The 51,747-nt window shown below is 49.7% G+C and carries 43 protein-coding genes; 27 read left to right on the top strand and 16 right to left on the bottom strand.

What is annotated here, in order from left to right:
- Positions 1-159: 159 nt before the first annotated feature.
- From J3L11_RS13250 to J3L11_RS13220, 7 genes are all read right to left on the bottom strand, one after another.
- Positions 160-780 (bottom strand): thiol:disulfide interchange protein DsbA/DsbL, encoded by a 621-nt coding sequence (locus J3L11_RS13250; RefSeq protein WP_133039974.1) that lies wholly within the window; start codon positions 778-780, stop codon positions 160-162.
- Positions 781-809: 29 nt separating this feature from the next.
- A complete protein-coding gene (locus J3L11_RS13245; protein WP_207571305.1) occupies positions 810-1,649 on the bottom strand; it encodes an NAD(P)H-binding protein in 840 nt (279 codons plus the stop codon).
- Between the two features lie 30 nt (positions 1,650-1,679).
- A complete protein-coding gene (locus J3L11_RS13240) occupies positions 1,680-2,879 on the bottom strand; it encodes an HD-GYP domain-containing protein (RefSeq protein ID WP_133039973.1) in 1,200 nt (399 codons plus the stop codon).
- Positions 2,880-3,019: 140 nt separating this feature from the next.
- A complete protein-coding gene (locus J3L11_RS13235) occupies positions 3,020-3,505 on the bottom strand; it encodes a DUF2919 domain-containing protein (RefSeq protein ID WP_207571304.1) in 486 nt (161 codons plus the stop codon).
- An 84-nt stretch (positions 3,506-3,589) separates the two neighbouring features.
- Positions 3,590-5,605, bottom strand: a complete 2,016-nt coding sequence (ligA, locus tag J3L11_RS13230; protein WP_242695239.1) for an NAD-dependent DNA ligase LigA — start codon at positions 5,603-5,605, stop codon at positions 3,590-3,592.
- Positions 5,606-5,714: 109 nt separating this feature from the next.
- The gene (gene zipA, locus J3L11_RS13225; protein WP_207571302.1) at positions 5,715-6,692 is read right to left on the bottom strand and encodes a cell division protein ZipA; all 978 of its coding nucleotides are present in this window, start codon (positions 6,690-6,692) and stop codon (positions 5,715-5,717) included.
- Positions 6,693-6,714: 22 nt separating this feature from the next.
- Positions 6,715-10,125, bottom strand: coding sequence for a chromosome segregation protein SMC (locus tag J3L11_RS13220; protein ID WP_207571301.1), 3,411 nt, complete (start codon positions 10,123-10,125; stop codon positions 6,715-6,717).
- 210 nt (positions 10,126-10,335) lie between these two features.
- Here J3L11_RS13220 and cysZ point away from each other — a divergent pair, with 210 nt between their 5' ends.
- Complete coding sequence (gene cysZ / locus J3L11_RS13215) at positions 10,336-11,106, top strand: sulfate transporter CysZ (RefSeq protein ID WP_207571300.1); 771 nt, start codon at positions 10,336-10,338, stop codon at positions 11,104-11,106.
- 237 nt (positions 11,107-11,343) lie between these two features.
- On the top strand, positions 11,344-12,312 hold the full coding sequence (gene cysK, locus J3L11_RS13210) for a cysteine synthase A (RefSeq protein ID WP_189617869.1): 969 nt from the start codon (positions 11,344-11,346) through the stop codon (positions 12,310-12,312).
- 72 nt (positions 12,313-12,384) lie between these two features.
- Here cysK and tehB read toward each other — a convergent pair whose 3' ends face one another.
- Both tehB and J3L11_RS13200 read right to left on the bottom strand, forming a co-directional pair.
- Positions 12,385-13,278: an SAM-dependent methyltransferase TehB gene (gene tehB / locus J3L11_RS13205; protein WP_242695238.1), complete on the bottom strand. Its 894-nt coding sequence runs from the start codon at positions 13,276-13,278 to the stop codon at positions 12,385-12,387.
- 75 nt (positions 13,279-13,353) lie between these two features.
- Positions 13,354-13,845, bottom strand: a complete 492-nt coding sequence (locus J3L11_RS13200) for an Hsp20 family protein (RefSeq protein ID WP_207571299.1) — start codon at positions 13,843-13,845, stop codon at positions 13,354-13,356.
- A gap of 309 nt (positions 13,846-14,154) precedes the next feature.
- On the opposite strand from J3L11_RS13200, the gene J3L11_RS13195 reads away from it, so the two are divergent.
- Entirely contained in the window at positions 14,155-15,165 is a 1,011-nt protein-coding gene (locus J3L11_RS13195) for a glutathione S-transferase family protein (protein ID WP_207571298.1), read from the top strand.
- Between the two features lie 2 nt (positions 15,166-15,167).
- Here the strand turns inward: J3L11_RS13195 and J3L11_RS13190 are convergent, their stop codons facing one another.
- Positions 15,168-15,395, bottom strand: coding sequence for a DUF3389 family protein (locus J3L11_RS13190; RefSeq protein WP_133039963.1), 228 nt, complete (start codon positions 15,393-15,395; stop codon positions 15,168-15,170).
- 155 nt (positions 15,396-15,550) lie between these two features.
- On the opposite strand from J3L11_RS13190, the gene J3L11_RS13185 reads away from it, so the two are divergent.
- From J3L11_RS13185 to pstB, 7 genes are all read left to right on the top strand, one after another.
- Positions 15,551-17,431 carry a M1 family metallopeptidase gene (locus J3L11_RS13185; protein WP_242695241.1) on the top strand — a complete coding sequence of 627 codons (1,881 nt, stop codon included), beginning with the start codon at positions 15,551-15,553 and terminating at the stop codon, positions 17,429-17,431.
- A gap of 307 nt (positions 17,432-17,738) precedes the next feature.
- Positions 17,739-19,463: an acetolactate synthase 3 large subunit gene (locus J3L11_RS13180; protein WP_207571296.1), complete on the top strand. Its 1,725-nt coding sequence runs from the start codon at positions 17,739-17,741 to the stop codon at positions 19,461-19,463.
- The gene (gene ilvN / locus J3L11_RS13175) at positions 19,463-19,960 is read left to right on the top strand and encodes an acetolactate synthase small subunit (protein WP_133039961.1); all 498 of its coding nucleotides are present in this window, start codon (positions 19,463-19,465) and stop codon (positions 19,958-19,960) included. Before J3L11_RS13180 ends, ilvN begins: the two co-directional genes overlap by 1 nt.
- A 173-nt stretch (positions 19,961-20,133) precedes the next feature.
- Positions 20,134-21,180, top strand: a complete 1,047-nt coding sequence (gene pstS, locus J3L11_RS13170; RefSeq protein ID WP_207571295.1) for a phosphate ABC transporter substrate-binding protein PstS — start codon at positions 20,134-20,136, stop codon at positions 21,178-21,180.
- A 66-nt stretch (positions 21,181-21,246) separates the two neighbouring features.
- Positions 21,247-22,182 carry a phosphate ABC transporter permease subunit PstC gene (pstC, locus tag J3L11_RS13165; protein WP_189617875.1) on the top strand — a complete coding sequence of 312 codons (936 nt, stop codon included), beginning with the start codon at positions 21,247-21,249 and terminating at the stop codon, positions 22,180-22,182.
- Complete coding sequence (pstA, locus tag J3L11_RS13160) at positions 22,179-23,009, top strand: phosphate ABC transporter permease PstA (RefSeq protein ID WP_189617876.1); 831 nt, start codon at positions 22,179-22,181, stop codon at positions 23,007-23,009. Before pstC ends, pstA begins: the two co-directional genes overlap by 4 nt.
- Positions 23,009-23,821, top strand: coding sequence for a phosphate ABC transporter ATP-binding protein PstB (pstB, locus tag J3L11_RS13155; RefSeq protein WP_189617877.1), 813 nt, complete (start codon positions 23,009-23,011; stop codon positions 23,819-23,821). The genes pstA and pstB overlap by 1 nt, the downstream gene beginning before the upstream one ends.
- Before the next feature lie 109 nt (positions 23,822-23,930).
- On the opposite strand, the gene J3L11_RS13150 is transcribed toward pstB, so the two are convergent.
- Positions 23,931-24,575, bottom strand: a complete 645-nt coding sequence (locus tag J3L11_RS13150; protein WP_133039956.1) for an MBL fold metallo-hydrolase — start codon at positions 24,573-24,575, stop codon at positions 23,931-23,933.
- Between the two features lie 215 nt (positions 24,576-24,790).
- Here J3L11_RS13150 and J3L11_RS13145 point away from each other — a divergent pair, with 215 nt between their 5' ends.
- Together J3L11_RS13145 and J3L11_RS13140 are read left to right on the top strand one after the other, a co-directional pair.
- A complete protein-coding gene (locus J3L11_RS13145; RefSeq protein WP_207571294.1) occupies positions 24,791-26,080 on the top strand; it encodes an alpha/beta fold hydrolase in 1,290 nt (429 codons plus the stop codon).
- Between the two features lie 217 nt (positions 26,081-26,297).
- Positions 26,298-26,495: a DUF4250 domain-containing protein gene (locus tag J3L11_RS13140; RefSeq protein ID WP_133039954.1), complete on the top strand. Its 198-nt coding sequence runs from the start codon at positions 26,298-26,300 to the stop codon at positions 26,493-26,495.
- Here J3L11_RS13140 and J3L11_RS13135 read toward each other — a convergent pair.
- The 3 genes from J3L11_RS13135 to fadI form a co-directional block, all read right to left on the bottom strand.
- Positions 26,492-28,510, bottom strand: a complete 2,019-nt coding sequence (locus J3L11_RS13135) for a DNA topoisomerase III (protein ID WP_207571293.1) — start codon at positions 28,508-28,510, stop codon at positions 26,492-26,494. The genes J3L11_RS13140 and J3L11_RS13135 overlap by 4 nt on opposite strands.
- A gap of 146 nt (positions 28,511-28,656) precedes the next feature.
- The gene (gene fadJ / locus J3L11_RS13130) at positions 28,657-30,786 is read right to left on the bottom strand and encodes a fatty acid oxidation complex subunit alpha FadJ (protein ID WP_207571292.1); all 2,130 of its coding nucleotides are present in this window, start codon (positions 30,784-30,786) and stop codon (positions 28,657-28,659) included.
- A 6-nt stretch (positions 30,787-30,792) separates the two neighbouring features.
- Positions 30,793-32,103, bottom strand: coding sequence for an acetyl-CoA C-acyltransferase FadI (fadI, locus tag J3L11_RS13125; protein WP_207571291.1), 1,311 nt, complete (start codon positions 32,101-32,103; stop codon positions 30,793-30,795).
- A 367-nt stretch (positions 32,104-32,470) separates the two neighbouring features.
- On the opposite strand from fadI, the gene J3L11_RS13120 reads away from it, so the two are divergent.
- The 15 genes from J3L11_RS13120 to J3L11_RS13050 all read left to right on the top strand — a co-directional run bounded on the left by J3L11_RS13120 (position 32,471) and on the right by J3L11_RS13050 (position 49,734).
- Complete coding sequence (locus J3L11_RS13120; RefSeq protein ID WP_133039983.1) at positions 32,471-33,427, top strand: MoxR family ATPase; 957 nt, start codon at positions 32,471-32,473, stop codon at positions 33,425-33,427.
- Between the two features lie 2 nt (positions 33,428-33,429).
- Positions 33,430-34,368: a DUF58 domain-containing protein gene (locus J3L11_RS13115; protein WP_207571306.1), complete on the top strand. Its 939-nt coding sequence runs from the start codon at positions 33,430-33,432 to the stop codon at positions 34,366-34,368.
- Positions 34,365-34,883 (top strand): DUF4381 domain-containing protein, encoded by a 519-nt coding sequence (locus J3L11_RS13110; RefSeq protein ID WP_207571290.1) that lies wholly within the window; start codon positions 34,365-34,367, stop codon positions 34,881-34,883. The genes J3L11_RS13115 and J3L11_RS13110 overlap by 4 nt, the downstream gene beginning before the upstream one ends.
- Entirely contained in the window at positions 34,877-35,860 is a 984-nt protein-coding gene (locus J3L11_RS13105; protein ID WP_207571289.1) for a VWA domain-containing protein, read from the top strand. The genes J3L11_RS13110 and J3L11_RS13105 overlap by 7 nt, the downstream gene beginning before the upstream one ends.
- Positions 35,857-37,911: a VWA domain-containing protein gene (locus J3L11_RS13100; protein WP_207571288.1), complete on the top strand. Its 2,055-nt coding sequence runs from the start codon at positions 35,857-35,859 to the stop codon at positions 37,909-37,911. The genes J3L11_RS13105 and J3L11_RS13100 overlap by 4 nt, the downstream gene beginning before the upstream one ends.
- A complete protein-coding gene (locus J3L11_RS13095; protein WP_207571287.1) occupies positions 37,905-39,536 on the top strand; it encodes a BatD family protein in 1,632 nt (543 codons plus the stop codon). Before J3L11_RS13100 ends, J3L11_RS13095 begins: the two co-directional genes overlap by 7 nt.
- A gap of 159 nt (positions 39,537-39,695) precedes the next feature.
- Entirely contained in the window at positions 39,696-41,147 is a 1,452-nt protein-coding gene (gene putP / locus J3L11_RS13090; protein WP_207571286.1) for a sodium/proline symporter PutP, read from the top strand.
- A gap of 344 nt (positions 41,148-41,491) precedes the next feature.
- Positions 41,492-42,790, top strand: a complete 1,299-nt coding sequence (locus J3L11_RS13085; protein ID WP_207571285.1) for an outer membrane protein transport protein — start codon at positions 41,492-41,494, stop codon at positions 42,788-42,790.
- Positions 42,791-42,911: 121 nt separating this feature from the next.
- Entirely contained in the window at positions 42,912-43,625 is a 714-nt protein-coding gene (locus tag J3L11_RS13080; RefSeq protein WP_189617886.1) for an SIMPL domain-containing protein, read from the top strand.
- Between the two features lie 151 nt (positions 43,626-43,776).
- Positions 43,777-44,796 carry an efflux RND transporter periplasmic adaptor subunit gene (locus tag J3L11_RS13075; RefSeq protein WP_229800002.1) on the top strand — a complete coding sequence of 340 codons (1,020 nt, stop codon included), beginning with the start codon at positions 43,777-43,779 and terminating at the stop codon, positions 44,794-44,796.
- Positions 44,797-44,811: 15 nt separating this feature from the next.
- Positions 44,812-48,057 carry an efflux RND transporter permease subunit gene (locus tag J3L11_RS13070; protein WP_207571284.1) on the top strand — a complete coding sequence of 1,082 codons (3,246 nt, stop codon included), beginning with the start codon at positions 44,812-44,814 and terminating at the stop codon, positions 48,055-48,057.
- A 1-nt stretch (position 48,058) separates the two neighbouring features.
- Positions 48,059-48,271: a DUF2892 domain-containing protein gene (locus J3L11_RS13065; RefSeq protein ID WP_189617888.1), complete on the top strand. Its 213-nt coding sequence runs from the start codon at positions 48,059-48,061 to the stop codon at positions 48,269-48,271.
- A gap of 14 nt (positions 48,272-48,285) precedes the next feature.
- The gene (locus J3L11_RS13060) at positions 48,286-48,657 is read left to right on the top strand and encodes a rhodanese-like domain-containing protein (protein WP_189617889.1); all 372 of its coding nucleotides are present in this window, start codon (positions 48,286-48,288) and stop codon (positions 48,655-48,657) included.
- Between the two features lie 93 nt (positions 48,658-48,750).
- Positions 48,751-49,098, top strand: coding sequence for a VF530 family protein (locus J3L11_RS13055; protein WP_207571283.1), 348 nt, complete (start codon positions 48,751-48,753; stop codon positions 49,096-49,098).
- Positions 49,099-49,260: 162 nt separating this feature from the next.
- A complete protein-coding gene (locus tag J3L11_RS13050) occupies positions 49,261-49,734 on the top strand; it encodes a hypothetical protein (RefSeq protein WP_207571282.1) in 474 nt (157 codons plus the stop codon).
- A 446-nt stretch (positions 49,735-50,180) separates the two neighbouring features.
- Here J3L11_RS13050 and bla read toward each other — a convergent pair whose 3' ends face one another.
- Positions 50,181-51,068 carry a class A beta-lactamase gene (bla, locus tag J3L11_RS13045; RefSeq protein WP_207571281.1) on the bottom strand — a complete coding sequence of 296 codons (888 nt, stop codon included), beginning with the start codon at positions 51,066-51,068 and terminating at the stop codon, positions 50,181-50,183.
- A gap of 245 nt (positions 51,069-51,313) precedes the next feature.
- Positions 51,314-51,613: a hypothetical protein gene (locus tag J3L11_RS13040; protein ID WP_207571280.1), complete on the bottom strand. Its 300-nt coding sequence runs from the start codon at positions 51,611-51,613 to the stop codon at positions 51,314-51,316.
- Positions 51,614-51,747: the final 134 nt, after the last annotated feature.

Raw genomic sequence — 51,747 nt, 5'->3', positions numbered from 1 at the left:
AACCGAGCAGCATGTACTGCCAATACGAGGAGACTCAAGAGCTTACCCTCGGTGTGTTAGAGCAAAACCAAGGAAATATCCAGTCAAAAGAAAATGCCAGTCAGCTCTTAACTGACTGGCATTAGGCAAATGCCGGTCATGAAGGCGAGATAATTGTGATTAATCCGGTTTTTTAGCGAGAAAAAGGATCAATTCTGAAAGCGCTTCTGCGTCTGAAACATTAGCCTTGATCAGATACTTGCCATTCACCAGTAAAGATGGGACGCCCCGAACCTGTGCCAATTGAGTTTGCGCTTCGTAGTTTTCCATTGCTAGCTTAGCATCGGCAGAGCCAATGGTCTTTTCCAACAAAGTTTTATCAATTCCCTGACTGACAAAAAAAGCCTCAAGATCTGCTTCAGTAGTGAATGGCTGATGTTGTTCATGAATGCGTGCAAATATCTTACTATGCACCTGATTGACAATTTTAAATTTCTGCGCCAAATAGTAAGCTTCTTGGCTCAAGACCCAGGCGGGACGGCGCGCACCGACAGGAGTACGCGCTAACGTTACTTTACCTTTGAGCAGTTGCGCAGTCTTCTCAATGACGGGATCCTGTTGATAACAATGTGGGCAGTTATAAGAGAAAAACTCCCTGACAACTGGTTTAGTGGTTTCTGGAATGCCAGTTACCGTAATGTAATCCTGACCTTCTTGATATTCTGCAGCGGTGGCGGGGATCAGCACGGCACTTAACAGTAGTAATGCCGTGGTAGTTTTGGCCACAAATGAAAACAGCATGGTTCCCCCTCATTGGACAACATAATCAACTAAATGCAACTGTCACAGGCCTGCAACAGCGAATTGGCATCAGTATATCGATAACTAAAACCAAGATCTCGGCAAATAAATGAACCATCGATACGTTTACCCAATGTGCGAGGTTCTTCCGCAACAAATTGTGGCACAGGTAATCCCAACTGCTCAGCCGCTAGGCAGTAAAAAGTCTGCTTATCTAGGGTCAAAGGAGCACTCAGATTATAAACTGCCGCCGGTTGAGGAGCCTTAAGTATGGATATCACTGCAGCAATACAGTCATCAAGATGCACCAAATTTACCGCTTGCGAGGCACCTGTTAAACCTGTTCGTCCCGCCATAAAACGACCTGGATGCCTCGCAGGCCCTACTAACCCGGCAAAACGAATAATGGTGACATTGCGTTTATCAGATGCCAACTGTTGAAACATCCGCTCTGCTTGCTGCAAGACGGCGCTACTACCAGAGGTTGCCAGTTGCAAATCCGCCTCCGTCAGAACCCCCTCTTGCTGGTAGGCGCCTGTGCTACTGACAAATACCAGTCGCTGCACCCTGCTCTCTTTGACCAACGCCGCCAGTTGTGACAGCTTTTGCAGATAATCATCCTCCCCCCGGCGTAATCCCGGCGGAATATTCACCACTAAAGCGTCGCAATCTTCAAGTAAATCAGCGGGTAGTGGCTGACTAGCTGTCAGTTGCAGCACAACACCTCGAATACCTGCAGCGGTTAACGCCGCGGCACCTTCGGCCGTCGTCTTACTGCCAGACACTGTAAAACCCGCCTGTTGCAACGCTTTTGCCAGCGGCAAGCCAAACCAGCCACAACCGAATACCGCAATATGTTTCAACCTCATTCTCCTGTTGATATCCCCACGCTGCAATCGCTATCCCTGCGGGCAGAAATAGAAACTGATGCCCGCTCCCGGATTTAGGGTTTTACGCGCCCCCTCACTGAGTTCTTCCAGTTTGAGCATACTGTCCACGCTAGTGTCTTCCTGTTGTAAGAATCGATAACACCCTTTACTGCCATCGCGCTGGCAGCACCAGACTTGGGGTTGTTTGACATCATCGGTTGTCACCGCCACTTTTGCCAATGAATTATCCGTCAGCTTCACCAGCGTTCCTGGCGGATAGATGCCAAGGACTTTCACCAACGCCTGGATCAGTGTGTCACTGTGCTGCGCGGCTCGAGTTTTAAATAGGTATCCTAAAGCAATTTGCGGCGATACGATTTCTTCGCGCCACAACAAACTATCGTAATCATTAACCAACGCCACTATCTGAGTGGTAATCGCCAGTTGTTCAGACTTCAATCCATCGGGAAAACCACTGCCATCAATAAATTCGTGGTGATGTAGCACAATATCTAATACATCCTCATTGAACATGCCGCTGCGTCTAAGCAGTTCTTCCCCATAATTAGGATGCATCGCAATGAAATTCTTCTCTGGCACTGTCAAAGCGCTACGCTTATTGCGTATGACTTCGGGCACCCTTAATTTCCCGATATCATGCAATAATGCGCCAGTGGCAATGGTGCGTATTTGTGGTTTAGTCAGTTGCAACCCTTTAGCTATCATCATCGATAAAGCGGCGACGGACACGCCATGCTGTGTCGCTGAGGCATTAGGCTCACCGGAGGTTACCAAGGCCAGTTTTACCTGCTCAGCACTGTACAACTGGTCGAGCATGGTTTCCACCAGTATGGAGGTCTCACGACTCGCGCCTTCAGGGTCACTGACGATTTTACCAAACGCCCCACGGATGCCATTAATTGCGCTGATAAACTGCGTTTGGCTCTGGCGGATATGTTTTCGTGCCAGTTTCTCCTGCTCTGACATCACCGCATCGCTATTTTTGGGCTTACGCACCTGCTGCGTTGGCTGACGCTCTGTCTTAAGCTTTCCAGATAAAAGGATGACATAGGGAACACCCAACTGCTGGATCATTTTAATTTGAGTGTCTGAAGTAATCTCTATCTTATTAAATAGAAAGGGATGATCCGTCCATGAAAGCGGTAACTTGACCGTAATCCCCTTCTGCAACTGCGACACCGGCAGATGGATCTCTTCGGTTTTGGCCACTTAGCTCCCCTATTGAATGACTGGCTACGCCTGAACAGGCCAATATTGCACGAATTTTACAACTATAGTCCAAGCGATTGAATAAGGAAGTATTTGACTATAAAAATATGATATCGCTGAACTTTTGTATAAAAACAAATCTATTTCTCCGCTATTTCAGCGTGTTTTAACCAGTCTGAGACATAGACCTTCAGATGTCTTGAGCGATATAAATACAACGCCGACCAGAACAGAAATAACCCGTCCAGCGCCATTGGCCAGTCAAACAGAAAACGGCTGTGACTCAACCGTGTAAAAAGCAACGCGGCTTCCAGTCCCAGCAACCCCATTAATAGAATGCGCAGTGAGCTAAACGCACTACGGCACCACTGCGGTTTACGTCGCCGCTCTGCAATCACCAAGAAAAACGCCAACACCGCGCCGCTACCAGCAGCAAGCGCCGTCAGAAAGTCGACCTTTTCTGGATAAAACAATTTCACCAGCTCGGCGCGATCGCTGGTAATCGTTAACGACATCACCAATATCGCCCAGCCGCGCGCTAAAAATAATAACAGCAAGTACAGCATCAGCGGCGGCCGCACGTGTCCGTTATCATCGAGCCAATGTACATCATCAATGGTGAACATCTTCGTTCCAGAAATTGGGAAGCAGGAATCGATCAGATGGCGCTATTCTTTGGCTTTTTCAAGTCACCAGCAAAAAATTGCCATTTAGCCGTTGAACATTGTCAGAAGCTGCTGTTCATCAATCACTTTAACCCCAAGCTCTGTTGCCTTAGCCAACTTAGAACCTGCCGCTTCCCCAGCCACCACGCAATCGGTATTTTTAGAAACACTGCCAGCCACTTTTGCGCCTAAAGCTTCCAGTTTCGCTTTGGCGTCACTGCGGCTGAATTGTGTCAACGTCCCCGTCAGGACCCAGGTCTGGCCTTTTAGGGGCAGGGTTTCTGCATCTGGCGTTTCAATGGCGGGCCAGTGGATACCAATATCATTGCCCAACAGAGCGTCAATCACCTGCTGGTTATGCGGTTGCGCAAAAAAATGTACTACATGCTGTGCCACCACATTGCCCACATCTTCCACGGCCATTAACTGCTCGACGGTTGCCTGCCGCAATGCTCCGAGCGTTTTAAAATGCTTAGCAAGGTTGGCTGCCGTGGCTTCGCCGACTTCGCGTATGCCAAGGGAATACAGGAACTTGGGCAAGGTTGTAGATTTTGCGGCGATCAACGCAGCTTTGAGATTTTCCGCCGATTTCATCCCCATGCGTTCCAATGATGCCAAGGTAGAAACACTGAGTTGAAACAGATCAGCCGGGCTTTCTATTAACTCTTTGTCAATCAGTTGCTCAACAATTTTATCGCCAAGACCATCGACATCCAGCGCCTTACGTGAGGCAAAATGCTTTATCGCCTCTTTACGCTGCGCCTTGCAAAACAGTCCCCCACTGCAACGGGCGACCGCTTCACCTTCAATACGTTCCACCAGCGAGCCACATACCGGGCAATCATGTGGAAACGCAATAGCCTGTGCATCTTCTGGGCGTTTTTCCGGTACCACTGCCACGACTTGAGGGATCACATCACCCGCACGGCGAATAATCACAGTGTCGCCTACTTTCACGCCTAGACGTTCAATTTCATCAGCGTTGTGCAGCGTTGCATTGGATACAGTAACACCGCCAACAAACACCGGTTTCAAACGAGCCACAGGCGTCACGGCCCCGGTACGGCCGACCTGAAAATCCACGCCTTCGAGCACTGTCATCTCTTCCTGTGCCGGAAATTTATAGGCAATCGCCCAGCGTGGTGCCCGCGCCACAAATCCTAAGGTCTGCTGGGCAGCAATACTGTTGACCTTAAACACCACCCCATCAATATCGAATGCTAACGTCGGACGCCGTGTCATGATCTGCTGGTAGTAGGCTTCTACCTCCGCCAATGAGTCCGCCAATTTGATTTCACTGCTTACCGGTAAGCCCCACTGCTGCAATTGTGCCAATTGGCCACGATGGGTATCTGCCATGACAAAGGATTCCGGTTCAACGACTCCTAGGGCATAAGCATAAAATGCCAAAGAGCGCGAGGCGGTAATTTTGCTATCAAGTTGTCGCAGACTGCCCGCCGCGGCATTTCGTGGGTTAACAAACACCTTTTCATTTCGCGCGCGCGCACGTTCATTGAGCGCTTCAAACGCGGCCCGTGGCATAAACACTTCGCCTCTCACTTCCAGCAATGGCGGATACCCAGTACCACGCAGCTTCAGCGGAATCGATTTAATGGTACGTATGTTCTCGGTGATATCTTCGCCTACCGCCCCATCACCACGGGTCGCCGCCCGCTCCAGCAGCCCATTACGGTAGAGGATACTGACAGCCAGCCCATCCAGTTTCGGCTCGCAGCAGTACTGCACATTGCCAATTCGATCGCTAACGCGTTTATGGAAGGCTGAAAATTCCGCATCATCAAACACGTTATCTAAACTCAGCATCGGCTTGAGATGAGTGACCTGCTCGAATTTCGCCAAGGCAGTACCACCCACACGGCGACTGGGGGAATCAGGTCGCAACAGATGAGGATTTTCAGCTTCCAAAGACTGTAACCGCCGCATCAAACGGTCGTACTCAGCATCGGGAATGGACGGATTATCATCCACGTAATAGCGGATATTGTGTTCGTTGATCTCACGGATCAGTTGATCAATTTCTTGTTCTGTTGTGAGTTGCATAAAAAGGTCCGCTGAAAATAAAGGCCGCATCAGCGGCCCGTATTGTAACTATTTATTATGGTGCAAATTATTATGGTGCAAAGCGCCGAAGGAACCTCGCTAACCATTATCAACCGTTAACTTTAATGCGTTCCAGATATTCTTTCTTGGTGGACAGCTGCCACGGATTGCGCTGACCGTCCAGCAGTAAGGCATCCAGATCGTCTGCCAATTGCGAGGCAGAGTTAAGCATAATGGAGAAACTCATCACCGGGTCCGAAGCGCAGGGCAACGTCATAAACAACACCACGCCATGGGTGGTAAATTGTTCCATATTGTCGGGATCAAAAACCCCAGGTTTCACCATATTGGCCAATGAGAATAACACCTTACCATTCCCGGCATGATCTTCATGGCGATGAAAAATCTGCATATCGCCATATTTAAAATTTAGCGCTAATAAGCACGGCAGTAACTCAGCACCACTCAAGGTTTTACCTGGCCGGGCAACCACATGCAGCACCAGCACATCACGCGGCTCAACAACGGGGGGTTCTGCCGTCTTGTTTGCGGTTGTCACGGATTCCATCCGTGGTTGCTCATCTAGCTCTTCGACATCCAATGCTTCTGCTGTAGCCGAACTTTGTTCATCCGCCGCTAGCCCAAGTTCCATCTGCAACTCTTCTTCAAACAGTTCTTCGTCACCCAGTAACGACTCCTGTCGCGATGCTTTACCGCTTTTACGGGAGCGTTCGGTGACTGCTGACAGCGCAAAATCATCAGCAGCGTCACCATCGGTGTCTACCGATAGTGGCTCCTGTTCGTCATCCAGAGGCTTAAACTTGACGTTTTCCGGCCGTACCCGATTGGATTTCAATTTTGGCGGCTTATCATCCGGAGACGCTTTGCGAACCCTGACTTCGCCAATACCATCAGAGTCAAAACCCTCCTGATCTCTGCGGGCAGCCTGTTCCCGATAGAAACCCGACATCGGTTTTTCTTTCAAAGGTTTGGCTTGCTGTTTGCGAATAGACCAGAACCCGTGAACCAAAACGGCGATGATGGCTATTGCAGCCAAGACAGCCAATACCAGTCGAAAATATTCCATTGGTTACCTGTTATTCCTGTTGTTATCCTGCATCGGCCATGGCCACTGCTTCTTCAATATTGACCGCGACAATACGCGATACGCCAGGCTCGTGCATGGTTACCCCTATCAGCTGATCGGCCATTTCCATGGTAATTTTGTTATGGCTGATATAGATAAACTGCACATTTTGCGACATCTCCTGTAGCAGTCTACAGAAGCGGTCTACGTTGGCATCATCCAGTGGTGCATCTACTTCATCCAACATACAAAAAGGTGCTGGATTGAGCCTGAATATAGCAAACACCAATGATAAAGCGGTCAACGCCTTTTCTCCACCGGAAAGTAAGTGGATTGTGCTGTTCTTTTTTCCCGGTGGCCTTGCCATGATGGTGACCCCGGTTTCCAGTAAATCATCATCCGTGAGTGCCAGATAAGCACTGCCACCACCAAAGACTTTGGGGAACAACTCACCCAAGCCACTATTAACCTGTTCGAAGGTGGTTTTAAAACGGCTGCGGGTTTCACGATCAATACGGCGTATTGCCTCTTCCAAACTCGCTAGCGCCTGATTTAAATCCTTGTCCTGTTCATCAAGGTAATTTTTACGCTCTTTTTGTTGTTCGAATTCGTCAATGGCCGCGAGGTTGATGGCCCCCAAACGGCTGATACGATTTCGCACAGCGTCCAATTCAACCTGCCATTTGTCGGTAGACGCATCCGTAGGCAGAGTATCGGCTATCGCCGCCAACTGGATTTGCTGCTCCTGTAACTGCGCCAGTTGACTCTCCGCTTGTCCTTTTAACCCTTCGCGACGTAACTTTAGCGTGCTGATAGAGTGAGTCAAGTGTTCAGCCTCTGCAAGCTGTTGTTTTTGCTTTAAAGAGAGACTTTCAGACTGTTTTTGCAAATCAGCAATGTGCGTGCGGGTCTGCGCCAGTGATTGTTGTTGCTGTTGTTGCATCCCCAGCAATTGCTGTAACTGCTGCTCCAGCACGTCGATGGCATCCCCTTCTGGGGTGTCTTGTTGGCGGTATTCCTGAAGTTCTGTCAGTTGTTGCTGCAATTGCTGTTGTTGTGATTGTAATTGAGTCGCTTGCTGTTGAATTAATGCTAGTGCTGTCTGCTGTTCATTCAATTGCCGGTTAGCATCACGCAGTTGGCGTTCGGTGTCATTAAGGCGGCTTTTTAAGGCGATCCTTTGTGAGGTCAAAACCGATGCTTGTTCACTAAAACGCCTATCGTCACCTTGACGTTGATAGAGTTCATCATCGGCCGCGAACTGGCTTTCAATCAGCGCTTCCAGATCTAATTCACAGTTCGCAATACGCTCTGCCAGCGTATGTTTGTCGTCTAGCAATTGCTGTCGCTGCTGCGCCTGCTGCTGCGCTCTTGCCACTATATTATCTAGCGCCATCTGCGCCTTAGCATGTTGCAGTTGCTGTTGCTGCAACTGCTGCTGTCCTTGTTCAAGCGCTATCGTCGCTGCACTGGCAGATTGCTGTGCACGCTGTAACGCTTCCTCAGCGGCAACAAGTTGTTGCTCAGCCTCGGTGATCATGGCTGCTAATTTTTCCTGCTCCGCCGCCATAGCGACCAGTGAATCTTGATTGGCTTGCAATGACCAACTGAAGTCCCGCCCCCAAACGGAACCTTCGGCACATAGAATAATCTCTGACGGTTCCAGCTGTGATTGTAACCTTTGCGCATCTAACGCGGTGTCGGCCCAGCGGATCCGTGCCAACCAGGGGCTAAGGTTCGCAGGCGCGGTCACCGGCCCCCAGCGTTGCGGCTCGATGCGATGAAAACCTGACCCGTTGGCGTTATCGGTTATCGCTTTGGCCAACAGCGGACTTAGCCATTGTTCAACCGTTTGTTCCCAACCCGCGGCAATGGTGATTTCCTGCCACAACGGTGGAAATTGGCCACTGTCCGCCTGCGGCTGCTGGGCTGCAAGCCATTGGCCTAACATCTGATGCCGCATCTGCAATGCTGACAACTGTTGCTTTTGTTCCTGCAACACTTGCTGCTGCTGTTGCTGATAACGTTGCGCTTCCATTTGTTGCTGTTGCAACAGCACTTGCTGCTGCTGCAGTTGTTGCAGTTGACTCTGCGCAGCGGCTAACTGCGACACCAATGCTTGCTTGTCAGCATCATCGCCTTGAGACTCACTGGCAAGCCGTTCGGTAATCCTTTGTAATTGCAGGCGGTCTTGTTCCATCTGCTGTTTTAAATGTTGCTCTCGCGTGGCCGCCAATTCCTGCTGGTGTCGCAGTTCACTTAGCGCCGTCGTCGCCTGCCGCGATTTTTCACTGGCTTGCTGTAGTTGCGCTTCCAGAGTTTCCATCTGACCCGTCAGTTCCCAGTGAGTTTCGTCTAGTTGCTCCTGAGTGGGCTGTAGCGCGGCCAGCGATGCTTGTAACTGCTGCTCTTTCTCGGAGACCTGCAGCAACTGGCCTTGCAACTGTTGCTGTTGCGTTTGTATCCGCGCCAGTTCCTTCGACAAATGCTGATCTTGATCGCGCAGAAATTTGATCTGTTGTTCAGTCTTGGCAATTTCTGTGTTGGACTGGTAATAATCCGCCACCTGACGCTGTTCAATGTCTTCCTGATCATCTTGCTGCAATTTGAGTTCAGTTAGCTGCAAACCCAAATGTTCCGCGGCTGTTTGCAAACGCAGTTGTTCTGTCTCTAGCCGAGAAATTTCGCTATTTTCTGCTTCAGCTAATTCGTGCAGTTCTAGATAACGCATCACTAACAGTTGCGCATGCAGAGTGCGTTCCTGTTGCTTGTATTCGCGGTAGCGCTTTGCCGCTTGTGCCTGAAGCGTGAGTTTTTCCAACTGCTTACCCAACTCTGCGCGAATATCACCAAGACGGTCCAGATTTTCACGGGTATGACGAATACGGTTTTCAGTATCGCGGCGGCGTTCCTTATAACGGGAAATACCCGCAGCTTCCTCAATAAATATGCGCAACTCCTGCGGTTTACATTCAATCAGCCGCGAAATCGTGCCCTGGCCGATAATGGCATAGCTGCGCGGGCCCAGACCGGTGCCCATAAAAATGTCTGTAATATCCTTGCGACGACATTTCTGACCATTGAGATAGTAAAGATTTTCGCCATCGCGGGAGACCTGCCGCCGCACTGCCAGTTCATCATAACTGGCGTAGGCACCACCAATACGGCCTTCAGTGTTATCAAACACCAGTTCCACACTGGCCACTGACACCGGTTTACGGGCATTTGACCCATTGAAAATCACGTCTGCCCAGGAATCACCCCGTAAGTTTTTGGCAGAACTTTCTCCCAACACCCAGCGCACAGCGTCAATCACATTGGATTTACCGCAGCCATTAGGGCCAATGACCGCTGTCAGCGGATTCAGAAAAGGAATTTTGGTGGCATCGACAAACGATTTAAAGCCCGCAAGTTTTATCTGTTTGAGTCTCATCTATTTCCGATGCCAATCGCTTGAAAAATAACGCGGATATCTATCGGCGCCAATGAAGGTTAACGCCTCTGAAAAGTTAACTCACTTTAACAAAGCGCCATGCATTTTGTAACGCTTTTTATGCACTTATCAAAGATTTTTACTTGTTTTCGTGCGCCCGGTTACTCAAAATCGGCAACATCATGTGATGCTTTTTTCGAGGGGTTCATTATGCCATCGTCGCTTACTCAGAAGAAAAGTGGCATCAGCTACTTTATTGATGGTTTCAGTTTGATAAAACGTCCAGGGTTAAGGCGTTTTGTACTGATCCCATTGTTGGTGAACTTGGTGCTTTTTGGTATTGCTATCTATTTTGCAGTGCAGCAATTGGATGTGGTGTTTGGTTGGATCCAAAACCACCTGCCTGATTATCTCAGTTGGCTTAATGTGATCCTCTGGCCGTTAGCCATCGTGACCTTACTGGTGCTGTTGTCATTTATCTTTAGTTCAGTAATGAATTGGATCTCTGCGCCATTCAATGGCTTATTGGCGGAAAAAACCGAGCAACTGCTGACGGGAAAACCACTCAACACTGGCGGAGCGTTGGATCTGGTAAAAGATCTACCACGCATTTTTGGCCGCGAGTGGCAGAAATTCAAATACTACCTGCCACGCGCCATCATAGTGCTGTTACTGTTTTTCGTGCCGGTCGCAGGCCAAACGCTTTTCCCGGTGATCTGGTTTTTCTTCAGTGCCTGGATGATGGCAATCCAATATTGTGACTATCCTTTTGATAATCATAAAGTGGCCTTTCATGACATGAAATTTGCGTTGCAACAGACCAAAGGCACCAGCGTCAGTTTTGGTGTAGCTGTGACGCTGTTCTCCATGATTCCGGTGTTAAATTTTATTGTCATGCCAGTTGCCATCTGCGGTGCAACCGCAATGTGGGTCGAGCGTTATCGTGATGCATACCGCAATCCTAAAGTGGCACCGGAATAAGTTGTCACTTATCTGAGTAGATGTCCGCTACGGCGGACATTTTTTATGTGGTCACTTATACTCAAGCAGAATATCTTTCCTTTCCCAGGCAAGCATCGAACAGTGAGACTTTAGGTAATTGCCAATATGATGACGTCATGTAATAACCAAATTGCATAACGAATAACAAAGATTCACTTCTCTTTGATATAAAGGGACTTATGCTTGATGGGTGCAATTTAAGGAGCTAATAAAGCTATGAGCAAAATCTTCCAAGATAACTCTTACACTATCGGTAACACCCCTCTGGTACGTCTTAATCGTATCGGCAACGGCAACATTCTGGTCAAGGTTGAGTCACGTAATCCAAGTTTCAGCGTCAAATGCCGTATCGGCGCGAATATGATCTGGGATGCTGAGAAGAAAGGTTTGCTCACCAAAGACAAAGAACTGATTGAACCGACTTCAGGTAACACCGGGATCGCCCTCGCTTATGTAGCCGCCGCTCGCGGTTACAAACTGACGCTGACCATGCCCAATACTATGAGTCTGGAGCGTCGCAAGCTGCTGAAAGCGCTTGGTGCCAATCTGGTACTGACCGAAGGCGCGAAAGGCATGAAAGGTGCCATTGAAAAAGCCGAAGAAATACGCTTAACCGATCCAGATAAGTACATCATTTTGCAACAGTTCTCAAACCCGGCGAATCCAGAAATTCATGAAAAGACCACCGGTCCAGAAATCTGGAATGATACCGACGGTAAAGTCGATGTAGTCATTGCCGGTGTGGGTACTGGCGGTACTATTACAGGGATCAGTCGCTATATCAAAAAGACCCAAGGCAAGGCAATTACCTCAGTTGCCGTAGAACCTGCAGAGTCACCAGTGATCACTCAAACACTGGCAGGCGAACCGGTACAACCCGGACCACATAAAATCCAAGGGATAGGTGCCGGTTTTATTCCTGGCAATCTGGATCTGGAGCTGATTGATCGAGTGGAAACCGTTACTTCCGAAGACGCCATTGCCATGGCACATCGACTGATGAAGGAAGAAGGCATTCTAGTGGGGATTTCCTCAGGCGCCGCAGCGGTTGCCGCCGTGCGACTGGCAGAACTGCCTGAGTTCAAGGATAAAACCATAGTAGCAATTTTGCCTTCAGCAGCAGAACGGTATCTGTCTTCTCCGCTGTTTGTCGGACAGTTTAGCGATCTGGAAAATCAGCAGTAATCCCCTCTTTACACGTTCTGATAAAAACCCGCCTTTTAGCGGGTTTTTATTTTCTTTGAGCTTAATATGTCATCATGGCTTACGGGCTAATAAGGTGGCAAAACGTAACTTGATATAGTTACCTTGCTCATCACGCTTGTGTAGCTCACCAACGTTCTCATTGTATTTAATGATGTCCCAACCAGCATAATAGTTAAGCAACTCATTGGCTTTAAAGGTGAAAGGAAACCCTACGGTACACGGAAAATCCTCGGTATCCATGGCTGACACGATCAGATTAACGCCCCCCGGCAGCGTATGTTGCTGCATCTGCGCTATCAAGCCCGGTACTGTTGCCGGTGGCAGAAACATTAAGACGACCGTGGATAGAATGAAATCAAATGCACCTTGGATCTGTAATTCGGTCAAGTCCTGCTGGCTGGCACGGATACCACTTAACTGTTCATCAGCAATCAACCGTTGCAGGTAGGCAACGCTCTCACTGTTACGGTCATAGCCTGTGACATCAAAGCCGTGCAAATGCAGATACAGGCTATTGCGTCCATGTCCACAACCCAGATCCAATGCTGTGCCAATCCGCAAATGCGGCATGGCAGCCACCACTTCCGAGTGGGTTTTGCTGAGATCGTACTGTTTTTTGAGGTAATACTCTTCAGGCGCACAGAAAAAACTCAGTTGGCATTCGATGTCGTTTGACATCGATGCAATCCGATGCCATTGCTGCGGTGCAATCATCGGTGGTTGTTGTTCTACATCAAACACCAGAAATTCACTTACCGTACCCGACTCTGTGAGCAGTTCAAACGTCAGTTGACCCTTGATTATTTTTAGTTGAGCCCAAGTGCCGGCCTGAGTGTTGTGACACTGCTTAAAAACATCAGGCACGGTATCTTTATGCCATAATGGCAACGTTTTATAGCAAAGCAACTGTTCCATGGGATCCTCTTGTCCTACTTCAGTGCGCAATCAATAGCACCTTAAAAAGCACAAAGCCAGTCCCTAGGACTGGCTTTTAATGCAGACTGACTCGCCGAGTAACGGTTAGGCGGCTGGTTTGGCTTCTACGGCTTTCGTCCGTACAGTGGTGGTTTCACCTTCTAGCACTTTATCGCTATTTGAGCCGATCTCAATCTTACGCGGTTTCATCGCTTCAGGGATTTCCCGAACCAAGTCGATATTCAGCAGACCGTTTTCCAGGTGAGCACCTTCTACGGTGACGAAGTCTGCGAGCTGGAAGGTTCGTTCAAATCCACGTTCAGCAATTCCCTGATACAGGTACTGACGCTCGGTTTGCTCGGTATTCTTGGTGCCTTTTACCAGCAGTTTTTCACCTTCACTGGTGATCTCCAGCTCATTCATCGCAAACCCGGCAACTGCCATGGTAATACGGTAGTGGTTTTCGCCCAACAGCTCGATGTTATAGGGAGGATAACCGGCATTGCCATTATTATTGGCAGCCAGTTCAGCTAAACGGGCAAGACGATCAAAACCAATAGCGCTGCGGTAAAGTGGAGTCAAATCATAGTTACGCATAGTCATATCCTCGTAAGCAATATGTAAAGTTAACGGGCCGAACCATTCGCACCCGGTTTACGGCGACCGCCCAATGGCGCGGTCTGTATCGGCAATATTATTTTACCGCCGATAGCAACTAGATAAGGTCGTGGGACCCGTTTTCAAGGGGGATAATGCTCAAAAGGTCAATATTTATACAAAGCACATAACCATGGGAATGGTATGTCATTTCTATTTTTTAGGATTAAAGAGGCGAATTTTACTGCTTTATATCAGACTATATCGTTAATACACTTAACCTCTCGGCAATAAACGTAAGGGGGACTCATGGGATTACTGCAGCAAGGCCAATGGGTTGATCAATGGTATGACACGGGCAAGTCTGAAGGTAAATTCGAACGAGAAGCAGCGCGCTTTCGCCATTGGGTGACAGCCGATGGCAATGCTGGCCCTACGGGTGATAGCGGTTTTAAAGCAGAAGCCGGTCGTTACCATCTTTATGTTTCGCTCGCCTGCCCTTGGGCGCACCGCACGTTGATTTTCCGCACATTAAAGAATTTGGAATCCCTGATTGCCGTAACGGTCGTCGAGCCACACATGTTGGAAAATGGTTGGGAGTTTGCAGGTTCCAAACAAAGCCACAATGCGCGACACATTCATGGCGCCGAAGCCGATCCGTTGTATGGCAAAGACTATCTGTATCAGCTTTATCTGCAAGCGGCGGCAGATTATTCCGGACGAGTCACAGTTCCAGTGCTGTGGGACAAACAGCAAAATACTATTGTCAGTAATGAATCCGCGGATATTATCCGTATGTTCAATAGCGCCTTTAACCGCCTGACGGGGAACTCGCAGGATTATTATCCTAAGCCACTGAGATCAGAGATAGATGCCCTGAACGAACGCATTTATCACAATATCAACAACGGGGTGTATCGGGCAGGATTTGCCACTAGCCAACAGGCTTACGAACAGGCATTTGACGATGTGTTTAATACTCTTGATTGGCTGGAACAACGTTTATGTGAACAACGTTATCTAACGGGCAGCCAACTTACCGAGGCCGACTGGCGCCTATTTACTACATTGATCCGCTTTGATGCGGTATACCATGGGCATTTCAAAACCAATCGCCAGCGCTTGGCAGATTATCCGCAGCTATCGGCATACTTGCGCGATCTTTACCAACAACCGGGTGTCGCTGCCACGGTGAATTTTGAGCACATCAAACAGCATTATTACTATAGCCACGGTGAAATTAATCCCACACGCATAGTGCCTAAAGGCCCACTACAGGATTTTTCGCTGCCACATCAACGCCATCGACTGGACAATTGAGTCTACTCAGGGGTGACCCCGTAAAATTCGGCCAATTGCTGCAGTTGGGTATCATTATCCAGTGACAGTTGCCACCGCACAGCACCTGCATCAGCCAGCAGTAATCTGGCTGATGCTAACAAGCGAATATCTTCTGCCAGAACTGTCATCACAACCGGTGATGACTGCAATCGCACCTGCAGTTCACGCGAGTTGAGTATCAAGCGCCCACCCGAGAAGTTCAGATTCACTGTGACAGTTCCTTACATTTTTGACATCCAGATAAACCAGCGAATATTGCATGATAACGCTGACAGTAACTGCCCAAGCAACTGCTCGGCATTATAATGGTCCGTTTTGTAAAATAACAGATAAGCCGCCAGCATATGGAGGTTGTCTGTTGCTGATGATTTATAAGGAATCCGCCTTGTTGTTAATACCTATTCTACGGCGGCTTGGTGCCTTACTGACGCTACTGCTGTTAGTCACTCCAGGTGCTCATGCCGTTACCGACAGCTTCAGCTATGCCAATATTCAAGATGTACAAACAAGGCATATCGATCTGCAACTGACACTGGACTTTGACCATCAGCAGATCCTTGGCGTCACCACGCTGACACTGCATTGGTCCAAGCCAGGTGCATCACTGGTACTTGATAGCCGCGATCTCACGATCACCAACGTTGAGGGACTTGATCTACAAGGCCGCTGGCAACCACTGGCCTATACACTCGCGGCAAAAGACCCGGTACTGGGCCAAAAGCTCACCATAAACACCAATAAGCTGAATCCGCTCAAAGTGCGTATCAGCCATGCCAGTGCCGCCACTGCCAGTGGACTACAGTGGTTAACTGCCGCCCAAACACTAGGCAAACAACAACCCTTTATGTTCAGTCAGAATGAAGCCATTCATGCACGGAGTTGGTTACCACTGCAGGACACCCCGTCGATCCGCGCCAGCTATAACGCCACAGTAACCGCGCCCAAAGGCCTGACAGTGCTAATGAGTGCCGACCGCCATCCAGTCAGCGACACGGTGACCCGCTTTGAGATGCCACAGGCAATCCCGTCATACTTGATCGCCATCGCCGCCGGTAATCTCGCCTTTGCCGCGTTTGATGCCCGCTCGGGAGTATGGGCGGAACCCGAACAACTAAAACAAGCACAGAACGAGTTTGCTGATACCCCTAAAATGATCAATACGGTCGAGCAGCGCTATGGTCGTTATCGCTGGGGACGTTACGATTTGTTAATTCTGCCGCCAAGTTTTCCTTTTGGTGGTATGGAAAATCCCAAATTGTCCTTTATTACGCCGACCGTTATCGCCGGAGATCGCAGTCTGGTCAGCGTTATCGCCCATGAACTGGCGCACTCTTGGTCTGGAAATCTGGTAACCAATGCCAGTTGGCAAGATTTGTGGCTCAATGAAGGTTTTACCAGTTATGTTGAAAATCGGGTAGTAGAAGATCTTTATGGTAGCGAGCGAGCCAAAATGGAGCTGGCGATTGCTTATGGTGAACTGCAAAAAGAGTTGCCAACACTGCCCACAGCCCTAACGGCACTGCATGCCGATCTCAAAGACAGCGACCCCGATACGGCTTTTAGTGGCATTCCTTACACCAAGGGACAACTATTCCTGCTATTTCTGGAGCAAAAATTTGGCCGTAAGCATTTCGATACTTTCGTAAAACAATATTTTGCCCATTTTGCGTTTGGCAGTATTGATACCAATAGCTTTGAGCAATATCTGCAACAACACCTGTTGGCGCTATATCCTAATGTTGTCAGCCAACAACAGATACACACCTGGCTATACGGCACTGGCTTACCCGAGTTCACACCAGTCCCGCAATCAGATGCCTTCAAAGTGGTAGATGCTGCCAGAAATGCCTGGTTAAGTGGTACGCCACTGCCGCAACTGGCTACACAAGAATGGAATGCCCAGCAATGGCTGCATTTCTTGCAGCAAATGCCAGCCGCAACCAGTCAACAGCCACTGACAAGCGCACAGTTACAAGCGCTAGATAAACAGTTTAATTTCAGCACAACCGGTAACGATGAAATTGCGTTTTCCTGGTTTTCACTGGCATTGGATTACAACGATTTTGCGGTTAAACCAGCGCTAGGCCAATATTTGCAACGCATTGGTCGCTTACGCTTGGTGTTACCCCTGTACGAAAAGCTCGCCAAATCACCAGAGAGAGCCTGGGCAGCAGGAATATTCTCACAGGCCAAAAGCGCTTACCATCCGTTGACAAGCAGCAGCATTGCACCGCTGTTTCAATAGCGTTTACCACCGCAAAAAAATAAAGCCCGTCATCACGACGGGCTTTATGTAAATCTGGTCTGGGTCTTGGTGAAAATCTCTCATGTTGCCAAAATGTATTAGACCTATGCTTGCAAATTCACTTTTTTTCAATATGATGAATTTCTGTCCATCTGGACGAGAACCCCTACCTTACAAGGTGATAAGCCGCAATGGCCGGGTTCAGGGTGGCGAGGATTACCCTCCTTGCCGACGATTAGAGCGATTACCGTCGCTGTAAAAGTTACTGTTTACCGTAACGGTATCTTATTTTTTTAAGGAAATAACAATGGAGATGCTTTCCGGCGCCAGCATGATCGTGCGGTCACTGATCGATGAAGGCGTTAAACATATCTTTGGCTACCCTGGTGGCTCCGTTCTAGACATCTACGACGCACTACACGAAAAATCGGATATTGAACATATTTTGGTTCGTCATGAACAGGCTGCGGTGCATATGGCTGATGGCTATGCACGTGCCACTGGCAAAGTAGGCGTAGTATTAGTCACCTCAGGCCCTGGCGCAACCAATGCCATCACTGGCATTGCCACCGCTTACATGGACTCCGTCCCCCTGGTGGTTCTTTCAGGTCAGGTGCCAAGCAATCTGATTGGTAACGACGCCTTTCAGGAGTGCGACATGATCGGCATCTCGCGGCCAGTGGTGAAACATAGTTTCTTGGTGACGGATCCGAAAGAAATCCCCAATATCATCAAGAAAGCGTTTTACATTGCCGCCACTGGCCGTCCCGGGCCGGTGGTAGTAGATCTGCCAAAGGATTGCCTAAATCCGGCACTCAAATACGAATACCAGTACCCCAAACACGTTAAACTACGGTCTTATAATCCGACCATTTCTGGTCACAAAGGCCAGATCCGACGGGGATTGCAAGCACTGCTGGAAGCCAAAAAACCAGTACTGTACGTGGGCGGTGGAGCCATCATTGCTGAATGTGCACCGCAAATCCGCACATTGGCAGAAAAACTCAATTTGCCAGTAGTCAATACACTGATGGGGTTAGGCGCATTTCCGGGAAGTCACCCACAGAACTTAGGGATGCTGGGCATGCATGGGGTGTATGAAGCCAATATGGCAATGCACAACAGTGACTTGATCTTCGGTATTGGTGTCCGTTTTGATGACCGTACCACCAATAATGTTGCCAAATATTGCCCCAATGCCACCGTGATGCACATTGATATTGATCCCTCATCTATCTCTAAGACCGTGCATGCCGACATCCCGATTGTGGGCTCTGCCGACAACGTATTGGACGAGATGCTGGAGCTACTGCGGGAATCGGAACTGTTCCCCGTACAGGATGCAGTCGCGCTGGAGAACTGGTGGCAGCAGATCACGGGTTGGCGTGAGCGCCATTGTCTGAATTATCAGAAATCCAATGAGCGCATCAAACCGCAACAAGTGGTAGAAGTGTTGTACAAGCTAACTCACGGCAATGCTTATGTGGCATCCGATGTCGGCCAGCACCAAATGTTCGCCGCCCTCTATTATCCGTTCGATAAGCCTCGGCGTTGGATCAACTCCGGAGGGCTAGGCACTATGGGTTTTGGTCTGCCGGCTGCCATGGGTGTCAAGATGGCGTTGCCAGATGAAACCGTGGTGTGTGTTACTGGTGATGGCTCAATTCAGATGAATATCCAGGAGCTGTCCACCGCCTTGCAATATGGGGTTCCGGTCAAAATCATCAATCTTAACAACCGGTTTCTGGGTATGGTTAAGCAGTGGCAGGACATCATCTATGCTGGTCGCCATTCTCAGTCTTACATGGACTCAGTACCTAACTTTGCCAAAATTGCCGAGGCCTATGGTCATGTGGGCATGACTATCAGCAATCCGGCCGAATTGGAAAGCAAACTGGCCGAAGCGCTGGCAATGACCGACAAACTGGTATTTGTCGATATCAGTGTTGATGAAACGGAGCACGTCTACCCGATGCAGATCCGAGGTGGCGCGATGAGTGACATGTGGCTGAGCAAAACGGAGAAATGCTGATGAAACGCCGAATTATTTCTGTATTGATGGAAAACCAGCCGGGCGCTTTGTCACGAGTTGTCGGCCTATTTTCCCAACGCGGTTACAACATTGAAACCTTAACCGTTGCGCCAACTGACGACGCCACCTTGTCACGGCTAACGGTGACAGTATTTGCCGATGAATCGATTCTGGAACAGATAGAAAAACAACTGCATAAGCTGATTGACGTACTTAAAGTGTCCAATATCACCGAATCCAGTTACGTTGAACGCGAATTGGCGTTAATCAAAGTGAAAGCCACTGGTGACACCCGCGATGAAGTCAAACGTACTGCCGATATTTTCCGTGGTCAGATTGTTGATGTCACGCCAACGTTGTATACCATTCAGATGACCGGGACCAGCGAAAAACTGGATGCCTTCGTACAATCATTATCGGAAACGACGAAAGTGGTAGAAGTTTCTCGCTCTGGCATTGTCGGCCTAGCACGTGGCGATAAATCAATGAAAGTATAGGATTTGTTTTTATCACGCCACCATTATTCAAAAGCTCCTGCGGGAGCTTTTGTCATTTTCTCAACGCAAAAAAGCAAAATATTTCCAGTTGTCACATAGCTGTCATTTAGCAATGTTAAAAATTGCACCGTCAATTAACCAAACGACGGAAAGTCACTTTTTAGGATTGCTATATGAACAACTTGCTTAAAGGCGCCCTGTTAGGTTGTACCATTGCCGCATCAGCTTCTGTATATGCAGATACTGTTATCAACGGTGCCGGTGCTACCTTCCCATACCCTGTCTATGCTAAGTGGGCAGAGCAATACAATAAGGAAACCGGTGTTAAGTTGAACTATCAGGCTATCGGTTCTGGTGGTGGTATCAAACAGATTATCGCCAAAACGGTAGACTTTGGGGCTTCTGATGCACCACTGGACAAGGAAAAACTGGACAAAGAAGGTTTGGTACAGTTTCCAGCCGTAATGGGTTCAATCGTGGCCGTTGTTAACCTGCCTGGCGTTAAGGCTGGTGAGCTGAAACTGACAGGTGAACTGCTGGCAGACATCTACCTGGGCAAAGTTAAAAGCTGGGATGACAAGGCAATTGCCGAGCTGAACAGCGGCGTGAAACTGCCTCATACTCCAATTTACACCGTGCACCGTTCAGACGGTTCAGGTACCACTTACAACTTCACTGATTATCTGGCACGCGTAAGCAGCGACTGGAAGTCAAAAGTAGGTGTTGATAAAGAAGTTGCTTGGCCACAGGAAGCCCATCAGCTGGGTGGTAAAGGTAACGCAGGTGTCGCTAACTTCGTTAAACGTACCAAAGGCTCTATCGGTTACGTTGAATATGCTTACGCGAAAACCAACGATCTGGCCTATACCCAGATGAAAAACAAAGATGGCAAGTTTGTTATGCCAACAATGGAAGCATTCCAGGCCGCTGCCGCTAACGCAGACTGGGCTAATGCTCCTGGCTTCAAACTGATCCTGAACGACCAGCCTGGTGCCGCTTCTTGGCCAATGACTGCCGCAACCTTCATTCTGATGCACAAATCTCAGGCAAATGAAAATACTGCCAAAGAAGTGTTGAAGTTCTTTGAATGGAGCTATGCAAATGGTGACGCGCTGGCCTCTCAGCTGGAATACGTGCCAATGCCAGATAACGTTGTGAAGATGGTTGAAACCATGTGGCACAGCGATATCAAAACAGCCGGTGGCAAAGCTGTTTACTAAGTGTTATTCGAATCGAGCCCTCGCCTCTGGCGGGGGCTTAGCCATTTCTGAAAAAGTTGTGACTTTATGACTGCAATATCGTTAAGAGCACTTCCTTGGCAAGGTGACGATCTGTTTCGTCGGGCTTGCCTCACCAGCGCGGGACTGATTTCCGTGCTGATGTTTGCCATTCTGCTGTCGCTATGTATTGGCGCTTGGCCAGCGCTGGAAAAATTTGGTGTGGGCTTTTTCTTCAGCAGCGAATGGAATCCAGTGACCAAAGAGTTTGGTGCAGCCAATGCGCTGTACGGCACACTGGTATCGTCTGTCATTGCCGTTTTTCTCGCGCTCCCCGTTGGCCTTGGCATTGCGATTTTTCTATCTGAACTCTGCCCTGTTTGGTTATCTCGGCCACTGTCTATCGCGATAGAACTGCTAGCAGCGGTTCCGAGTATTATTTACGGTATGTGGGGGCTGTTTGTCTTTGCTCCTTGGTTTTCTGAAGGTTTTCAGGTGTGGGCCGGAGAGCATCTGTCCGAGTTACCCATCATTGGTCAACTGTTTAGTGGCCCGCCTATGGGGGTCGGTCTGTTAACCTCTGGCATCATCTTGGCGTTTATGATCCTGCCGATCCTGACATCGCTGATCAAAGAAGCGCTATCAACAGTTCCCAAAGTGTTACGTGAAGCCACTTATGGTATTGGGGCCACACAGTTTGAAGTGATTATCAAGGTACTGTTGCCAGCTATTAAAGGACCGATTTTTGGTGCCTTGATCTTGGCACTGGGGCGAGCACTGGGCGAAACCATGGCGATCACCTTTGTGATAGGCGGCGCCCAGAGTATTGAATCCAGCCTGTTTATGCCGGCGACCTCGATTTCGGCCACAATTGCCGAGCAGTTCAATGAGGCAACCGGTGATATGCACATCTCAGCCTTAATCGGACTGGGTCTGGTGCTGTTTATGATCACCTTTATCGTGATGGGCACCGCCCGCGTGCTGCTGCGGAGGAAAGCTCAATGATCCGCAAGTTTAAAAATCAATTGTTCCGCGCCATGTGTGTGCTGGCTACCTTAATAGGACTGGGCATTCTGGTGATCATTCTGTTCACCCTATTTCAAAAAGGGATGGCGGGTATGAGTTGGAGCCTGTTTACAGAAGTGACTCCCGGCCCTGGCGGCGAAGGCGGACTGGCCAACGCCATTGTTGGCAGTCTCATCATGACACTGTTAGGGATTGTTATCGCGGCCCCCATCGGTATTCTCGCCGGAACTTGGTTAGCGGAGTATGGGCAGCACTCTAAAACCGCTGACACTATCCGTTTTCTTAACGGTATGTTGATGAGCGCACCGTCCATCCTCATCGGTTTGTTTGTTTATGAGATGGTGGTGGTATTTATGGGCCACTTCTCGGGTTGGGCCGGTGCTATTTCGCTGGCGATTATCGCATTACCAGTCATCATCAGCACCACTGAAGAGATGTTGAAACTGGTGCCCATCACCTTGCGTGAAGCGGGCGCAGGTCTTGGTACTCCACGCTGGAAGGTGACCGTTAAACTAAGCTATCGCGCTGTCAGCACCGGCATTATCACCGGCATTCTGTTATCGGTAGCCCGTATCAGTGGTGAAACTGCCCCACTGCTATTTACCGCACTTAACTCCAGTTTTATGACAGTGAATCCTAACGAACCGATGGCAAACCTACCGGTGACCATTTACCAATTTGCAATGAGTCCTTATGACTCCTGGAACCAACTGGCCTGGTCAGGCGCACTGCTGATCACTATGGCTATTTTGTTTTTGAACATTATTTCTCGGGTACTGCCCCAGTTGAAAAAGCGGAGGTCGTGATGAGTCTGGTCGCGCAATTAAAAGATTATCAACAACCCCAACAGGTAAAACCGCTAGTACAGCGGATGGATATAAGGGATCTGAACTTTTACTATGGCAAGGACAAGCAGGTGTTGTTTGATGTCAGCATGCCGATTTATCAGAATCGCGTCACCGCGATGATTGGTCCGTCCGGCTGTGGCAAATCCACGCTGTTGCGTTGTCTTAATCGTATCTATGAGCTGTATCCACATCAGTATGCCGAAGGCAATGTCATGCTGGGTGAACTCTCAGTATTGGACAGGAAAGTAGACCTGAACGATCTACGTGCCAAAATCGGCATGGTATTCCAGAAACCCACGCCATTTCCCATGAGCATTTATGACAACATCGCCTTTGGGATCAAGCTGTATGAGCGGCTGTCCAAGAAAGATATGGACCATCGCGTTAAAGAAGCGCTACAGCAAGCGCAGTTATGGAATGAAGTAAAAGACAAGCTACACAGCGAAGCATCTGGCCTTTCTGGCGGTCAGCAACAGCGTTTGTGTATTGCTCGCACTATTGCCCTAAAACCCGATGTGATCCTGATGGATGAGCCCACCTCAGCCTTGGATCCCATTGCGACCCAAGGCATTGAAGAGCTTATCACCGAGCTGCGTAAGGAATACACTATCGTAATTGTGACTCACAATATGCAGCAGGCCGCCCGTATTTCTGACTTCACGGCATTTATGTATCTTGGCGAGCTGATCGAGTTTGGTGAAACCAAACAGGTGTTCCAGAATCCGGTAAATGATCGCACCCGCAAGTACGTTAGCGGTACTTTCGGTTAATGGTAAGTTAACTATCTAATAAGGCCCTACGGGGCCTTTTTAGATTCGATTTAAAGCGGCCAAATAACGCGCCGACACCGAGGCTGGCGTCATGCTCGAGCCAAAGCCATTATTGCAGCAGTTGGTCTGCCACAAACGGATTGCTCTGGCGCTCTTCCGCAAAAGTTGACATCGGCCCATGGCCTGGAACAAAGCGGGTATCGTTCCCCAACGGCCACAGTTTATGGCTAATTGAATCGATCAACGCTTGATAACTGGAACCTGGGAAGTCAGTACGGCCGATAGAACCCCGGAACAAGACATCCCCCACAAAGGCTAATTTGTCTGCCTCAGACCAAAAAACCACGTGACCCGGTGTATGTCCGGGGCAATGAAACACCTTCAGCACGCTGTTACCAACGGTAACTTCATCACCATCTTGTAGATATTGGTTGGGCTCAAATGCCGCACTCGCCGGGAAGCCGAATTTTTGGCTCTGAATAGGCAGTTGCTCTAACCACATTTTGTCAGCCACATGTGGACCGATAATCGGCAACCGCTGCTGTTCAGCCAGCTTAGCGGCGCCACCAACATGATCGATATGTCCGTGCGTCAGTAAAATCTTTTCCAGCGTCAGTCCATGTTCACGCACAGCATCGAGGATCCGGTCAATGTTGCCACCGGGATCGATCACTGCGGCTTTCAGCGTCTGTTCACACCAGACAAGGCTGCAGTTCTGTTGGAACGGCGTTACGGGAATTATTTGATATTTCATATAGTTGTTACTCTCAGGCTGGTTTTATCTGTCCATGATAAACATTGCCATCATCGATCAATTACCAGCAATAAAATTTGATCCGAGCCATAAAAGCTATGAGCGATTGCCAGTTTAGCTTTTCCCGTCAATGAAAGCGCGAGCAAATTACTTTTTGGGCATCCTAAGGGACATTTTCATTGTACAATCGCTCAAAAATTTTGCTAAAGATGACCATGATGGACAATATTACACAACTCGAAGGAATGCGATGCCATAAGCATTATTTCAGCTTACCCTTAGACTATTCCGTGCCCCAGGGACAAACCATTCAAGTGTTCGCACGCGAACTGCAAGGGTTACAACCAGGCGCACAAAATCTACCATTGTTATTATATTTTCAAGGTGGGCCAGGTTTCGCCGCGCAGCGGCCATTAGCCAACGGTGGCTGGATAAAACGCGCCCTACAGCAATATCGAGTACTGCTGCTGGATCAACGCGGCACGGGTTTATCGTCACCCGTCAGTTACCGGACGTTGGCTGGGTTAACTGCCGTCCAACAGGCACAATATTTGAGCTATTTCCGTGCTGACAATATCGTACGGGATGCCGAAGCTATTCGTCAGCAGCTCAGCCCGCAAGCGCCCTGGAGTGTACTCGGTCAGAGCTTTGGCGGTTTCTGCATCCTACGTTATCTCAGTGTCGCGCCTGAAGGACTGCAACAAGCCTTTATCACTGGCGGTATTCCTTCGCTGACGCGCAGTGCCGATGAGGTCTATCGCGCCACTTATCAACGGGTTTTAAGCAAAAACCGTGAGTTTCAACGCCGTTTTCCTGATGCGCCAAAGTTACTCAACACACTGGCTGCGCACTTGAGACAACATCAGGAATACCTGCCCAATGGCGATCTGCTGACGGTAGAAATGCTGCAACTGCTGGGGATCCATCTTGGCATGATGCAAGGGCCTGAAGCCGTCTATTACTTGCTTGAACAAGCGCTGGTATCGGGAGCCAATGGCAGCACTCTCAACCCGCTATTTGCCGAGCACTTCACCCAGATGTTGAGTTATCACACCAATCCGTTATATGTGCTGTTGCATGAAGCCATCTATTGCCAGCAAACGTCATCGGCGTGGGCCGCCCATCGTCTACGTGCTGAATATCCGGAATTTTCGCCGGAAGCTGACGAGCTGCTACTTACCGGTGAAATGGTATATCCATGGATGCTGCAACAGATAAGCAATTTGCGTCCTTTGCAAGAATGTGCCGAATTGCTGGCCAGCAAACAGGATTGGCCGACACTCTATAATCTGCAACAGCTTGCTGCTAATAAAGTGCCGGTGGCTGCCGCTATCTACAGTGACGACATGTATGTGGAGCGGGAATTCAGCCTGGAAACTGCCGCGCAGGTTGCGAATCTCCGTTATTGGCTGACTTCTGAGTACGAGCACAATGGCATTCGTATCGACGGCGAACATATATTGGAGCGGTTAATAGCGCTGAATAACGGCTCACAGTTGCGCTGATTTCAGTTCTGCTTAATTAGGCAGTGGCATAATATGTCTCGGTTTCGTTGCCAATACGTAACCATCTGAATTGAATAATCTTTTGAGGTCTGCCCAGGCGGCAGGCCTTTTTTATGGCAATAGCGAGGAGCAAATTCCCATTATAATTTTATGGTTATTTCCACGATATCAGCCGTTCAGTAGCTATGCTTAGGAGATGTTCCGGGAGGTATCTATCATGCAAGATCTGCAACAACTGCCCGCCGAGATCCTGCTCGGTATCGTCAATGAAAAACTCCGTCTGCATTGTCAGGACAAACAGGCACTGTTATATGAACTTGACTTATCGCCTCAGCTATTGGAGCAGAAATTAAATCAATTCGGTTATGAGTACGATATGGTGTCTAATCAATACCGCAAAGTACGCGATGTCTAGACGTCAGGCTTCGTCTCTCCCGGTTTAGGTCTCGCTTGGCGCCTAGCACGCTGACCGGAATTAGCCTTTGCCTTGTTGTGCTTATCTGCCCTGTTGCTCATGTTCGATGTCGTTTTTCTGCCAGTTCGGCGGAAACTTCGCGGCTGGTTTTTTATCCCGGACAGTGCCGTTGGCAAGCTGTTCTGTGCCTGGCTAACCAGCTCGGTAAGCTGCTGCAACAGTGGCTGCATAAATGCCTGATATTTCATTTCACGACGACTGATGGCCTCCAGACTGCTTTCCCACTGTGCGGTCATATCCGGTGTTGTGGCAACGTCCGGCAAGCTGTGGATCAGCCCGATGCCAGCCGCTGTAGCCAGAATACTCTTGCCTTGCCGCTGTAAAAATCCCCGTTTAAACAGTAACTCAATGATACCGGCGCGAGTGGCTTCGGTGCCGAGACCATCGGTTTCCTTAAGTACTTTACGAATTTGTGGATCGCTGACAAAGCGACTAATTCCGGTCATCGCGGCTAACAGTGTGGCATCGGTAAAATGCTTGGGTGGCTGGGTGACTTTTTCCAGCAATTCGCCATTCACACATTGCAGTTGTTGACCCGTCTTGAGTGGCGGCAAGCTTCCGGCTAATGCCTCCTCTTCATCATGACTCGTTTCCTGCCGGAACAACTGTTTCCAGCCCAGTTGTTGTTCCTGCTTGCTCTTGGCAATAAAAAGGCCACCCGCAATCTGCAACTGAACCTGTGTCTCTAGATACTGATAATGGGGATAAAACTGTGCCAGATACTGCCTGGCAACTTGCAGATAGACTTGCCGTTCGCGTTGAGACAAGCCTGCAAGATTAGCCACTTTGCGGGTAGGAATAATGGCGTGGTGGGCATCAACTTTACTGTCATCCCACGCTTTGGATTTGCGTTTAGCATCGGGGGGTTCACACCCTTGCAGCAGTTCGGCCGCGCCTTTGCTGATGACCGCAATGATCTCTGCGGCATCGGTAAATTGCGCCTGTGGCAGATGACGACTGTCGGAGCGCGGATACGTCAGCAATTTGTGGCGTTCATACAATGCTTGTGCCGTGTCTAGTACTTCCTGCGCGCTCATGCCAAAACGTTTATTGCAATCTATTTGCAACGCCGAAAGACTGTAAGGCAGCGGTGGTGCCTGTCGTTTGGGTTTGCTCTCTAGTGCAGATACCGTTGCAGTTTGTCCGGTGATGCGCTGGATAACGTTCTCTGCAAGGCCTTTTGCCAATACGCGGCCGTCCTCGTCCATCCAAGGGCGACAGGCGTCACTTGGCTGCCAGCGTGCACGGAAGCTGGCACCATCGTCACATTGCAGCTGTGCCCACACCTCATAAAACGGTTTTGGTTGAAATGCGGCAATCTCTTCATCTCGACGCACCACCAAGCCTAGCAACGGTGTCTGCACTCGACCTACCGACAAAACCCCCTGATAACCGACCTTGCGCCCCTGCAAGGTATAAGCCCGCGACAGATTCATGCCATACAGCCAGTCAGCACGACTGCGCGCCAATGCGGAGGTGGATAATGGCACAAACTCCCGATTACTGCGCATCTGCCCGAGAGCACGACTAACGGCCTGAGGGTTTAAATCACTGATAAGCAACCGTTGTGCCGCCGACTGCTTATTACTACTGGTACCCAGATAAGACAGCACTTCATCCACCAATAACTGCCCTTCTCTATCAGGATCGCCTGCATGGACAATCTGGTCAGCCTGTTTGATCAGTTTTTTCAGTACGGCAAGCTGAGTACGACTGCCTTTTTTGGGTAATAACTGCCATTGCTGCGGCACAATGGGTAGATGCTCCGCTCGCCAAGACTTATATTGCGGATCGTAAGCATCTGGGGTCGCCTGCTCTAGCAGATGCCCAACACACCAGGACACACAATCACCATTGGCCGCCTCAATATAGCCCTCATGTTTGCGCAACGGCTTAGCTAACACATCAGCAATAGCGCGACCAAGACTCGGCTTTTCAGCAATATATAAAATCATAACCCTATAATGCTGTATAAATTTACAGTAAATTTAACCCGCTTTACCATAAACTGCAAACCATCATACTCAACACGCCCGCCAACACCCCGCCTGCAAGTAAAAACACCCGCTGTTGCGGGCGTTTTGGGGCAAAGTGACAAATGTTATTCAAAAAAGCGCTGGCCTGTCGTCGCCATCGTTTTCAGCCGTTCACAGGGCGCAAAACGTTGGCCAAACTGCTGCTGGTAGCCTTCAAGGATCGCCACCAGCTTGGCCGCCCCAAGGGTGTCGATATAGTGGAATGGTCCGCCTAAAAATGGCGGGAAACCGATACCGAAAATAGCACCAATATCACCATCACGAGCGTTTCGGATAATACCCTCGTCCAAGCACCGCACAGCTTCATTTAACATCTGCACCACGCAACGTTGTGCCAACTGCGCATTCTCTGAAGCCACGCCAGGGGTGATGCCCAGTACCTTATAGACTGAACTATCCACCTGTTTTTTCTTGGATTTCTTTTTACCATAAAGATAAAAACCCTTGCCGTTCTTACGCCCTTTACGCTCATCTTGCAGCAGTTTTTCAAACGCCGCTGGGGCGCGGAAACGTTCGCCCAGCTCTTGTTCCAGAATTGGCGCAATCTTGGCACCGACATCAATGCCCACTTCATCTAACAATGTAATCGGACCTACCGGGAAACCAAACTTCACCAGTGCCTGATCAAGATGCTCCACACTCTGGCCTTCCAACAACAGTTGTGCTGCTTCGTTCATGTAGAGCGCTAGAATACGATTGACATAAAATCCGGCACCATCTTTTACCACTATCGGGGTTTTTCCCTGCTTACGGGCAAAAGCAACAGTGGTGGCGATGGTTTCAGAAGATGTTTTCTCATGGGCAATGACTTCCACCAATGGCATCTTTTCCACGGGTGAGAAATAGTGCAAACCGATAACATTTTCTGGTCGGCTAGCCACGGCAGCAATCTGGCCGATTGGCAAAGACGACGTATTGGACGCAAATACCGTATGTGCAGTACATTCGCGTTCAATATCCTGCACCATCTGATGTTTGAGTTTTAGATCTTCAAACACCGCTTCTACCACGATATCCGCATCGTGTACGCCAATATATTCTGTGGTGGTACTCATCAGCGCCATCTGTTTATCCCGCTGCGCTGCACTTATATGGCGCCGCTTAACACCTTTATCCAGCAGTTTATAGGCGTAGGACAAGGCATTAGACAGCCCTTTTTCGCTGATATCTTTTACCCGCACCGGCAACTTGGCCTTGCTGATGGTGACCGAGGCAATACCACCGCCCATCAGACCACCACCCAGCACAACCGCTTTTTTCAGCGGTCTTGACTCAGCGCCGTCAGCTCCGGTTTCTTTTTTCATTTCAGTAGTGGCAAAAAAGATCGAACGCAGCGCGGCGGATTCAGCCGTCATCACTAATTCACCAAAATAACGGGATTCTGTCGCCAAACCAGCCGCCATGCCTTCATCGGCACCAATGCGCACACAATCAATTATTTTTGGCGGTGCGGGATAATTTCCCTGAGTCTTACGTTCTACCTGCTTTAATGCCTGATCGAACAATATATTACGGCCAAAGTGGGTGCGCTCCAGCACCAGTTCCATCAAGGTTGCTTTGCGCTTAGGGCGTTTCTTGCCCTTTTGCGCCAGTTCTATCGCCGCTTGCAACAAAATGGTCTGGGGCACAACATCATCGACCAAGCCCATTTTCAAAGCCTGTTTCGGCCGAATTTGTTTACCGGTTAACATCATATCCAAGGCTTTGGCGATGCCAATCAGCCTTGGCAAACGTTGAGTGCCGCCACTGCCAGGCAACAGTCCTAACTGTACTTCCGGTAACCCCAGCATAGTTTTGCCATCGTCAGTGCAAACACGCTTATGGCATGCCAGTGCCAACTCAAGCCCGCCCCCAAGGCATGCGCCATGAATGGCCGCAACAACCGGGATCTCCAGTTTTTCCAGCTCACCAAATACTTGATGCCCAGCGGCGGATAGCTCACTGGCTTTATCACGGGTGTCACAGGCATCCAACATGGCAATATCCGCACCCGCAACAAACGAGTCTTTTTTACCGGAGATCACCACCAGCCCTTTGATGCGCTGATCGGCGCGGATCTGCGCCAGCAGTTCGGTCATTTCTGGGACAAATTCGGCCCGCAAAGTGTTCATAGTTTCGCCGGGAACATCCATTGTCATCACAGCGATGCCATCATCTCTGACATTGAGATCAAACGTTTTTTCTGTCATTTCCATGGCCTTTTACTCCACTTCCAGGATCATGGCGGCACCAAGGCCCCCGGCGGCGCAGGCGGTGGTCAGCGCAGTTCCGCCACCACGACGTTTCAACTCGTTACACACCTGAGTGATCAAACGAGTACCTGTCGCTGCAAAAGGATGTCCATAAGCCAGAGAACCACCCAGCACGTTAAATTTGCTCATATCGATATCGCCAATCGCACGACTCTGTCCCAGTTTTTCTGCGGCAAAGGTCTTTGAAGCAAACATTTGAATATTGGCCAGCGTCTGCGCCGCAAAAGCTTCATGCATCTCTATCAGATCTAAGTCTTCCAGTTGCATTCCCGCGCGTTTCAGCGCCAGCGGTGTTGCGTATGACGGTCCCATCAGCATATCTTGCCAGACCTCAATCGCACTGAACGCATAACTCTTGATATAGCCAATAGGTTGATATCCCAGGGCTTTGGCTCGGCCTTCGCTCATCAGCAATACCGCTGAAGCACCATCGGTCAGCGGTGTACTGGTTGCCGCCGTGACCGTGCCATGTTTGCGATCAAACACCGGCTTCAATTTGGCATAGGATTCCAAGGTGGAATTGTCACGGATATTGTTATCACGTTCGATAAATCTGTCGTATGGCGGCACATGGGTCACCATCACTTCCTCTTTCAGTTTGCCTTCAGCCCAGGTCTTGCTGGCAAGTGTATGCGAGCGGTGCGCCAACGCGTCCTGATCGGCGCGGCTGATATGGTAGCTTTTGGCCATCTGCTCGGCGGTTTGTCCCATCGATAACCCAGTGGAATACTCAGCCACCGCCGGTGGAACCGGTAACAGATCTTTCGGCCGCAGTCGGCTGAGCACTTGCCATTTTTGTTTCAGACTGCGCGCCTTGCCTAAATCCACCAGCGCAATCGCCAGTTTTCGAGAAACACCGATAGGCAATAAAGAGGAGGAATCAGCGCCACCAGCAATGCCGATGTCAATATTGCCAGTCATAATCGCTTCCGCCACATTTACTGTGCTTTGAAAACTGGTAGCACAAGCGCGGGTGACACTGTAAGCATCGGTGGTCACCTTCATGCCGGTTCCCAGCACAATCTCTCTGGCAATGTTAGGCGCAGCAGGCATCTGCACCACCTGACCATACACCAGTTGTTCTACCAGTGCCGGGTCAAGCTCAGTGCGCTGCAGTAATTCAGCCACCACCATTTTGCCCAGATCTACGGCTGGCATGCCATGAAAGGCCGTCGCCTGACGAGCAAACGGTGTACGCAAACCTGCCACAATGGCAATGCGTTCGCCCTTGGCATTGGTTACCTGCTGTCTGTCACTCATCTGTTATCCTCGTTATATTTGGTCCATGACCACAGACTTAAATTTCCTAGTCAGACATACACCCAACAGGTCTGACCATCAAAATGTGATCCGATTCTAACTTCTTCTCGATAGGTTTTAAACACTTGTTTGGATTTTCCAGCGGATAAATTATCGGCAACTGCGAACGCTGCGGGATATTTTCAGCCAAGTACGGGTCTACGGCTACAGTGCAGATGATGTACTTTCGTGCTAACAACCGAATCTGTCTTAAGAAAAATTAACTTTTAATTCATAGCATTTTGTACTTCAATCGCCCTGTAATATTCCGCACAATGACAGGAAAACCTTGCAGCCGATGCTGCGCGAGCTGGATAAGAGAAGCCCTATGCCGTTAAGTCGTTTTCACGCATTAAGAACATACCTTGACCACGTCATCGTCGGTCAACCGTCATTAACTGAAAACCTGCTGCTGGCACTGATCGCCGATGGCCATTTGTTGGTAGAAGGCCCACCAGGACTGGCAAAAACCCGCGCCGTCAAAGCGCTGTGTGACGGTATTCAAGGGGATTTTCACCGGATCCAGTTTACCCCGGATCTCCTCCCGGCAGATTTAACCGGAACCGATATCTACCGGGCACAAACCGGCACCTTTGAGTTTGAGGCCGGACCGATATTCCATAATCTTATTCTGGCCGATGAGATTAACCGCGCCCCCGCCAAAGTACAGTCGGCACTGTTAGAAGCGATGGCTGAAGGTCAAGTGACCGTCGGTAAGCATTCTTACAAGTTACCACAACTGTTTTTGGTGATGGCCACACAGAACCCGTTAGAAAATGAAGGCACCTATCCGTTGCCGGAAGCACAACTCGACCGCTTCTTGATGCACCTGAATCTGGATTACCCGAGTGCAGACACAGAGTTGGAAATTTTGCGGCTATCACGTAATGAAGCCAAAACCCGCAGCATGGAAAAGATGACGCCTATTTCCCAGGACGACATCTTCAATGCCAGAGTACAAGCGCTGGAGATTTATCTGGCCGAACCACTGGAGCGCTATATCGTTGATTTGGTGATGGCGACCCGGCAACCACAGCGCTACAGCGACGAGTTAGCCAAATGGCTGGAATATGGTGTCAGCCCTCGCGCCACCCAGTCGATTGAGCGCTGCGCCCGCGCCCGAGCTTGGTTATACCAGCGAGATTTTGTGGCACCGGAGGATATCCAAGCCGTGCTGCCTAACGTATTGCGCCACCGCCTATTGCTGAGTTATCAGGCGCAAGCGGAAGGAGTAAGCCGAGATGAAGTGATCAACCATATTCTCAGCCAGGTGGCCGTGCCCTAATGATGTCTGAGTCTGAACATACACTGCCGTTATTTGCTGATGGCGTGCATCTGAACGAAGCGGAATTGCTGGCGTGCAGAAACCTAGCATGGGCATTGCCAGATAACCAAGTGCGTGCCAGAGCTGCACTGGCCGGTAATCGCAGTAGCCTCATCAAAGGCCGCGGCATGGAGTTTGCCGAAGTGCGCCATTATCAGCATGGTGACGATGTTCGCACCATCGACTGGCGGGTCACCGCACGCACTGGCAAAGCCCACACTAAGCTGTTTGTGGAAGAGCGGGAACGTCCGGTTTTACTGCTAGTAGACCTAAAACACAGCCTGTATTTTGGCTCAACCTTGCTGTTGCAAGCGGTGCAAGTCGCCCATCTAGCAGCCACCTTGGGCTGGAAAGCCATTCAGCAAGGAGACCGCTTGGGGGCCTTAATTGTTGGTGAAAACAAACGCCGCGAACTGAAGCCGCGGACCCGTGAACAAGGGATCCTTGCATTGATATCGGCGCTGATAGAGGTACATCAGCAACAGCTGCAAACACTGCAGCAGCGTACCCCCGAGCCTTCGGCATTAATGGCGCAGAGTTGTCGGCAACTCGCTCGTTTAACGAAACCTGGCTCACAGGTGTGGCTGATCACTGACGGCAGCGGCTTTGATGATGAATGTCGGCAACCGCTGTCAGATCTCTGCCGCCATAGCGAGGTATCAGCCTTTGTGATCACCGATCCGCTACGCAACGGTAGTCTGCCATTGCCCAAACGTTTTGCATTACCGGTGCGGGATCAGGGGCAGTCTTTACTGCTGGATCGCCACAGTTATGACGCTTGGCTCAAGCGACAACAGCATGCCTTAGCGCAATTTGAACAGATGATGCAATCACTGCACATCCCCGTGCGACTGCTTGATGCCGCACGCAACCTCAACCAACAACTGAATTTGTTACGATGATGCCGACTTCTGCAACTGCCAATCCAGCGCTGAGCGCCATGAAGGATATCAGGTTGCCTCCTGAGATAGGCTTCTGGCCGCCAGCGCCTGCAGTATTGGCACTTTTGGTGCTGGCGATGTTGTCACTCATCGCCTTGAGCGTTTGGCTGTATAGACGCCACCAACGGTTGCAACGCCAGCAAGCCCCTGCCAAAGCTGCGCTGCAACTGTTGTCACAACTCGATACTGAAGATCCACAACTGATGCTGCACCTCAGTGCCTTGCTGAAACGCTGTGCCATCAGTTACGTTGGCCGTGAACACGTTGCCAGCCTTACAGGCGAGCCTTGGTATCAGTACCTGGACCAAGCATTGCCAAGCAAGCAGCAGGGGAAATTCCAGCGGTTACTGCAACAGCGTTACCAGATGCAGCCCGCAGCCGAGGATGCAGAAGAACTCATAACGCTGTGTCAGCAATGGCTGCTATGCGCGCCGAGTTTTTATCGACGTGTAGGCAAAGGAGGCAAGTCATGCTAAGTCTCGCTTGGCCTTGGTTGCTACTGTTATTGCCGTTGCCACTATTGATCCGCTTCCGGCCTCAAAAAGTGGTCGGAGGTCAATTACAAATGCCGGGTATTCGCCAATATGCAATAGCCGAAATGCATAACCAAAAACGTCGGCCTTGGATGATTTGGCTGTTATGGTCCTTGCTGGTTCTGGCAGTAGCGCGACCACAATGGTTAGGCGACCCCATTGAGTTACCAACCCAGGGTCGCGACCTGATGGTTGCCGTGGATCTTTCCGGCAGTATGCAGATTGAAGATATGGTACTGAATGGCAAAACCGTTGATCGCTTTAGCGTGATCCAGAAAGTCGTCAGTGATTTCATCGAACGCCGCACGGGTGATCGTATCGGCCTGATACTGTTCGCCGATGCGGCTTATTTACAAGCGCCGCTAACACAGGATCGCCGTTCCGTTGCCCAATATCTCAAGGAAGCACAGATAGGTCTGGTGGGTAAACAAACGGCAATTGGTGATGCTATCGCGCTGGCGGTAAAACGGTTTGATAACCTCGATAAAAGTAATCGCGTATTGGTACTACTGACCGATGGCTCCAACAACGCGGGCAGTATTGACCCAGATCAGGCCGCAGCGATTGCCGCCAAACGTAATGTCACCATCTACACCATCGGGGTGGGAGCGGATGTGATGGAGCGCCGCACTTTATTTGGTATCGAGCGGGTCAATCCATCTGCGGATCTGGATGAAGACCAGTTAAAACGCATCGCCGATGTTACCCATGGTAAATATTTCCGCGCACGCGACCCGAAAGAACTGCAACAGATTTATCAGGAAATTGACCGTTTGCAACCGATAAGCCGAGATCCGCTTACTTACCGGCCGCAGTCTGAGCTGTTTTACTGGCCACTGGGGCTGGCATTACTGCTTAGTTTAGCATTGAGTCTGAGTATGACATTGCCCACAGGAAAATCTGCCGGGAGGTCTCAATGAGTCTGCATTTCATCCGCCCGGAATGGTTTATCGCCCTGTTGCCATTACTATTGGTGTTGTGGTCAAAGTTGAAACATCAAGGTGAGCACTCCCAGTGGGATAAGTACATCGCCCCTCATCTCGCAAATGTACTGATCAGCAAAGGCGACCAGCAGCGCCGCCACTTGCTACCTCTGGTGACCAGTTGTTGGCTGTTAGCCGTATTGGCATTAAGCGGTCCTGCCCTATTCAAAAAGCCGCTGCCGGTCTTCGCGTCTACCCAAGGCCGTGTCATTGTGATGGATATGTCGCTGTCGATGTATGCCACTGACCTGACGCCCAATCGCCTGACACAAGCGAGATTCCGGGTCACCGATTTACTGAAAGGGCTTAAAGAAGGTGAAACCGGATTGATCGCCTACGCCGGAGATGCATTTGTCATTAGTCCACTCACGCGCGATAGCAACACTTTATTAAATCTGTTGCCAACACTCAGCCCAGATATTATGCCAGTGATGGGCTCTAACTTGCCGGCAGCACTCACTAAAGCCAAGGAATTATTGTCGCAGGGGGGGCATATTAAAGGCGATATCATTCTGGTCACCGATGGCGTGGAAACTGCGCAACTTAATGCGGCCAAAGCGGTATTGCAGGACACCCATTATCGGCTAGGCGTATTAGCGTTAGGGTCTACCCAAGGCGCACCAGTACGTTTGAGCGATGGTCAACTTATGCGTGATAGCAGTAATCAAGTCGTGGTACCTGGCACCAATTATGGGCAGTTGAATGAACTTGCACAAAGCTGTCATGGTAGCCTGATCCCCTTTGCCAACGATGGCTCAGACCTAATCAAGCTGCGGCAGTGGCTGAGTACTGATGAAGATGCCCAAGCCACCCACCTTGCAGGAGATAGTTGGATAGATCTCGGCCCCTACCTAGCATTACTGCTGCTGTTGCCTATGCTGGCGATGTTCAGATATGGCTTGCCCGTCTGGCTGTTAGTGCTGCCATTGTGTGGCAACTTACTAACACCAAAAGCACAGGCCAACACATGGGATAACCTGTGGCATACCCGAGATCAGCAGGGGATGCAGGCATTTAAGCAACAAGACTTTAAGACTGCCGCAGATAAATTTGCCAACCCCGCTTGGCAAGGTAGCGCCTTATATCGCGCTGGTGACTATCAAGGTGCACTTAAGGCTTTTGAACAAGATAAAAGCGCGAACGGTTACTTCAATCAAGGTAATGCATTGATGCAGATGGGTGAATATGACGAAGCGATAAAACGCTACAACGAAGCACTCAAAAAAGAACCTGATATGAAAGATGCCCAAACGAACTTAAAAATCGCTAAAGAACAGGAAAAGCAAAAGAAAAACAAACAAAAACAGAATAATAATGATCAGTCTGGCAATCAAAAACAGCAGGGTACTGATAAACAGAATAAGAACAATGACCAGGCCGATCAACGAGACAAAAAGGAAGGCGACAACTCTGAACAGAATAAACCTGAGCAGCAACAGTCACCTCAGGATCAGCAGCAAAATAGTGGTAAAGATAACCAAGGCAGTCAACAGCCGCAGCAAGGTGATAAATCTGCTAACAAGCAGGAGCAACAGCAAGCATCCCAAGGGGAAGACTCTGCCGCTAAGGACAAGGCTTCTTCTAAATCCTCTGCTACCGATAATAAGCAGCAGGAGCAGACAGCAGCGGATAAATCATCGGCAGCAAACCAGCAGCAAGCAGCAGCGTCAGACAGTGCACCACAGAACGCACAACCTGCACCACAAATGCAGGCTGATGCTAGTCAGGATAACCAGACTGACGCGGCGAAACAGCAGGCAAATGCCAGTGCTGCCCAAACAGCGGATAAACCCGCGCCACAAAACCCGCAAAATGGTACTGTGGCGGCATCCAGCCTGGATAATCAGGACAAGTTGCCAGCAGATATGCAGCGGGCATTAAAAGCTGTGGTTGACGATCCGGCCGCACTGCTGCGCAACAAAATGCAGTTGGAATATCAAAAACGCCGGCAGAACGGCGATATACCCAAGGAACAACAACAGTGGTAAAACTACGCTTTCCATTCTGGCTGCTTCTGGCAACCCTGTTGCCACTGAAAGCACTGGCATTGACCGAATTACAAGCCTCTGTCGATAAGAATCCAGTATCGCAGGGAGAGTACGTTGCATTAACGGTGACGGCAGATGACGATCTGCAAAGTCAGGCTCTGGATACCTCCGCGCTACTGAAAGACTTTATTGTGGGCCGCACTAGCGTTGGCCGCAGCACCCAGATCATCAATTTTGATACTCGCAAAGAAACCCGCTGGCAGATCCTGCTTGCGCCCAAACAGTTGGGACAGATCACCATTCCGGCATTTGAGATTAACGGCGTCAAATCCAATCCGATCCAGCTACAGGTGGTGGATTCTGGCAGTCAACCACAACAGATGAAAAACCTGTTTTTACGCACCAGCGTATCCAGCGATGAAGCCTATGTCGGCCAGTTGCTCACCTACAAGGTAAAGTTATATCTGGCGGTTGATTTGCAACGCGGTGTACTGTCGACCCCCAATATTGAAGGCGCTCAGATCAAACAGGTCGGCGATGATAAAGACAGTAATGAAATCGTCAATGGTCGCCGCTATCGGGTCATCGAGCGTACCTATAGTATTGTTGCCGACAATCCGGGCAAATTAATGATAAACGGCGTTAATTTCTCTGGCGATGTGCTGATGAATAGTCCGAGCAGCGGGATGTTTTCCTTCCAAGAAAGTCGGCCGGTACAGGCTCAAGGTGACAGTCTGGTGGTTACCATCAAGCCCATTCCTCAAGCTTATGTGGGGGATTGGCTGGTGGCCGATTTAGTGGCATTACAAGAAGACTGGAAAGATAACCAAAGCTATGAAGCGGGACAACCCATTACCCGCAACATCACACTGCTGGCCTCCAATGCCGATGAAACCAGCTTACCGGATCTGCATATTCCGCTGCCGGCCGACATGCGCAGCTACCCCGATAAACCCGTCAAAAAAACCTATGTTCGTAACGGTCAGATGGTAGCTAAGTTGACCCAAACCATCGCCATCGTGCCAGCCAAAGCGGGTGACTACACCTTACCGGAAATCAAAGTGGCCTGGTGGAATCCGCACCTAAACCAAGAAGAATATGCCACGCTACCAGCACGGCATATTAAGGTGAAACCAGCCAGCAACGCACCAGCGCCAGATCTGAGTGTCGCCACGCCACAGGCAGTACCGACCGCACCTGGCTACTGGCCGCTAGCTACTGCCGTTTTTGCCGGACTGTGGCTACTAACACTGGGATTGTGGTGGCGGGCTCGCAAAACACCGATGGTGGATGCTCACCGCGAAATTGTCACAGCGCCGCAGCCAGCCGTTGCAGCACCATCATTACAGACAGCCATTGCCAACGATGATGCCGCACAAGTGCTGAATGCATTAATAAGAGAAGTCGCGACTATTACCGGCAAAGAACTGTCACTTGGACAGCTAGCGTCAATCGCACCCACACTGGCTGAGGTCGCAGCGCAGATCCAATCAGCACATTACAGTCGCACACCAACGGATACGGCGCCTTTGTACCAAATATTGCTGCAAGCATTGGCGCAATTTCGTCACCAATATAGCCAACAAAAACAGCAGAAATCGCCGCTGTCATCGCTTAATCCATAACAGCGGACAATTTCCAACCGTGGGGCCATCTGGCCCCTTTTTTCGATGACGGTTTTGTGTGAACAAGCGCAACATCCACAACAGCATTGTGAGCCACTTCAAATATCTGCTAGGATGACGCCACAACAATAACAACCATATAACAAACAATAAACTCCCATGCAGATCGACACACCTATCGCTGTTACCTTTATTGGCTATCTTGCTGCCATGCTGGCAATCGGTTACTGGGCATACCGCGCCACAGATTCGCTCGACGACTATATTCTGGGGGGCCGCAAGATGGGCCCAGCGGTCACCGCGCTCAGTGTCGGTGCATCGGACATGTCTGGTTGGCTGTTACTCGGCCTCCCTGGCGCGGTATATCTTGGGGGCATGGGCGAAGCTTGGATTGGTATTGGCCTATTATTCGGGGCTTGGCTCAACTGGCTGTTTGTTGCTAAACGCTTACGGGTATATACACAAATGGCCGATAACGCCCTCACCCTCCCCGACTTTTTTGAGAAACGTTTTGCCGATAAAAGCGGCCTGTTAAAACTGGTGTCGGCGCTAACCATTCTGGTGTTTTTCACCTTCTATGCATCTTCCGGCATGGTAGGCGGTGCCATCCTGTTTGAGAAAGTATTTGGCATGGATTATCGCCTGGCGCTGGTCGTCGGTTCGGTCGTCATCGTGGCCTATACCTTTGTTGGCGGCTTTTTTGCCGTCAGTTGGACCGATTTCTTTCAGGGATGTCTGATGTTACTGGCGCTGTTAATTGTCCCTGTCAGTATGTTTACCCATCCTGAAAGCCATAAAAGTCTTGATACGCTAGACCCCGCTTTGCTATCACTTTTCAGCGACAAAATGACATGGATTGGCCTGCTATCAGCCTTAGCCTGGGGCTTAGGCTATTTTGGTCAACCTCATATTTTATGTCGATTCATGGCAATACGCAGTACCAAGGAGTTGCCAGTGTCGCGCCGCATCGCCATGAGCTGGATGCTATTGTCCCTCCTCGGGGCATTAGCCACCGGGATTGCCGGAATACTGTACTTTGCTGATAAACCACTGGATAACCCAGAAACTGTCTTTATCCACCTGACACAAGTGGCATTTAACCCATGGATTGGCGGTATTTTGATTGCAGCAATTCTGTCAGCCATCATGTCGACTATTGATTCGCAGTTACTAGTATGCTCCAGCGTAGTCACTGAAGACTTCTACCGCCGCTGGATACGTCCAAAGGCGTCCAACCGCGAACTGATGGCGGTGGGGCGTCTAGCAGTACTGGGAATTGCCATCTTGGCAGGTGTTATTGCGCTGAATCCGCAAAGCAGCGTCCTAGGGCTGGTCAGTTATGCCTGGGCTGGCTTTGGCGCAGCATTTGGTCCGGTGGTTCTGCTATCACTATTTTGGCACGGCTATAGTCGTCAGGGTGCCATCGCCAGTATCATGGTCGGCGCCGTTACCGTAGTGCTGTGGAAACTGGCCAATGGCGGCATTTTTGCATTATACGAATTGTTACCAGGCTTTGTTTTCGCCACCATTGCGGGCGTTGGCGTCAGCCTGCTGTTTCCGCCAGCGGCAACCACTGTCAAGCAATATCACACCATAAAGCAAGCACTCTAATATTGATACTCCGTGCAGCTAAGCGTACATCTGTTAGCTTAGCTGCATCACCATAAAGAGATGCTAATTGCCGTTATATTTTCCATTTATCAGGCCTAATTTTTTATCAACATAATAAAAATCAATGAAATAGTCATACCACACTCAAGTATTGCTGCCCCACTAGCATAATTTTTCATCGATCTACTGCACAGATTTCCGCGTTCTGTTAAACAACACAGGTGTAAGCTGCTGGTCGGACTTGTTAGCACAGAAACATCCCCCTAACATGCCCGCTGATTTAACGGGGACGTTGGCGTCAGCCAATGGATAAGCGCAACATTATTAAGAGAACAACAATCAATATGACTAACTTCAGAAAATCGCTGCTGGCGATCAGCTTGATGCTGGGCGCTACTCAGACTTATGCTGCTGGGTTTCAGCTTAACAGCCAGTCAGCAACCGGTATCGGCCGGGCTTTCGCGGGTGATGCGGTAATTGCCGACAACGCCTCGGTATTGTCACGCAACCCATCCGCGATGGCGTTATTTGATCGCGCTGCACTGTCTACTGGGTTGACTTATGTCAATATCGAAGTTGACGTGAAAGATGTGAATTTTGCCGATGGTCAAGTTGATTTAGGCGGTATTGATGATGCGGGAAGTACCAAACTCATCCCGAATATCTACTATGTGCAACCGTTAAATGATAAATGGGCATTCGGAGTAGCGGCATTTTCCAATTTTGGTACTGGCACTGACACCAGCTCGCTGCTTAAAGGTGCTACTTTTGCTCCCTACGATTTGATCGGTAACACTGAAGTCACCACAGTGACGCTGAATACCAGCCTGTCATATCGTATTAATGAAATGTTCAGTATCGGTGCCGGTGTCGATGCCGTGTACGGCAAAGGTAACCTTACCCGTTACGCAGGCAATATCCCATTAGTGGATGTGGATGCCGATGGCGTGGGTTTCGGTGGTATCCTAGGTGCCACCTTCGAATTGAATAAAGATAACCGCTTTGGTCTGAGCTATCGTTTCAGCCCAACAGTTACAGTGACAGGCGATATCAATGTGATGACCAGTCAGCAGCTTCCTGGGCTAGGAACACAGCAGATTGCCATTGACTACAACGAACTGGATGTACCTTTAGCCGATATCGCTCAGTTTGCCGGGTTCCACCAGCTGACCAACCGCTTTGCGGTTCACTATACCGCACAGTACACCTTGTGGGGCGACTTTGACCAGATCACCACTAAACAGGGTACCGCTACCATTGCCACCGGCAGCTATGCGGGCACTGAAGTGGCCATCAATGTGAAGGCTCCGCTGAAAGAATATCACTGGAAAAACTCCTGGCTGTTCAGTGTTGGCGGTACTTATACCGTTAACGACACCCTGACGCTGCGTGCCGGTTATATGTTCGATAATGGTGTGGTGGATCAACTCGGTTCACTGTCTATCCCTGACTCCGATCGCCACTGGTATACCCTTGGTGCCAGTTATCGCTTGTCAGACAGTATGACGGTTGACTTGGGCGCAGCGCTGGTGCGTGGTGTTGAAGAATCACTGACAGAAACCAGTGCGCTGGCCGGTGACGTTAACGCACATACCAAATCTACCGCGACTTACTATTCAATGCAGTTCAACTATCGTTTCTAATCGCTGAAACCGCGTTGCATACGGATTAAAGCGGGTGACCTGTTCGCCCGCTTTTTGCTATCTTGGTGCCACCTCTTATGGAAATTTCCAATTTGTTTGTGCACTCAAGGAGTCTCACGGAATGAACAAATCATCGGCATTGGCGGCAGCGCTGTTAGGCGCATTTATCTGTGGCGGGCTGTATCTGCTCGGCAGTGGCATTGGCAACAGCCTAGTTGCCATGAAAGCCATGGATCGCGTGGTCACGGTTAAAGGACTGGCAGAACAGGAAGTGAAAGCCGATGTGGCAATCTGGCCTGTGGCATTTAATGATGTCGACAACGACCTGAATAATCTCTACAGCTCGGTTCAGAAAAAAACCGACAGAGTAATGAAATTCCTGTTGGAACAAGGTTTTACTCCAGAGGAGATCAGTGTATCGCAGCCTTCGATAGAAGACCGTCAGGCACAGGGATATGCTGACCCAAACGTTAAATTTCGCTACAACGCCAAAGTGACACTGTCGGTTTATACCCAGCAGATAGACAAAGTCTTGCAGAGCCGTAAAAAACTGTTGGAACTGGCAAAAGACGGCATTGCGGTGGCACAGAATTATGATAGTCGCACCGAGTTTATCTATACCGATTTGAATAGTATCAAACCGCAGATGGTGCAGCAGGCAACAGAGAATGCCCGGGAAGTGGCAGAGAAATTTGCCCGCGATTCACAATCTTCACTTGGCAAAATCAAAAATGCCAGTCAGGGGACTTTTTCTATCAGCGATCGCGATAGCAATACCCCTTATATCAAACGCGTCAGGGTGGTCTCCACCCTCACCTATTATCTGAAAGACTAATGTTAGCGGCGGCCTTCATGGCCGCTTTTTTCTTGTTAATTCAGGGTTTACTTAATTTTTTCTTTTTTCACGTACGCTGTTGCGTATTGAGTGATCATCCATTAGAATTTTCTCATAAATAGGTTTTATGAGATAAAAAACTATGCGAGGACTGTTGTTAACTACCGTGATGGTGGGGTTAGGACTGGCGGTCAGCCCGGCGCTGCAAGCCGCAAATGAAGTGGCAACTGTGACGGTGACGACTCAGAAAGCGCCCCATGTTCTGGTGCTGGATGGCACGTTGGAAGCGGTGAAATCGGCTACCGTTTCTGCGCAAACCAATGGTCGCATTGTGAAACTCAATTTTGATGTCAACGATCTGGTACCCGCGGGTGCTTCGCTGTTGGAGATCACCAGCAAAGAGCAAGGCGCATCGTTGGCCGCCGCCGAGGCCGAATACGCCCGAGCACAAGCGTTAAATGTGGAAGCGCAAAAAACGTTAGAGCGTTACCAAAAACTGTTTCCTCAGGGTGCCATTTCCAAAGGCGCAATGGATCAGGCGATTGCCAATGCCAAATCCACTCAGCAAGCCGCTAGTGCCGCCAGCGCCCAGATCACCAAAGCCCGTGAATCATTGAAATATACGGTGGTTTCGGCCCCCTATTCTGGTGTGGTTACCGCCCGTCATGTAGAGGAAGGGGAAACCGTCAGCCCAGGGCAGCCACTGCTTTCCGGCTACGCCACCGACAAAATGCGAGCGGTTATTCAGGTGCCACAGCGCTATCGAGATGCATTGATTAAAGCGGGTATGGTAGAGGTATCATTGGCGGATGGTCGGCAGTTCAAGGTGACCAATCCGGTGATCTTCGGCTTTACCGACACCCAGAGCCATGCTTACAAGGTGCGTTTGCCGCTGCCAGAGAATACGCCAGCATTGCTGCCTGGCAGCTGGATTAAAGCCCGATTCCCTGTGGATGAACGGGAGATCACCTTAATTCCACAAAGCGCGCTCTACAGTGTTAATGAACTTTCTGGCGTGTACCTGAAACAAGGCGATAAATTTGTGTTGCAGCAGGTCAGACTGGGTGAAACCCGTGGAAACGATGTAGAAGTGCTAGCCGGATTGCAGGCGGGAGACGTGATTGCCGCTAACGCTTATCAGGTGTTACTCACCCATCCTGTACAGCAGTAAGCGGGAGCCAAGGTTATGAGTAAAACTACAGGAACAGGTATTTCCGGTCGCGTAGCGGCCATGTTCCAAGACAGCGCCATTACTCCATTACTGGCGTTGCTGGGATTATTGATGGGGCTGTTTGCCATCATAGTCACCCCCAAAGAAGAAGAACCGCAGATTGATGTGACCTTCGCCGATGTGTATATCCCCTTCCCCGGCGCCAAACCTGCCGAAGTTGAACAACTGGTGACACTGCCAGCAGAAGAGGTGATTTCGCAGATTAAGGGCATTGACACGCTGTACTCGTTTTCGCGTCCCGATGGCGCGCTGATTATTGTGATCTTTAAGGTTGGCGTGCCGCGCAATGACGCTATCGTCAAGCTTTACAATCAGATCTATTCCAATCTGGACAAACTGCCGTCGGGTGCAGGAGTTGGTCAACCCCAAATCAAACCTATGGGGATCGATGATGTCCCGATTGTTAGCCTGACACTGTGGTCAGAAGATCCGCAGATTTCAGCGCAGCAACTGACACATGTGGCACATGGTCTGGAAACCGAACTCAAACGTATCCCTGGCACCCGAGAAGTGAGCACTGTTGCACCTCATGATTTGGTGCTAAATGTCCGTATCGACCCACAGCGGATGAACTACTACGGTGTCAGTTATGACAAGATCCGCACGGCGCTGACCGCCAACAATTCCGTATCAATGCCTGCGTCGCTGGTACAGGGCAATCAAGAGATTAAAGTCCAAGCGGGTCAGTTTCTGCAATCGGTCGATGATGTAAAACAGTTGGTCGTGGCGGTCAATACTGATGCCAACGGCCATGCGGCCCCAGTCTTTCTTCAGGACTTAGCCGATATCAGCCTTAAAGCCGATATTCCAAACGCCAGTGCCTGGCATTACAACACTGTACGTGACGGTAATAAGTTACCGGAAGGTCTGTTCCCGGCAGTGACTATCTCTATCGGTAAAAAACCCGGTGAGAATGCCGTTGATGTCGCCGATGCCGTTCTCGCCAAGGTGGCCCAGACCCGTAACGTGCTGATCCCTGAAAAGGTTAACATCACCGTATCCCGTAACTATGGGGTAACCGCGGCAGACAAATCCAATACGTTGATCTTCAAGCTGATTTTCGCCACCACCGCTGTTGTGATCCTGGTGCTGTTCACTATGGGGCTGCGGGAAGCATTAGTGGTGGGGATTGCGATTGGTATCACGTTGGCGATTACTTTGTTCGCCTCTTGGGCCTACGGCTTTACACTGAACCGGGTGTCACTGTTTGCGCTGATATTCTCGATTGGCATTCTGGTAGATGACGCCATTGTGGTGGTGGAAAATATCCACCGTCATATGTCAATGGGCAAACGTTCCTTCAAAGAGCTGATCCCAATAGCGGTTGATGAAGTGGGCGGTCCAACGATTCTGGCCACTTTCACCGTGATTGCGGCGCTGTTACCTATGGCGTTTGTCTCTGGTCTAATGGGGCCGTATATGAGCCCTATTCCCATTAACGCTAGCATGGGGATGCTGATTTCCTTGTGTGTCGCCTTTGTGGTAACGCCTTGGCTCAGTCGTCATCTGCTCAAAGCACACAAAGGAGACAGCAACCACCCGGATTCAGTGAATCCCAGAATGCTTGGTATCTTCACCCGGTTGATCAAACCGTTTCTTGACAGTCGCAAGGCACGTATAGGTTTGGCAGGGGGTGTAGCGGCCCTGATTATCATGGCAGTTGCCCTGCCAGTGGCGCAGCTCGTCGTGCTGAAAATGCTACCTTTCGACAACAAATCGGAATTTCAGGTGATTGTTGACATGCCTGAAGGTACGCCAGTTGAGCAAACCGAAAAAGTGCTGAAAGCGCTTTCCGGTTATCTGTCCACCGTGCCCGAAGTGCGTAATATGCAGTTGTATGCAGGAACGCACGCACCGATTAACTTTAACGGATTGGTGCGCCATTACTTCCAGCGCAGCACACAGGAAGCCGGTGATATTCAGGTCAATCTGACCGATAAACACCACCGCCATCGCGACAGCCACAATATTGCGCTGGCGGTTCGTGGGCCGTTGCAGGCCATTGGCGAAAAATATCAGGCCAATGTCAAAGTGGTAGAAGTGCCGCCAGGACCGCCCGTGTGGTCGCCGATTGTTGCCGAAGTTTATGGGCCCAGTGAATCCATTCGCGAGCAAGCGGCCCATGAATTGATGGATTTGTTCCACAAGACCAAAGATGTGGTGGATATCGATATCTACCTGCCCGCCATGCAGCAGAAATGGCAAGTCAGTATTGATCGCAGCAAAGCCAGCTTGCTGGGAGTTCCTTACGCCAATATTGTGGATTTGGTGGCAACCTCAGTGGGCGGCAAAGATGTCAACGTGCTGCACAAGAGCATGCAGAAATCCCCGGTGCCAATCCGTCTGGAACTGAGTGAAGCCGATAAACCGGATCTTACCCAGTTGCTGTCGATGAAACTCGATAGCCAGTTCGGTGGCACAGTGCCACTGTCAGAATTGGTAAAGATCAACAAAGGCACCATTGATATGCCAATCATCCACAAGAACATGATCCCGATGATCATGGTGGTGGCCGATATGGCCGGGCCACTGGACAGCCCGCTGTATGGAATGTTTGAAATGGCATCTGACATCAACAGCCCTAACGGTTTAGGCTTTGACCAGTACTACATTCATCAGCCAGATGGCCTTAATGCCGTCAGTGTAAAATGGGATGGTGAATGGAAGATCACTTATGAAACCTTCCGTGACATGGGCATTGCCTACGCTGTCGGTATGATCGCCATCTATCTGCTGGTGGTAGCGCATTTCCGCTCCTACCTAGTACCGTTGATCATCATGGCGCCAATTCCACTGACGATCATAGGCGTAATGCCGGGACATGCCTTGTTGGGCGCACAGTTCACGGCGACATCTATGATTGGCATGATCGCACTGGCAGGCATCATAGTGCGAAACTCCATCTTATTGGTGGACTTTATCAATCTGGAAACTGCGGCGGGTCGACCATTTGAAGAAGCGGTGATTCACTCAGGTGCCGTGAGGGCCAAACCCATTATTCTTACCGCGTTAGCGGCAATGATTGGTGCCCTGTTTATTTTAGATGACCCGATTTTCAATGGCTTAGCTATCAGTCTGATCTTCGGTATCTTTATCTCTACCCTGCTAACGCTGGTAGTTATCCCTGTACTTTACTATGCGGCAATGCGTAACCGTATTGCACATTTAACCGAAATGGCCGAAGAAGCCAAAGGAGCGTAATATGTCTGTAGAACGTGCCACAATGGCGTTTGCCGGTTTTATGGTAATGCTGTCCATGCTGCTCACCGCCACCGTGCATCATGGTTTTATCTGGCTGACACTGTTTGTGGGTGCCAACCTGTTCCAGAGTGCTTTCACTCGTATCTGCCCTGCCAGCATGCTGATGCGTAAACTGGGCATGAAAACTGAAGCTGAAATCGCCCTGAGCAAATAATCGGAACTTTACGCATGTTAAAAATAAGCTTGTTAGTGCTGCTGGCAGTGGTGGTGTTTGTCAGTGTGCGCGCTTTTGGCAACAACGGTACACAGGATCCCGCTACCGCCTTCGCTAAAATAGCTAAAGGGGCCAAGGTCATTGATGTCCGCACCGCCGAAGAATTTGCTGCCGGACATTTACCTGACGCCACCAATATCCCTTATGAACAGATAGTGCCAGCACTACAGCAATTGGGGATAGCGAAAGACCAGCCGCTGGTATTGTATTGTCGCAGTGGTCATCGTGCGGGCATCGCCAAGGCCGCGTTAGAAAAAGTAGGCTACAGTGATGTCTACAACGCTGGAGGTTTGCAGCAACTGCAAGCATTTAAAGCACAGCACTAGATTGCAGCATACTTCGAATTGTTAAGCCTCATACAAATGTGGAACTCGTGCTAAAATAGCAGCGTCTTCCCAACATTTGTATGAGGTTTTCTTTTGGTCACTCCCGCAGACGACACCCCGCAGACAGGCAATAAAGATCCGCTGCATGGCATCACGCTAGAAAATCTGCTGAAAGCATTGGTTGCTCATTATGGTTTCGACGGCCTAGCACAGCAGATTAATATCCGCTGTTTCAATTTCGAACCCAGTATCAAATCTAGCCTCAAATTTCTGCGAAAAACGCCGTGGGCCAGAGCCAAAGTTGAGCGTCTGTATCTGACGATGCAAGGGTTACCGGTGCCTGATTATTTGCGGCAAGCCCCTGCCAGCGACGTCAAAACCACTAAAATAAAAGCCACAGAAACCACAACGCAACTCAATGCTGACATATGGGGCAAATAGTCGCAGTTGTTATTTTTGAATACTAGAATATGTGATCTATCTGACACTCCAGAATAAATTATCCCCCGTCAGGCAGTGTCGCTATCAAGTTTATGATTAAGTGGCCGTTGTCTCAGTTATCACTTAAACCGTCGTCACTGATAACCCCAAGGGGATAACAAGATGAACGTGAATGGATTAAACCAACTCAGCGGTCAAAACAGTTCGCTGAAATCAATGACCGTCAATATCACTCCCGAAGAGGATACCTCTACCGTTGCCACCACCATCAGCAGTGACAGCAATAGTGATACTGAAGACACAGTTTCCATCTCTGCCGATGCGCTGAAAGCATTGTCATCCGATAACGGTGCCACACTGCATAACAATGCCACCCAGACAAAAGCTAGCGCCGCGGATAACAGTAAAGAAGATGATTCCGATCCTGTCGCCAGAATCGACAAACAGATTGAAGAGTTAAAACAGCAACTGAAGGAACTGCAGCAACAGTTGCAAGATCTGCAGGGAGATAACTCCAAACAAGCTGATGATCAACGAAAGCAACTGCAGGCAGAGATGGGAATGATCAGCGGCCAGATTACCATGCTAAGTAACCAGAAAGCCAAGCTCGAAAATCAGAAAAGCAGCGACAGCTAATCTCTCTTAGGCAACCAGCATCTCCGGCGGCCATTGATGGCGATGCTGGCTGAATGGTAGTTACTAAAAACCAAGGGTGAACCAAGACTGATAGGCAAGTAATGCAAATGGTAGCAACAATCTACCGTAATGCTTACCGCCTGCGGTGCTTGTTCGCTAATGAGATAAGACTCAGAGGAAAGAAATAGTAGCTGAACTATTTTCACTGCCTAAATAGCTGTTCCTAATTGCGCTTCACCCGAGGAATAGAGGTTATTCCGATAAGTCGACCCTCCGCGTCAGGGATGGCGCGGTGGAGCCCCATGGACGGGTTTATGCGTGTCGACGTTGGGAATGGCCTCTGTGATCTGGTATTGAGAACACTTATTTAGATAACACCGAGGGGGAAATAACAGCTTGCCGCTAGGCTCTCACCAAGAACCGTGATTTGTTCGAATTACACTATTTCATTTCTGTAAATGGCGCGTCACGATTTGGGTCGCCGCCGCTAACACATCTTTGCGGGCTTTAGCATCCTGTTGCTGCTGGGTAAAATAGGTCACTAAGATCAGCGGTGCATGGGCTTCTGGCCAGATGATGGCAATGTCATTTGTCGTACCATATTCCCCACTACCCGTTTTATCGCCTACAACCCAAGACGGAGGCAACCCGGCGCGAATGCTGGCGGCACCGGTTGTATTACCTTTCAGCCATTCAACCAGTTGCAGACGCTGCGGAGCTGCAAGCACGGAGCCTAATGTCAGTTGCCGCAGACTTTGAGCCATAGCCAAAGGCGACGTGCTATCTCGCTCATCGCCTGGAATAGCCGTATTGAGTTCAGGCTCGATACGATCCAGACGAAACACCGGGTCACCAATGCCACGGGCAAACTGTGTCACACGCGCCGTGCCGCCAAGCAAACTCAGCAATTTATTCATCGCGGTATTGTCGCTGTACTGCAGCGCCGCAGCACTTAGTTCAGCCACGGTCATCTCTGAATTGACATGCTTTTCTGTGACTGGATTATAGTTCACCAAATCTGTTGGTTTTATCGCCAGCTTGTGTGTCAATAACGTCTGTTGCTGCTCACTTTGTTTTAAGACCGCCGCAACAACCATCACCTTGCTGGTACTGCACATCGGAAACCGTTCATCAGCGCGATAGAGCAGTTGTGCGTTAGTGCCGGTATCAATCAGCGCTACACCTAAACGCCCACCTGTTGCCGCCTCAAGAGCAGAAAGCTGCTGCTGAATCGCCTGCTGGGGAAGGTTTTGTGCTCTTATCGACACAGAGCTTATTAACAAAGCAACAGCGGCTAACATGGCCAACGTTTTATTCAAGCTGATTTTTTCCATTACATTTCTCTTTTAATACTAAAGGGTTATTGTCCGTAACGACACCTAAGCTTATTGGCGCTAGCGCAGTTATACAGACATTCACCTGAATGAACGCTTACTGCTTGGGAGCTGTTCCACCCAACCTGATAATGACGGTGTTTTGTGGAGCTACTGCCATTTTGCTGGTAATGCACTCAGCACGGCTACGGAGAAATATCCTCAAGGAAGCCCTTTATACTGAATATGTAATGGCATTTTGACCGTTATTTTCGCATAGCGGATTTGGTAGCAAAGATAACAATGCCCAGCCCCAAAACCACCATCAAAACTAACACGCTGATAATAGTGGTCGCAGACATATTGATTGTCGCTGCACCACGGTTTGGCATCGCCATTTCGAGCAGCGACAGCAGTGTCAGAGGAATAGCTAGGATGAGTCCGCTAACTTCTATCACGAATAATGCACGAGGCATCTTATCTGGCGAGATCGGAAATATTTTGCCTAAATCCAGTGCATATACCAAAAAAAACGAGATGCCACATATCACCGATATCACAGCCACACCACTACCAGGGTGGGATCATACTTTGTTAACAGCATGGAACTTATCAGTATCAGCATGATCTGAGAAGGCATGTTATTCTACTCAGCCTAATCCATGTCCTTGTTTGACCATTTGAAACTCATTGAAGACCC

The sequence above is a fragment of the Shewanella sp. 4t3-1-2LB genome (assembly GCF_017368415.1).
Taxonomy (GTDB): domain Bacteria; phylum Pseudomonadota; class Gammaproteobacteria; order Enterobacterales; family Shewanellaceae; genus Shewanella; species Shewanella fodinae.
This window is presented reverse-complemented; position numbering and strand designations above follow the sequence as displayed.

Bases quoted from the DNA above. Each gene is read 5' to 3' on its own strand.
- J3L11_RS13150 (WP_133039956.1), bottom strand. From the start codon at position 24,575: ATGAAATATCAAATAATTCCCGTAACGCCGTTCCAACAGAACTGCAGC.
- bla (WP_207571281.1), bottom strand. From the start codon at position 51,068: ATGGAAAAAATCAGCTTGAATAAAACGTTGGCCATGTTAGCCGCTGTT.
- zipA (WP_207571302.1), bottom strand. From the start codon at position 6,692: ATGGAATATTTTCGACTGGTATTGGCTGTCTTGGCTGCAATAGCCATC.
- J3L11_RS13065 (WP_189617888.1), top strand. From the start codon at position 48,059: ATGTCTGTAGAACGTGCCACAATGGCGTTTGCCGGTTTTATGGTAATG.
- J3L11_RS13080 (WP_189617886.1), top strand. From the start codon at position 42,912: ATGAACAAATCATCGGCATTGGCGGCAGCGCTGTTAGGCGCATTTATC.
- J3L11_RS13185 (WP_242695241.1), top strand. From the start codon at position 15,551: ATGATTTATAAGGAATCCGCCTTGTTGTTAATACCTATTCTACGGCGG.
- pstB (WP_189617877.1), top strand. From the start codon at position 23,009: ATGAGTCTGGTCGCGCAATTAAAAGATTATCAACAACCCCAACAGGTA.
- pstS (WP_207571295.1), top strand. From the start codon at position 20,134: ATGAACAACTTGCTTAAAGGCGCCCTGTTAGGTTGTACCATTGCCGCA.
- J3L11_RS13250 (WP_133039974.1), bottom strand. From the start codon at position 780: ATGCTGTTTTCATTTGTGGCCAAAACTACCACGGCATTACTACTGTTA.
- J3L11_RS13145 (WP_207571294.1), top strand. From the start codon at position 24,791: ATGATGGACAATATTACACAACTCGAAGGAATGCGATGCCATAAGCAT.
- J3L11_RS13085 (WP_207571285.1), top strand. From the start codon at position 41,492: ATGACTAACTTCAGAAAATCGCTGCTGGCGATCAGCTTGATGCTGGGC.
- putP (WP_207571286.1), top strand. From the start codon at position 39,696: ATGCAGATCGACACACCTATCGCTGTTACCTTTATTGGCTATCTTGCT.
- J3L11_RS13140 (WP_133039954.1), top strand. From the start codon at position 26,298: ATGCAAGATCTGCAACAACTGCCCGCCGAGATCCTGCTCGGTATCGTC.
- J3L11_RS13105 (WP_207571289.1), top strand. From the start codon at position 34,877: ATGCTAAGTCTCGCTTGGCCTTGGTTGCTACTGTTATTGCCGTTGCCA.
- fadI (WP_207571291.1), bottom strand. From the start codon at position 32,103: ATGAGTGACAGACAGCAGGTAACCAATGCCAAGGGCGAACGCATTGCC.
- J3L11_RS13235 (WP_207571304.1), bottom strand. From the start codon at position 3,505: ATGTTCACCATTGATGATGTACATTGGCTCGATGATAACGGACACGTG.
- J3L11_RS13120 (WP_133039983.1), top strand. From the start codon at position 32,471: ATGCCGTTAAGTCGTTTTCACGCATTAAGAACATACCTTGACCACGTC.
- ilvN (WP_133039961.1), top strand. From the start codon at position 19,463: ATGAAACGCCGAATTATTTCTGTATTGATGGAAAACCAGCCGGGCGCT.
- cysK (WP_189617869.1), top strand. From the start codon at position 11,344: ATGAGCAAAATCTTCCAAGATAACTCTTACACTATCGGTAACACCCCT.
- ligA (WP_242695239.1), bottom strand. From the start codon at position 5,605: ATGCAACTCACAACAGAACAAGAAATTGATCAACTGATCCGTGAGATC.
- J3L11_RS13220 (WP_207571301.1), bottom strand. From the start codon at position 10,125: ATGAGACTCAAACAGATAAAACTTGCGGGCTTTAAATCGTTTGTCGAT.
- J3L11_RS13060 (WP_189617889.1), top strand. From the start codon at position 48,286: ATGTTAAAAATAAGCTTGTTAGTGCTGCTGGCAGTGGTGGTGTTTGTC.
- pstA (WP_189617876.1), top strand. From the start codon at position 22,179: ATGATCCGCAAGTTTAAAAATCAATTGTTCCGCGCCATGTGTGTGCTG.
- J3L11_RS13245 (WP_207571305.1), bottom strand. From the start codon at position 1,649: ATGAGGTTGAAACATATTGCGGTATTCGGTTGTGGCTGGTTTGGCTTG.
- J3L11_RS13135 (WP_207571293.1), bottom strand. From the start codon at position 28,510: ATGATTTTATATATTGCTGAAAAGCCGAGTCTTGGTCGCGCTATTGCT.
- J3L11_RS13195 (WP_207571298.1), top strand. From the start codon at position 14,155: ATGGGATTACTGCAGCAAGGCCAATGGGTTGATCAATGGTATGACACG.
- J3L11_RS13070 (WP_207571284.1), top strand. From the start codon at position 44,812: ATGAGTAAAACTACAGGAACAGGTATTTCCGGTCGCGTAGCGGCCATG.
- fadJ (WP_207571292.1), bottom strand. From the start codon at position 30,786: ATGGAAATGACAGAAAAAACGTTTGATCTCAATGTCAGAGATGATGGC.
- pstC (WP_189617875.1), top strand. From the start codon at position 21,247: ATGACTGCAATATCGTTAAGAGCACTTCCTTGGCAAGGTGACGATCTG.
- J3L11_RS13115 (WP_207571306.1), top strand. From the start codon at position 33,430: ATGTCTGAGTCTGAACATACACTGCCGTTATTTGCTGATGGCGTGCAT.
- J3L11_RS13110 (WP_207571290.1), top strand. From the start codon at position 34,365: ATGATGCCGACTTCTGCAACTGCCAATCCAGCGCTGAGCGCCATGAAG.
- J3L11_RS13200 (WP_207571299.1), bottom strand. From the start codon at position 13,845: ATGCGTAACTATGATTTGACTCCACTTTACCGCAGCGCTATTGGTTTT.
- J3L11_RS13050 (WP_207571282.1), top strand. From the start codon at position 49,261: ATGAACGTGAATGGATTAAACCAACTCAGCGGTCAAAACAGTTCGCTG.
- J3L11_RS13100 (WP_207571288.1), top strand. From the start codon at position 35,857: ATGAGTCTGCATTTCATCCGCCCGGAATGGTTTATCGCCCTGTTGCCA.
- cysZ (WP_207571300.1), top strand. From the start codon at position 10,336: ATGCCATCGTCGCTTACTCAGAAGAAAAGTGGCATCAGCTACTTTATT.
- J3L11_RS13180 (WP_207571296.1), top strand. From the start codon at position 17,739: ATGGAGATGCTTTCCGGCGCCAGCATGATCGTGCGGTCACTGATCGAT.